Below are 57671 nucleotides of genomic sequence, written 5' to 3'. Positions count from 1 at the left end.
AGGTCCAGTATCTTCCGTTCTCTTTCCGGCAACTGCACATCCGATTCAAAATCGGGATTGTACTCCACCATTGTCTCACTCTCTAATTTCAGACCGGATGGAAGAGCCGCTTTATAGACATCACCCTGAGTACAGAGATAATAATCCGACAGCCATTCCCAAAACCTGAATTGTTCGGACAACAGGATAGGATGTGCATCCAGCAGGGCACTCACTTCCTTTACCTCATATTCGGTCGGTGCGGAATAATGTATGTTCCGCACAATGGCCGTATAGTACTTCTTTCGTCCGAAAGGCACTACTACCCGGCAGCCAATCTGTACTTCCCCTGCCATATCTTTCGGTAGTAAATACGTAAAACTGCCATGCAGAGGAAGGGGCAATATGACATCTACAAACTTTTCCATTGCAGCGACAAAGATAATGTAAAAAAACGGCGTTGCCAATCAAAATCGACAACGCCATCCAAAGATAGTCTCGTTATATCCTTAGAACAGGTAAGCGGCGGAAATCTGCCAAGTCTTATTCTTTGCACCGATAGCCTCACCTGCACTCTTCCAAGTGAATGAGTCTCCGCAAGGAATCATATAATTGAAACCAATCTGTAAATGCTGAATCAGCTTCACACCTGCACCTACATTGATGCCCACTTGAGCCTTTTTACTCTCTATCTTATCTCCCCCCTCAAAGTTCTTATCACCCTTAAAGTTGAAAAAGAAGTCCGGACCGGCAGCAACATAAATGCCCAGCATACTGCCCAAGCCGATAGAATATTTCAGATTGACAGGTATGTCCAAGCCGGCTTGCTTCATATCAATACCTTCCATTTTATCACCTCTTTGAGAATACAGCAAAGCACCGTCCACACCTAAACCAACAATGGGAATCGTTACTTCCGCCATAGGACCGAAAAAGAATCCGGTAGAATTATCTTTCATCCCTTCAAGTTTAAGTTTCGACAAGTTCACACCACCTTTGACACCAAACTTAAGCAATTGAGCCTGAGCCGGTATAGCCACTGCCAAACAGCATATAGCTATCATAAAAACACTAAAGATTTTTTTCATAATTCAATATGTTTAAATAATCGGGACAAATATATGTAAATTATCCCTAAAAAGAACAATTAGCATTCCAAGATTGTTCATGCAGAGATGACAATCACAGTATCGGCAAATTATTTAGCAGTACTCATGCAAACGCCTACCGGCAAAGGGAGAGAGCGGCATTAGTGCTGTGTACCCGCAAAAAATATAAAATTAATAATTATCTTTGCATTCGGAGAATATCTTCTTATTCGGATTCGGCTAACACATTATGATAAAGATTAGAAAAACAGACATCACAGAGCTCAATACCCTCATGGACATCTTCGAGCAGGGAAAACGCATCATGCGCAAAGACGGGAACATGAAACAGTGGACCGGCGGCTACCCCACCGAAGAAATTATCAAGAAAGATATCGAGAACGGAAACAGCTATGTATGCCTCGATGAAGAACAGAATATCGTAGGAACTTTCGCCTTTATACAAGGAAACGACCCTACCTATGTGCAAATCCACGACGGTGAATGGATAGACGATATCCGCCCGTATGGCGTTATCCACCGTCTGGCAAGTACGGAAAACAGTAAAGGCATAGCATCCGCCTGCCTGCAATGGTGTTACCGCCAAATACCCAACTTGCGTGCCGATACCCATCGCGATAATCATATCCTGCAATATATCCTCAAGAAACACGGCTTCCAATATTGCGGCATCATCTACTTGCTGAACGGAGACGAACGGCTGGCTTTCCAGAAACTGTAAAGGCAGGATAAGTAAATTCAAATAATCATAATCTCTCAAACATTCCATACAGGACATTTGTAATAATGCCGAACAATTTCCGTCAAGGAAGATAAAACAAAATTCTGTATGAAGAAAGATTATGAAACAATGACAGTCGGCGAGATTGTTGCCGACAATTTCGGTAATGCCGAAGTATTCGATAAGTATGGCATCGACTTTTGCTGCCACGGTTCTATTCTTTTGCCCAAAGCCAGCCAAAAAGCGGGAGCGGATATGGATGAGGTTATCAAAGACATTGAGAACCTTGCTCCGATAGCTACCGAAAACATCGACTTCAAGAACTGGCCGCTGGACTTACTCGCAGATTACATTTTGAAGATACATCACCGCAACATCCGCAAGAACGGACCGAAGATACAGGAACTGCTCGACAAAGTATGTAAGGTACATGGCGAAAATCATCCTGCACTATACAATGTGCAAGTGTTGCTCCGGCAATCGCTTTCCGATCTCAACCAACACCTCGACAAGGAAGAGCTGGTATTGTTTCCATACATCTACGAAATGGTGAAAGCCAAACTTGACGGCGCCACACTCCCCAAATTTCACTGCGGCAGCATCCAGGATCCCATATCCGTAATGATGTCCGAGCATGATACCGAAGGTGAACGTTTCCGCCACATCGAGAAACTAACAAACGGATATTCTGCTCCGGAAGATGCCTGCAACAGCTACCAATTGGTATTACAACAACTCAAAGCGTTTGAAGCCGCCCTGCATCAGCACATCCATTTGGAAAACAACATCGTTTTCCCGCGTGCCATACAACTGGAAGCGGAATTACAAGAGCATCCATGACGCAAATCAGAATCAAACGAGTATATGAAGCCCCCGATGCGGCAGACGGTTATCGTGTATTGGTAGACCGCCTGTGGCCTCGCGGTATAAAAAAAGAGCATCTGAAAAGTGATGTATGGGAAAAGGACATCACTCCTTCCGCCAAACTGCGTAAATGGTTTCACGAAAATACGACGGAACATTGGGAAGACTTTGCGAATATATATCGAACGGAATTGGAAGGCTCGGATGCCGTACGGCAATTTATGGAAAGAATAAAAACGTATGACACCGTAACCTTATTGTATGCATCAAAAGATCCCATACGCAATCACGCGCGCATCCTTCAGCAGTTTCTTTCGGCTCACATGGCCTAACGAACGATATACTTCTTTTTCAGTTCTTCCACACCGGTTCCGGTAAAATACTCTTCCACGAAGTCCCAACGCTGTTCGTCCGTCAGAGCATCGGTACCGAAGAAAGAGGAAAATAAATCTATCTGCTCCTCAAAAATACGCTCGTTGGCATCCAAAATGAGATTGTGATATTCATTGGAATCCGCCAATTGTTGCAGAAGCTCCGGATTGTCGAACCGGACGTGTACGCAGGGGGTACCACCACCCTCTACACTGAACGAAAGGCAGTCGAGCATGGAAAGAAGATTGAGCAGCATATTCAAATCGGAGAACGGAGTGCAGTAGAACTGTAAACGCGCGCCCTTATTGCCTGTGATACGTTGGGTAAACAGCTTTTGATAACGGGACAAAAGCAGGTCGAAGCCTTTGATTACAGTAAATGAAAGCTCATTCGAGTCTTTCTTCTTGATACTGCTGATATAGCTTACGCTACGTCCCTCTTCGGTGCGGCTTTCCAATAGCGAACCGATGAAACGCTTGGCAGACGGCACATCCATGCCGTGCTCGGCAAATACCGCACGCAGTTCTTCTTCATCGAAACGTCCTTTCGATTTCAGCAAAGCCGTCTTCAGCATCGTCACCAAATTCTTGAACAAAGCGTCCATACGCTGTCGGATAATCGTTGCATCTTCTTTCAGCAGAACTTCGTGCTTACCCACGGAGACGGCACGGGAACCTTCCCACAAGGTACCACTATTCAGTTTCTGTTTGAACTCTCTATATCCCAACTCGGGAAAACACTCTTCCCAAAGAGTATCCAGACGGGCTCGATAGACGTCTTCTTCACCTTCCACTCTTGTAAGATAGCTCTGAAACTCGCGTGCAAAGGTATCACCGGTCTTATCCTGAACGTAACCCTCTGCCAGCAGATTTTGCGGACTGACTTCCAACAAATGCGTTCCGTACCGCTGCGACAAATCATCTTCCAACCACAGTAAAGCGGTCTTAATAAGTTGTCCCAGTTCGGCCTCATACTCCAGTTTGTTCTTGGTACGCGGCAACTTCACCACAAACTCAAAGTCGGACAGGGAAACAAGAATTTCCTTTTTCTCTCCTTTCATCCGATATACTTCCATGAGCTTTTTCAGAATCAGCTCCAACTGTTCCTGTGCAATATTACCCGTTTGATGCAGACGTTTCATATAATAAAAGTCACGCTCGTGATAGTCAGTGGCGGCAATGCCTTGAACATCCGCATCACGGGCTGCACGGCCTATTTCCTGAATGTAATCGACAAACGTACCCGAAGGCGCTACGTGGTAGACACGATCAATATCGCTGATGTCCACACCCATGCCGAAAGCTTTTGTGGCGACAATCATCCGCTTCATGCCCTCTTTAAAATCCTGCACAATGGCGGCTTTCTGCTCTTTTTCTTTCTTACCGTAATAGGAAGCTACCCAATGCCAGTCGGCAGAGCGTACCCAAGTCTTTATACGCATATCTATACTACCGGCAAAGGGATAGTAAAGCAGGGTTTTATGCCCGTTGAGGAAGTCTTCCACACGTCCGGATATGACGCGCTGCTTACCTTTATCGTAGGTTTCCCCCTCTTCCAATGTGAGCTGTCGGATATCGAAACCGATATTCTTACGCTTTACCGTACCGACATAAAGCACGCAAGGCTCCATCTGTAGGGAGCGGATCGTCTCGAATACCATATCATTGCCCCCTTTGGGATTCCACACGGCAGTGGCGGTCAAGGCAAACAACGGGAATGTATAACCTAGGTTCTGCTTCAAAGCACTTAAATAGCGCCCCAGAAACCAATAGTCCACACGGAACTCTTTACCCCAGGTGGTTACCGTATGCGCCTCATCGATAACTACCATGCCAATACGGCGATTGCCGACAAAATGTTTGATGTCGTAGGAGAGCAACAACTCTGGCGAAAGATAAAACAGGTCAATTTCTCCCTCACGTACCGCCCGATAAACCTCCATCTTCTGCTCCGGTGAAAGGTCAGAAGATGCATACGCCACACGTTCATAACCCAAGTCTTGCAAACCTTCTACCTGGTCTACTATCAGTGCCTTCAAAGGAGAAACAACAATGGTTAGCAGATTATATTCTTTTCCCAGATAGATAGCCGGGAGTTGGAACAACAGAGATTTACCCGAACCCGTCGGGGCGGTCAGCAGAATATTATCCGGTTGCACTTCTTCTTTCCGCGCCTTTTCCGCCTCACGGATTACATTTTCAATCAGTTGCCCTTGAGAGATGCAGAGTGTTTCCCTGCTTTTAAACAAATCATCGTAAATTTCAAGATTACGAAAGCGGTCGTAACCATAGGTTTCTTTCAAAAGTTCCGTTATACTCTGCCGACAGTCTTCGGGCAAATGGCGTTCTTTTAATTCGGGCAAACGGCATGCCTCTCCTGTTTGTGTCATCATCAATACAATGGGGATTAAAAAGAAAAAAGATAGTATCCCAGCCATAGCAAAGGCCTTCGTACTACCTCTTTCTATAATTTGTCTTATCCGTAAACCGATGGATAAGATTCAATCAAAGCGTATTAATACTCCTCTTCGTTGAAGAAGAAATCTTCTTTGCTGGGATAATCAGGCCAAATATCTTCAATACTTTCATAAATCTCGCCTTCATCTTCCATTTCTTGCAGATTCTCAATAACCTCAAGCGGAGCGCCCGAACGCATGGCATAATCTATCAGTTCGTCCTTAGTTGCCGGCCAAGGGGCATCTTCCAATTTAGATGCTAATTCCAATGTCCAATACATAGTTTCTAAGTATTAAAATTGTGAATATTAATTCCTATCTTTATTTTTCGGCAAAAGTATAACAAAATATTTCACTTGCAACTATTATTCCAAAATATTTCTTCTTTTTCCGCGTCTTGATTCATTTTTCGTGAAAGAACAAACAAATAGTCAGACAAACGGTTGACATAGGCTAATAATTCTGAAGAAATGTCTACCTGCTCCGCCAAAGCAAGAATGCGGCGTTCAGCACGACGGCAAACGGTGCGACAGATATGACAAACGGCAGCCCCACGACAGCCGCCCGGAAGGATAAAAGAGGTCAGCGGAGGAAGCGTATCATCCAAACGGTCTATCTCATATTCCACCGCTTCCACTTGTTCCGGGGTGGTAATACTCACTTCATGGAGTTTGGTCTTTTCACGATCTGTCGCAAGGTAAGAACCTATTGCGAACAATTTATCCTGTACTTGTCGTAAGAACTGTTTGTCACGCTCATCGGAAAGATAGGTAATGAGAAAACCCAAGTTAGAGTTCAGCTCATCTACCGTGCCGTAGGTTTCAAGGCGGATATGAGTTTTGGAAACACGGGTACCACCCACAAGGGAGGTTGTTCCCTTATCTCCGGTTTTCGTATATACAAGGCTCTTTTTCATAATAGTCATTTTTCCTTTGAAACGCCTAAAGGTAATCAAAAGTTGACAATGTAGTCCTGTTTTATCTTGGTTTTATCAAAGAATATAATGCCGAGGTCATAAAGGTCGAAAGTAATACCAGCCTTTTCGTGTTGACTGATACATTTCCAAACAGCACGCATCCGAGATGTATAACGGATACCTTCGATTACAAAAACGGATGTTTTAGTAGTACGGGAAATACAGATACGGAATACTTCTTCTACAAATTCCGGGCGACGGTAATCGTGCAAGTATAGAAAATCGACAGGAGCGCCACTCTCCAGAAAAAGTTCGGACAACTCGGAAGCGGCTGTATAATCCGCCCCCTCTTTAGCGGCTTTCAGATAAAGAGAAGAGGCTGACTGTCTGCCGGCATCCACAACTGTAGTCGGTTGTGCGTAATTCACTAAACGGAATAGAAGCCGCTTTACTTTTAAGGATTCGTAACTCCACGTACGGTCTTTCTGCGGCGCAAGCTTCTTTTGTGCGGTTACCAGCTCCTCATACTTATAATAAGGAGTGGATTCATAGATAACGTGTGTTATCAAATTGAAAGCGAAAGGTGAATGTACCCCGTAACCGCAACGGTGGCGGAAGCGATACAGCCAAATGAAAGGATGTTTCAGTGCAAGTAATATACGGTTCATCATAAATTGATTCTTTATTACGTTGCAAAAATACAGAAAAACCGGAAATGGAAGCTAATCACACACCTTTCCTTTAATAACCATACCCGTACCGGATGAATAATTTTCCTGAACCGTCAGAGCAACATTCTTTCTGTCAAAATGAAAGACGAGGTCAAGAGCTGATACCCAATTGACATAATGCACTTTCAGTTCAAGCGTTTTTGATGCCGGCCAAGCATAACTTCCTGCCACCCGAAAAGGGCCTTCGATACCGCAGAAACGTCCTTTTGGGATAATAGAATAAGGAGGATAAGCCTTTATTACTGCCATTTGCCATTGTTTATAACCGAACAGCAGGTCGTAAGTATTATCATTCATTTCCGTTACTGTCATTACAACTTCTCTTGGTTTGAAATTCAGTGTAAGGGATTGCCAACCGAATTTATTCTGTTCGAGAGTGATACGTTTGCCGTTATATATCTGTGCTTCGGGGGATATTGTCTTACCTTGCACAAAAGGGAGCCGGCAGGATTGTTGTTTCTTTTGCAGCTGTCCATAAGCCTTACCGACTTTTAAGGGGGTGTCAGTCACTTCAGGCAGCAAACGGTTCCACACCAACCTACGTTGTGCACGACCGTTGGTCCGTGTACATTCCGTTATAACCACTACCATATCCTTATCCGGGATAATCAGGATATATTGCCCGAGTGCTCCATCGGCACGTACAGCTCCGGGATATTCGCAAAGCCACATCTGATAACCGTAATCATCTCCTAAAGTAGACATCTGCTTGGTCATCATCTGCTCTACCCATGATGCAGGGAGTAGCTGCCTGCCTTTCCACATTCCACGGTTTAACAAGAGTTGACCGAACTTGGCCAACGATTCACTTTGGATATAAAGTCCCCAACCACCTGTATTGTAACCTTCGGGACTGATTTCCCACGCCACTTCCATGATATTCATCGGATTGAAAAGTTTCAGTTTCAGATAATCCAGCAGGGTCATCCCCGTTACTTTTTGTACAATGGCAGAAAGCAGGTAAGTGGCTATCGAGTCATACTCAAACTGTTTGCCGGGTTCTCTGACTGGTTTTGCAAGAAACGTACGTATCCAGTCCGTACAAATATTACGCATATTCCAGTCCGCAGCAATACCGGAAGTCATGGTCAGCAAGTCTCGCACGGTCATAGCTGCCAAATTGGTCGAAATTGTATCAGGCAATGATTCCGGGAAAAAGGTAGCAACACGGTCTGTCAAGCGCAGACGATTGTCCGCAACAGCCAGTCCTACCGCAGCGCTGACAAAAGTTTTGGAACAGGAATACATCGTATGGCTATACTCAGGCGCAAAGGGAGCCGGATAAATCTCCGCAACCACCTTGCCATAACGCAGTACCATGACACTATGAATTTCGGTTTTTGGAAGTAACATCAAAGAGTCAAATAAGGCAGTAACGGCTTGTGAAGGAATACCCTCCGCCTCAGGCGTGGAGCGTGGCAGTTCATTAACTTGTGCAGAAAGCGTAAAAGAATACAGTAAGCAGAAAAGCGACAAAAAAGAGACGATTTTATTCCTCATGACAATAATCGGTAATTCGTTGAACAAATAACGCAAATGTACAGTATCTACATACGAAAGACAAGTTATCTATGGGATTTAACTTCAATACCACAACGTCCGCATATTTTTCTTTTTAAGACAGAGAACCATTCTAACTGCAAAATGTTCTCTATGGGAATAACCTAAAACTCAACAGATAATGAAAAAATTAATAATGTTTATAGGTATTGCCGTTCTCATAGCAGGCTGTTCGGATGATGACAAGGATAACACTACGGACAATTCGCACCTCATCAGTCCGCGCATGGCAATGAGTATCGACAATATCAACGGACAACAAAGTTCATTTACCGGTATTCTGACAGTTATACCATGTGATGCAAACAGTTCCATCTACTATGGAAACTATGTAAGAGGAAAGCTGTCTCCTTTCTACGGTTACTACCAAGTAAAGGACGGTACTTTCTATGACGGATCCATTAATCGAGAAATCTCATTACCGATAGGTACTTACAACATGATTTATTGGGGAACGCCCAAATATCAGGATCCTGTTTACGCCCATCCCGCCATAAAAGAAGCGGCTCACAGTATAGGACTGGATATGTCAAAACAATCTCTTGGCTTATTTAAAATATCGGCCGACACCATTTACTATCCTGTATTCGACCTGGTATATGCAGCACAAACGATAAAGATTGGAAGTGAAAGCCTCAAAGCCTCTTTAAAGCGAGTGGTAGCCGGACTGAAAGTTGTTTTGAAAGATAAAGACGATACAGTACTGAGTTCCAGTATAGATAGTGTAGCCGTGCGAATTACCAATATTTATAGCGAGCTCAATTATTATACTGGAGAGCCACAAGGGATACCACGTACAATCGCTTTCCCATTGGCTCGCTCAATAGACGGTACTCAAATGAGCAATAGTACGGTTATGTTATTCCCGTCCGCCGGCAAATCTGAATTCCAGTTAACAATCACACTCAAAAACGGTAATGTAAAAAGCTTTAAGCAAACGTTGAGTTCTCCACTCAACGCCAATACCAAGCTGACTCTGACTTTAAGTTTGGGCAATATCTTTTCTGAAGAATCTTCCGGTGACTTTACTGTCGATAACTGGAATGAAAAAAACGAAAATATTGATGTACCGATAATTGAGTGAGAGAGTTTCAGTTATGTTTCAGTAGAAAAACGATAAAGCCTTGTAAACGTTCAATTTACAAGGCTTTATCGTTTTTCTTTGTACCCAGACCCGGGGTCGAACCGGGATGGAAGTGAATCCACTGGTGTTTGAGACCAGCGCGTCTACCGATTCCGCCATCTGGGCATGCTTGATTTCTCAAATGCGGTGCAAAGATACGGCTTTTTTTGAAACCTGCAATACTTTCTGCAAAAAAAAGCGAAAAAAGTAAGAAAATATCCTGCAAACATTCCTTGTTTGTAAAATATGCAGTACTTTAGCAGAAACTTTTAAAACATTTCATATGATAACCAATAAGGATAATTTCTGTGTAATCATGGGTGGTGGAATCGGTAGCCGTTTCTGGCCTTTCAGCCGTAAAACTCTTCCGAAACAATTTCTAGACTTTTTTGGCACAGGGCGTTCATTATTGCAACAGACATTTGATCGATTCAGCAAAGTAATTCCTACAGAGAACATACTGGTTGTAACCAATGACTTATATGCAGACTTAGTAAAAGAACAGCTTCCCGAGTTAAAACCTGAACAGATTTTATTAGAGCCTACTCGTAGAAACACAGCTCCATGCATTGCATGGGCCGCCTATCATATCCGCGCATTGAATCCGAATGCCAATATAGTAGTCGCTCCTTCAGACCATCTCATCCTAAAAGAAAGCGAATTCCTTTCAGCCATAGAAAAAGGTTTGGCATTTGTTGCAAAATCGGACAAACTTCTAACTCTTGGTATCAAGCCCAATCGTCCGGAAACAGGATATGGCTATATACAGATAGCCGAACACATAGACAGCAACTTCTATAAAGTGAAAACCTTTACAGAAAAGCCCGAACTGGAATTAGCCAAGGTTTTCGTAGAAAGCGGAGAGTTTTATTGGAATGCCGGTCTCTTTATGTGGAATGTCAATAGTATCATCAAAGCCGGTGAATCACTTCTGCCCGAATTGGCGACCAAACTGGCAGCCGGAAAGGATGTATACGGAACACCGGAAGAAAAGAAATTCATAGACGAGAACTTCCCTGCATGTCCTAATGTATCCATCGACTTCGGCATTATGGAGAAAGCAGATAATGTATATGTATCATTGGGCGATTTCGGCTGGTCTGATTTAGGAACATGGGGCTCCTTATACGACCTTTCTCAAAAAGATGAATCGGAGAATGTTACTCTGAAATGCCAGTCTCTATTATACAATAGCAAAAATAATATTGTCGTTCTTCCGCAAAACAAACTTGCCGTCATCGACGGATTGGAAGGCTACCTCATCGCTGAATCGGATAATGTACTGCTGATTTGCAAAAAGGATGAAGAACATTCCATACGTAAGTATGTAAACGATGCTCAAATCAAACTGGGAGATGATTATATTTAAACGATTCTCCGATAACAGGAAAGTATAATAAAAAGCGGTAGTTGAATATAACAACTGCCGCTTTCATTTTTATATAGGGGAGGAAATAAAATCTATCAGAGTGCCATGCGAATGGCTTCGGCTACCGCCTTAAATTCTTCATCTGTCAATTTCAGCTTCGGATTGGAGAAAATCATATCCTTTTCGTCTTGCATAGGAATCAGATGGATATGTGCATGAGGGACTTCCAAACCTAAAACAGCTTCACCTACTTTCTTGCAAGGAAAAGCCTTACCGATAGCCAATGCCACTTTCTTTACAAAGATATGCATTACAGCCAAATCCTCGTCGCTTAAATCAAAGATATAGTCCACTTCCTGCTTGGGAATGACCAACGTATGACCTTTCACCAACGGATTAATATCAAGAAATGCAAAGAATTTATCATTCTCCGCTACCTTATAGCAAGGTATCTCACCTGCGATAATTCTGCTGAATATTGTTGCCATAACTTTATATATGTATAAAATAAGGCAAGCCCGCATACGGACCTGCCTTTCCTTTAAAACGATATGTTTACTACTTCCAGATTAATCATACCCTGCGGAACTTTAATTTCAGCAACATCACCCACTTTCTTACCAAGCAAACCTTGTGCAATCGGAGTGTTTACAGAAATCTTGCCCTCTTTCAGGTTGGCTTCGCTTTCAGACACAATAGTATAAGTCATCTTCATACCATTTTTCACATTCTTCAGTTCCACCTTATTCAATATCTGTACACTGTCGGTCTTCAACTTGGACTCATCAATAATCTTGGCATCGGCAATCACCTGCTTCAGTTTATTGATTTTCATTTCAAGAAGACCCTGAGCTTCTTTTGCTGCATCATATTCCGCATTTTCCGACAAGTCACCCTTGTCACGCGCTTCAGCGATAGCTGCCACAATTTTCGGGCGTTCTACCGTTTCCAGCTGTTTTAAATCGGCTAACAACTTATTGTAGCCTTCTTCTGACATATAAGCCATACTTTTTCCTCCTTATTATTTATATTGTTTTTTTAATGGTATTATAAACAAAAAAGAATTCCAACATGGTCAGCATGCTGGAACCCTCTTTCCTATTTTCCTTTGCAAAGATAGCCTTTTAAATAATGCGTGTCAAGCAAAAAGTAGTGCTTTGTAACATATTTAAATGAAATCTTCTAATTTATAACACGTTACAACAGAGCCTTCACTGCTGCATCCAAATCTTTAATTGACTCACCACGAGCACTTAATTCACTCTTTTTATTGATAAGGAAGACAGCCGGAAGCGACTGCACATTATAAGCGGCAGCTATGCTGGAATACACCCCATTGGCATCACGCACGCATACCCAAGGCAAGTTATCAGCGGTTGTTTTCCAATAGTGCTCATCCGCATCCAAAGAAACCTGATAAATCTCCAAACCTTGTCCGGCATACTTGTCATACAAATCACGCAGCATATAATTATGTGTAGGGGAAACCGCACTCTGATAGATTGTAAAATCCAAAATGACAGCTTTGCCCTTCAAATCACTCAACTTATGCATATTACCTTTCATATCGCGCAAGTTAATGTCGATGATGCCCGTTTCCGAAACAGCTTCTGTAGGAAGCTCCACTACCTTTTGCTGCGGAGTTCGGGTATTCTTCATTCCCTTTATCACGATATTATAAAGATTCTTTGAACGGTCGGCATGCGGATAGTAGTTATTCAAGCTGGTTGCCACAGCGGCAAAACATTTCACATCATCTTTATTGTTCAACGGGTCGAATATCAGATAATTATTCAGCTTCTGGAACAAAGCAAAATAAGCGGCAGCCGTATTGGGAGCAGCAAAAATATAATTTATCTTCACTTCATCCTTATAGTTCTTCATCAATGTAGCAAGGCTGTCTTCAAACACATCCGCACCCATCTTATGCGCCTGCATGCTCTGAATCAACGCATTCACATTGGTTTGCAACTGCATTTGTTTCATGGTAAGTTCTTTTATCTTCGCACTGTTGGCCGATCCCTCTACGGTATAAGCCGTAGAAAAATCCGTATACGGTGCATTCAATCGAACTGTTTCCGTAGAATCTATGGAAAAGTTGATCACCTTGTCATCCACCCGCAAACGATAAAATTCCGGAGATACCGGGCGCGTCTGCTTGAAAGCAAACGTACCGTTACCTTTCAACTTGACAGAATCCAAAGGAACAATACCTTCCAAAGCCGAAGCTTCCAGATAAAGCGTCTTGCCGTCAGCACCGGATATTTCGCCTTCCACTTTAAATTTCGGTTCGGAATCACATGCGCTCAGGCCCAGAGCAGCCAACGCTACAAAAAGAATCTTTTTCATATTTCGTGTATTTTTCTAAAAAGAACGTGCAAATATACTCCTTTTCACGGTTAGTCAAAGCATTTTCCCGCTTCTTACACTTATAAAAGTGCAAAAAACAGCTAAATACAAACTTTTTATCTCATTCCCACCGCATTACACGAATAAAATATGTATCTTTGCGGGAATTTTGAAAGAAAATAGATATAAAACATTTTTTATGATTAACCCAATTGTTAAGACGATCGAGCTTCCTGATGGCAGAACCATCACGCTCGAAACGGGAAAGCTGGCAAAACAGGCAGACGGTTCTGTAATGCTTCGTATGGGCAACACCATGCTTCTAGCTACTGTTTGTGCCGCCAAGGACGCAGTTCCCGGAACAGATTTCATGCCGTTACAGGTAGAGTACAAAGAAAAATTCTCCGCATTCGGACGTTTCCCCGGAGGTTTTACAAAACGCGAAGGTCGCGCTTCCGATTATGAAATCCTTACTTGCCGCCTCGTAGACCGTGCTCTCCGCCCTTTATTCCCCGACAATTTTCATGCAGAGGTATATGTAAACATCATCCTCTTCTCAGCAGACGGCGTTGACATGCCGGACGCATTGGCAGGACTTGCAGCTTCTGCCGCCCTCGCAGTTTCAGATATTCCTTTCAACGGACCGATTTCCGAAGTACGTGTAGCGCGTATCAACGGTGAATTCGTTATCAACCCTACTTTCGAGCAACTGGAGAAAGCCGATATGGACCTTATGGTAGGCGCCACTTATGAGAACATCATGATGGTAGAGGGTGAAATGGACGAAGTGTCCGAAAAAGATTTGCTGGAAGCCATGAAAGCCGCTCACGAAGCGATCAAGATACAATGTAAAGCCCAGATGGAGTTGGCAGAAGAGGTCGGTTCTACCGTAAAACGCGAATACTGCCACGAAGTAAACGACGAAGAGCTCCGCAAGGCTGTTCACGACGCTTGCTATGACAAGGCTTATGCAATCGCCGCTTCCGGCAATAAGAACAAGCACGAACGCATGGATGCTTTCGATGCCATCCGCGAAGAATTCAAAGCGCAGTTCAGCGAAGAAGAGCTGGAAGAAAAAGCTCCGCTTATCGACCGTTACTATCACGATGTTGAGAAAGAGGCCATGCGCCGTTCTATTCTGGACGAAGGCAAACGTCTCGACGGACGTAAGACTACCGAAATCCGTCCTATCTGGTGTGAAATCGGTTATCTGCCCGGCCCTCACGGCTCCGCCATCTTCACGCGTGGTGAAACCCAGTCTTTGTCTACCGTTACTTTAGGAACAAAACTGGACGAAAAGATCATCGACGACGTTTTGGAACACGGAAAAGAACGTTTCTTGTTGCACTACAACTTCCCGCCGTTCTCTACGGGTGAAGCTAAAGCACAGCGTGGCGTAGGCCGTCGCGAAATCGGTCACGGTCACCTTGCATGGCGTGCATTGAAAGGACAAATTCCTGCCGACTATCCGTACGTAGTACGTGTTGTATCCGATATTCTCGAATCAAACGGTTCTTCTTCCATGGCTACCGTATGTGCCGGAACATTGGCTCTGATGGATGCCGGTGTAAAAATCAAGAAACCCGTATCCGGTATCGCGATGGGATTGATTAAGAACGCAGGCGAAGAAAAATATGCCGTACTGTCCGACATCCTCGGTGATGAAGACCACCTTGGCGATATGGACTTCAAGGTAACCGGTACAAAAGATGGTATCACTGCTACCCAGATGGATATCAAGGTAGACGGTCTGTCTTATGAAATCCTTGAAAAGGCATTGCTGCAGGCTAAAGAAGGACGCGAATACATTCTGAGCAAAATCACCGAATGTATCGCGGAACCGCATGACGACCTGAAACCGCATGCTCCCCGCATCGAAACCATGACTATTCCTAAAGAATTCATCGGCGCTGTAATCGGCCCGGGCGGAAAGATTATCCAAGGAATGCAGGAAGAGACCGGCGCAACGATCACCATTGAAGAAATAGACAACATCGGTAGAATTGAAATTGCCGGAACCAACAAGAAATCCATTGACGACGCAATGCGTATCATCAAGGGTATCGTAGCCGTACCGGAAGTAGGCGAAGTCTACAAAGGTAAAGTACGTTCCATCATGCCTTACGGTGCATTCGTTGAGTTCTTGCCGGGTAAAGACGGTTTACTCCACATTTCCGAAATTGACTGGAAACGTTTGGAAACGGTAGAAGAAGCCGGAATCAAGGAAGGTGACGAAATCGACGTGAAGTTACTCGACATCGATCCGAAAACCGGTAAATTCAAACTGTCCCGCAAAGTATTGCTTCCAAGACCGGAAAGACAAGAAAGACCGGAAAAGAAAGAAAAATAATCCTTATATAATAAGGATATATAAGCCCGACAGCCTGCTGTCGGGCTTTCTTTTTATCCCCTCACACAACGGAAGTCAAAAAAACAACAAACATTGTTTGCATATTACGAAAAGATTGCGTTGTTTTGTCATACGAAACCTTAAATCGTACGAAAAAACCCCAAACCGAATGTCCGATCTTACCAGATTACATGCAATGGACCTTTTCTCGCGTTTTTTCCAAGAGAACCAAGAAAAGTTCCTGACTTTTGCTTACTCCTATCTCAGAGATAAAGCGGAAGCCGAAGATGTGTTAATGGAATCCATGATTGCTTTATGGGAGAACCGCGACCGCTGGGAAGAAGGCAGTAACCTACACGCCTTGTTACTGACCATTATCAAGAATAAATCCCTCAATCTTTTAGAACACAAACAGATACGGCTGCGGGCGGAAGAAGACATCGACAGCCACAGCCGGCGGGAGTTGGATTTACGTATATCGACCCTGAAAGCCTGCGAACCCGAACAGATATTCAACACCGAAATACAGCACATCGTCCATAAGGCATTAGAGCAGATGCCTCAGCAAAGCCGTACCATTTTCATGCTAAGCCGTTACCAGAATCTCCCCAACAAGCAAATCGCAGAGCAGTTGAACATCTCGCTGAAAACCGTAGAGGCGCATATCACCAAAGCCCTACGCATACTGCGATTAGAGCTGAAAGATTACCTGGCTTCCATACTCCTCTAAACATTAAAATCACTTTTATTCAAAAAAGTCCCATATTTCGATAGGGTTGTCCACATCTCATCGGTTATATATACAGAAGGGCCCTGAAAGCTCTCCTTTTAACCAAGCGACTTTTTATGATGAATCAGGAATTACTATATAAATATTTTAAAGGAACAGCCTCCATTGAAGAGGAAAAGCAGATTCTGGATTGGGTTGAAGCCTCCGAAGAAAACCGGGAGGCCTACCTGAAAGAACGTATGCTGTTCGACGTATCCCTATTCTCCACAAAGCAAGACAGCAAGAAAAAACCGATGCGCCTCATGCCGATGCTCCGCTGGACGGCACGTATCGCGGCAGCTATCGTCATTGCCGTATCCGGTTACTATATGACCACAGATTATATATATAATAAGAATGCACAACCTCAAACCATTACCGTTCCTGCCGGACAACGCGCCCAAATCACGCTTGCCGACGGCACACGCGTATGGTTGAACGCCCAATCAACACTTACCTACGCCTCCAACTTCGGCCGCAAAGAACGCAACGTAGAACTGGACGGCGAAGCCTATTTCGAGGTTACCAAAAACAAGAAATTACCATTCTACGTACATACGGAGATGAATAAGGTAAGAGTAGTCGGCACCTGCTTCAACGTCTGCGCATACAAAGGCAGCAAAGAGTTCGAGACAACACTGGTAGAGGGTATCGTAGATATTTATCCAAGCTGCAATGACCAGGTAATCACCCGCCTGCACAAAGACGAGTTCTTCGCCAACTATGACGGACGCTGCAAGAAAACGATTCTCCCCTCATACGAGTATCTCCGCTGGAAAGAAGGATTGTATTGTTTCGACGACGTCCCGTTCAGCGGCATTTTAGATAAACTCGAGAAATACTACAATGTAAAGATAAGCGTTACCAGCCCCAGACTACTGACCCACGAAGGGCTGACCGGCAAATTCAGGGAGCAGGACGGCATCGAACACATCTTGCGAACCATCTCCAAAGAACATCCGTTCAAGTTCAGCATCAATGAAGCGAAAGACTCGATAATCATATATGAATAAATAAGAACCTTTAAATTTAGTACTAACCCCTTAAAACCAAATAGTATGAAACCATAGCAGAAACAGTCTGAAAATTCACTTCCCCCTTTTTTGATAAAAAAAGATCGGAAAGTACCCCCATACTTTCCGATCCGAAACAGTCAAAAATCGACCTTAATCAATTTATTAACTTAACACAGTGACAAAGATATGAGAAAAATTTCTTTGAATGGGCTTTTTTGTCCAAAAAGTTTCGAAATTAAGCAATTATTGCGTACTATGAAGATCACACTATTCCTTCTCCTGTTTGTAACATTCCAAGCATACTGCGGGAATAGTTACTCTCAGAATGCCAAAGTCAGTATCCCCAATTCCCAACTGAGAGTGGGTCAGGTGCTTTCCAAAATCGAATCTCAAACAGAGTATTTGTTTGTGTATAACAAGAAAAGCGTAGATGTACGCCGCACTGTTAACGTGGAAGCTGAAAACAAATCGGTAGCCGAACTGTTGGACGAAGTTTTTGCCGGAACCAACATCAGATATGTAATGGAAGGCAAGAACATCGTTCTGACCAAGAAAGGCGAAAATATTGAAAGCGTTGCCGGTGTACAACAAGAAAGAGTCACCGTAAAAGGTGTTGTCACCGACTCCAAAGGCGAACCTATTATCGGTGCCAACGTATTGGAGAAGGGAACGACCAACGGCATCATTACCAATCTGGACGGTGAATTCACCCTCAACGCACCTGCCAATGCCACTTTGGTCATTTCCTATATCGGCTATGAGCCTATAAACGTTGCGCTTAACGGCCGTACATCGCTGAAAATCCAAATGAAAGAAGAAGCTCTGGCTCTGGAAACCGTTGTCGTAACAGCCATGGGCATCAAGAAAAAAGAAGCCTCTCTTACCTACTCCACCCAACAGGTAGGCGGCGACGAACTGACGCGCGCCAAAGACCCCAATATGATTAACGCCCTTGCCGGCAAAACAGCAGGCGTATCCATCACCCGCAACTCCTCCGGTTTGGGCGGTTCCGCCAAAGTTTCCATCCGCGGTATCCGTTCCGCCAATGCCGACGGCAACAACCAACCGCTATACGTCATCGACGGCGTACCTATGCTGAACAACGTGGCCGAACAGGCATTCTCCGCCATGGGCGGCAACAACGATGCCGGTAACCGCGACTCCGGCGACGGCATCTCCAACTTGAATCCGGACGACATTGAAAGCATGAGTATTCTGAAAGGCGCTTCCGCAGCAGCTCTCTACGGCTCTCAGGCCGCCAACGGCGTAATCCTGATTACCACCAAGAAAGGGAAAGCCGGTATGCAACGCATCGTATTCAACTCCAACCTGACCGTAGACCATGCCATTTGCCTACCCGAATTCCAAGACAGATACGGCGCAAGCGGCGCCACAAGCTGGGGCACGGTTCCGGAAAATGCAAACTCAAAACCCATAAAGGCTTACGACAACGTTGGCGACTATTTCAGTAACGGAGTTACCGCCACCAACTCGCTGTCTGTCATGACAGGTAAGGAAAAAATGCAGACCTACTTCTCTTACGCCAATACCACCGCAAAAGGTATCGTCGACGTAAACAAACTGCAAAAACATAATATCACGTTCCGGGAAACAGCCTCCTTATTCAACGACCGCCTGACATTGGATGCCAACGTCAACCTGATGACCCAGAAAATCAAGAACCGCCCCACTTCCGGCGGATATTACATGAACCCGTTGGTAGGTCTGTACACTTTCCCGCGCGGCGAAGACCTCGGAGTTTATCGCAACGACAACGGTTTTGAAAAGTACGATGAAAACCGGGCCATGCCTTTGCAAAACTGGTACACAGACATCAGCGGCTTCACCCAGAACCCCTACTGGCTGACAAACAGAGTAACCAGCACCGACAAGCGTTTCCGTACATTGGCTTCTTTAAGCGCCAACCTGAAAATAACCGACTGGTTCAGCGTCCAGGCACGCGGTAACGTAGACTATATCAACGACAATTACGACCAGAAGATGTATGCCGGTACGGCAGCCGACGTAGCGCACCAAAACGGCCGTTACATCAAAATGAACCGTCAGGACTTCATGATTTACGGCGACTTCATGGCTATGTTCAACAAAACATGGAACGATTGGGCATTGAACGCGGCCGTAGGCAGCAGCATCAACACTACCAAGGTCAACTCCTTGAGCCTCGACTCCGGTAAATCGGGATTGTACAAAGCCAATGTCTTTACGGTTCCCAACATGAACCTCAGCGGTGCGGGCACTTCATTCATTGACGAGACCGCCGACCAAAGACGTACCATCCAATCCATATTCGCCACCGCGCAAATCGGCTGGAAAGAAAGCGTTTATCTGGATGTTACCGCACGTAACGACTGGTCTTCCACACTTGCCAACACCAAGAGCGAAAACTCCGGTTTCTTCTATCCCTCGGTAGGTCTTTCATGGATTCTCAACAAGACGCTCGACCTGCCGGAATGGATCAGCTTCGGCAAGGTACGCGCTTCATGGGCGCAGGTAGGTAACGACCTTCCCATCGGCATCACCAGCCCCGCACAGACTATCACGGCAGGTGGCGTAGTGAAACCCATCGACTATTACTTTGCAGAAGACCTGAAACCGGAAATCAGCAATTCCATCGAAGTAGGTACCGAATGGAAGTTCTTCAACAGCCGTCTGGATTTCGACTTCACGTTCTACCGTACCGACACCAAGAACCAGTTGATTCGCGTAAACACTACCGCCGAAAAGCGCCCTTACCGTTGGATTAACGCAGGTAAGATACGTAATACGGGCGTTGAAATCACGTTGGGAGCCACTCCGTTGATGAACGATAATTTCCGTTGGAAAACCCAGTTCAACTTCGCTACCAACAAGAACGAGATTGTTTCCTTGGGCGGCACTCCCAACTTCCAATACGCTTCGGGCAATGTAAGCATGCCTTATAAGATGATGGTTGTAGAAGGCGGTTCGCTGGGCGACATCTACGGCAACGTATTCGTACGCGACGCAAACGGCAAAATCCTGCTGGAACCTGCAACGGACAAAGACGGCAACCCCAACGCAAAAGCCGGCTTGCCCCAGGTAACTACCGACAAAGCCGCCAAAATCGGTAACTTCAATCCCGACTGGACACTGGGCTGGAGCAACACCGTAACCTACAAAGGCTTCTCCCTCTACTTCCTGATTGACGCACGCGTAGGCGGTGACGTTATCTCGCTGACACAAGCCGGACTGGACTATGCAGGTGTAAGCAAAGCTACCGGCGATGCCCGCAACGCAGGTTACTATATGCTCGAAGGACAAAAGATTGACAACGTGCAGAAATTCTATCAAATGGTAGGCGACCGCGGTAACGGTACCACGGAATTCTACCGCTACGACGGAACGAACATTCGTTTGCGCGAAATCTCATTAGGCTATTCCTTCCCGCAACAGATACTCGAAAGGACAGGCTTCATCAAGGGTGTAGACCTCTCACTGGTAGCCCGCAACCTGTTCTTCATCTACAAAGACGCCCCGTTCGATCCGGATGCGACAATGTCGGTAGGCAATGATAACCAAGGCTTGGACACCTTCGGCATGCCTTCAACGAGAAACATTGGATTCAACATTAAATTTACCTTCTAAATACCCGAACAATATGAATAAGATAAAATATACAACCGCACTACTCCTCGGCGGACTCCTGAGTTTTTCATCTTGTACCGATAACTTTGCCGATTTCAACAGCACCGAAGGAGCCTATACAGACGAATTGCAGAAATACGATAACCAGACCAACCTCGTACCTTTCTCCACCATTCAGAAAGGCATCATCTATCAAACGGGTGTGGACGGCACCGACTGGCAATACCAAATCGTACAGAACCTGGTGGCCGATATGTTCTGCGGATATTTCCACGACATGACGGGCTCGTTCAACGCCAACAACTCCACCTACAATCTGAACAACGGCTGGACCAGCGCCATGTGGGTGTATACTTACGGATATGTCATGCCTTCCATCGCCGACGCGGAAGCATTGAATACAGAAAAGGAATGGCCTCTTTACCATGCCATTACCAAGATTCTGAAAGTAGCCACCCTTCATCGCGTAAGCGACTATTATGGCCCCATCCTTTACGACGGGTTCGGAACAGCCGACCAGAAGCCGCAGTCGCAGGAAGAAGTCTACAAACGTTTCTTTGAGGATTTGGGCACAGCCGTGAATATACTGAAAGATTACAAAGGCGGCATATCCTTTGAAAGCGCCGACTTCATGATGCCGGAAGGCAAACGCACTCCCGCGCAATGGCTGAAATTCGCCAACTCCCTCCGCTTACGTCTGGCCATGCGCGTGTCTAACGCAGCTCCCGAACTGGCCGAGGAACAAGCCAAGGCAGCTTTGGATGCAGCCAACGGCGGCGTACTGGAAACCGCCAACGAAACGGTAGGCGAATACGGCATCCGTAACCCGCTGGGTGGTGTTGCCGGCTGGAGCGAGGTATACATGAACGCAAACCTGGAGTCTTTCTTAAAAGGTTATAACGACCCTCGTCTCAAATCATACTTCAATCCCGCGCAAGACGGCAGAGACAAAGACGGCAACATTATCAAGGAAGTGGCCGGCGTGAAACAGCTCGGCAGCATCGAAGGCGACTATAAAGGTGTCCGCCAGGGAACAGGCGTAGCCGACAACCGCTACTCCACACACTCTCAAACCACCATTACCACCGGCAGTAAAATCATTGTCATGAGTGCGGCCGAAGTATGGTTCCTGCGTGCAGAAGCAGCTTTAAGAGGCTACACTTCCGAGGACGTGGAGAACTGCTACAAGCAGGGTATCACCGTATCCTTCTCGCAATGGGATGCCAACGGCGTAAGCGACTATCTGGAAAGCGAAGAAACTCCGGCGGCTTATGTAGACGCATTCGATAAGAAATTCGATGCGGACGCACCGACAAGCATTACTCCGAAATGGGATGAAAGCGCCACACCGGAACAAAAACTGGAGAGAATCATCACCCAAAAGTGGCTGGCTCTCTATCCGGAAGGTTGCGAAGCATGGGCGGAACAACGCCGTACCGGCTATCCCCAGCTCATCAAGGTCGCAGTGAACAACAGCGGCAACACCATCAGCACCGACGATATGATTCGCCGCGTATTCTTCAACCAAGACTACAAAACGGACAACAAAGCGTTGTATGACGCTTTAGTAGGCAAGCTGGGCGGTGCAGACAATGGCGGCACACGTCTTTGGTGGGATACCGGACGGAATAACTTTTAAATGATACAAAGATATATTTTTTAATCAGTGGTGTTTTCCGTATTAGTTATTACGGGAAAAAGGTTGTAAGGAGCAGAGTCGGGGGGCTTTGCTCCTTCTTTTTATAGGGTAGGCAGAAAGCGGCGGGCAGAAAGCAGGAAGCTTCTTTGCCCAAGTACGGGGGATGACGCGGATAAGCCCGCGGGTTTCGGGATGTACCCACGGTTGGTATCTCTCATACCAACCAATGGTACGACGTGTACCTAAGGTTGGTACGGCAAGTACCACGGCTTGGTACAAGACGTACCAAGAGATGGTACAAACCTGGTACACGTATCTTATTGATTGTAAGCGCTATGAGAGATTACTTATATTCCTGTACCGGAAGCTCTCCCCTCAATGCTCCAAGCGCGTTCAGCGCCAATGCTTCCATTTCATCCTCACCCGGATAGACGTGCACCGGAGCAAGGAACGAGATGCGCTCTTTCAGACGGGAAATGATATAATCGGAATGTGCCATGCCGCCTGTCAGCAGAATGGCATCTATCCGGCCGTACAGCACAACGGAAGCCGCACCGATGCTTTTGGCTATCTGGTAAATCATGGCATCCAGCACCGATTCGGCATGTTTGTCCCCTTCCTCTATCCGGCGGACAATGGCGGGAACATCGGTCGTGCCCAGATGGGCTGTCAGTCCGGCACGGCCGGAGATGCGCTTTTTGAGTTCGTCTTTTGTGTAGCGGCCGGAACAGCAGAGGTCTATCAACTGCCCGGCAGGGAGCGTACCGGCACGTTCCGGCGAGAACGGGCCTTCACCGTCGAGCGCGTTGTTTACGTCGACAGCCTTGCCATGATGATGAACGCCAACGGATATGCCGCCGCCCAAATGGCAGACAATCAGGTCGAGTTCTTCGTAGCGCGTATCATGCTCGGCGGCATAGCGGCGGGCAATGGCACGCTGGTTCAGCGCATGCCAGATGGTGATGCGGGGCATAAGGGGAGAACCTGTGATGCGGGCTATCTCGTCCAGCTCGTCCACAACGCCGGGGTCGGCAATGAAGGCACGGCAGCCGGGGAGTAGCGCGGCAAGCTCGGAAGCTATGAGGCATCCCAAGTTGCAGGCGTGGGTGCGCATGGCATGAAGAATATCGTCCAGCATGGCATCATTCACCTCGTATACGCCGCCCGGTATGGGTTTCAGCAGTCCGCCGCGCCCCACTATGGCGTCAAACTCAAAAGGGATATTATTGGCTTCCAACTCTTTCAGTACCAAATTCTTGCGGAATTCAAACTGGTCGATGATATGGGAGAACGAGGACAATTCGTCTACCGTATGACGGATGTTACGCACCAGGCGGGGCACGTCGTTCTCGTATACGGCAATCTTTGTCGAAGTGGAGCCGGGGTTGATGACGAGTAGATTCATCGATGCGGGTATTATTTACGATTTACTATTTGACAGTCGCGAGGTATCATTTGCCGTTTCCGAGCCGCAACTGGTCAGGCATGCCATGGCGATACTGTAATATTTGGACAAGCCGGAGTCGCTGCGCGAAGGTAACACAACGGGGCAGACGGGGCCTTGAAGCAATCCCGCCATATCGGCATGGGAGAAGAGGGAGACGGCTTTATAAAAGGCATTGCCCGATTCGATGTTCGGGAAAATCAAGACATCGGCCTCACCGTTGATGGGGGATACGATACCTTTGATGTCGCCGCTCGTCTTTTCGCAGGAAGTCTTTACATCCAGCGGGCCGTCGATAATGACATTTCCGAACTCGCCCGCCTCGGCAAGTTCTACGATATTAACGTAATCCAACGAATGGGGAAACTTGGCGCTCACCTTTTCCGTGCAATGGATAAGCGCGATGCGCGGCTGCCCGATACCGAAATGGCGGCAGGTATGGATGGCATACCAAATCATCTCTATGCGCTGTTGCAGGGTAGGCCGGGGGATGACAGCGGCATCCGAGAAGAACAGCAGTTTATCATAGGTGGGAATCTGCATGACGGCCAGATGCGTCAGTATCCTGCCTTTGGGCAGCAGCCCTTTCTCCTTGTCGAGAATGGCACGGAGCAGATTATCCGTATTGATGATACCTTTCATCAGAATATCCGCACCGCCCTCGCGCACGATGCGGACAGCCTCGCGCGCCGCCTCGTCTTTATCTTCGATATGCAGTGTCTGCACGTATTCGGGATATTTCTTCAAAGTAGGGTATTTCTCCAAGATGGCCGAATCGCCAATCATCAGAAACTCCGCAATGCCTTCATCCAAAGCGCGGGCGATAGCATATTCAGTATTGGGGTCATTGGCACAAACTACGGCAATGCGCTTCCTTTTATTTAGGGTTTTCAGATGAGAAGTCAACTGATCAAAGTTCCGAATCGGTTCCATAACGTTAGTTTTTTAGCAAATATCTAAAAAAATGCCGAGAAAATAAACGTTACACCTTATTTTATTTTCTATGTTTTATATCATTTTGACAGATTCACCACAGAGGGCAGCCTGAAAAAGCATGCCATGTTACAAGCCGAAACAGGCCGTGATTTACCGCAACACCCCTAAAGAAATAAAAAAACTCCGTGAAACGCTGTGCCCTCTGTGGTGAATTATGTACTTTTGTCACAAATACAGAGAGATATACAATATGAACAGCCTTATTTTTCCGCCATACGTGCACGAGGGCGACCGGGTGATTATTCTCTCCCCTTCCAGCAAGATTGACAAGTCCTTCCTGAAAGGAGCCAAAAAGCGGCTGAAGTCGTGGGGACTGGACGTGGTCGTCGCCAAACATGCAGGCAGCGCGCACGGCACTTACGCAGGAAGCATACAGCAACGCTTGAAAGACCTGCAAGAAGCCATGGACGACGAGAAAGCCAAAGTTATCCTTTGCAGTCGCGGCGGATACGGCGCTGTGCATCTGGTGGGACAGCTTGACTTTACCAAGTTCCGCCAACATCCCAAATGGCTTATCGGTTTCAGTGATATCACCGCCCTGCACAATGTGCTCCAGCAAAACGGCTTCGCTTCGCTGCACGCTCCCATGGCGCGGCATCTCACCGTGGAGCCGGAAGACGACTTTTGTACCCAGGCCTTGAAAGACATCCTGTTCGGCAATAAACTGCAAGAAGAAACCTCGTTCGGCTATACCTGCCCGGCACATAAGCTCAATCACAAAGGCGAGGGTACGGGCATCCTCCGGGGCGGCAACATATCCGTGTTCTACGGACTGCGCGGCACGCCCTACGATATTCCGGCAGAAGGTACGGTGCTCTTCATTGAGGACATAGGCGAGCGTCCCCATGCGGTGGAACGCATGATGTACAATCTGAAACTGGGCGGCGTACTCGAAAAGCTGTCCGGGCTCGTCATCGGGCAATTCACCGAATACGAGGAGAACATGTCTTTAGGCAAAGACCTGTACGGCGCGTTGGCCGATTTGGTCAAAGAATACGATTACCCCATATGTTTCGGCTTTCCGGTGGGGCACGTCACGATGAACGTACCGATGATTAACGGTGCGCGGGTCACGCTGGAAGTCGGAAAGAAAGAAGTGAAACTAAGTTTTAATACCCACAAAGAATGAAACGGAATTATACAATCATCCCCCTATCCCTACTGCTGCTCATAGCAATGGTAGCGTGCAGCAATAAAAGCAAAGGTACTACGGACAGTGAGGAAAAACAACCCGGGAGTACGGTCAGCGTGCCCCAATTCGATGCGGACAGCGCTTACCGGTATGTCAAGGCGCAAGTGGACTTCGGGCCTCGCGTACCCAATACCGCGGCGCATAAAGCCTGCGGGGAGTATCTCGCAAAGAAGCTGGAACAATTCGGCGCCACGGTATACAACCAGCAAGCGGATTTAATCGCCTACGACGGCACTCTGCTGAAAGCACGCAATATCATCGGCAGCTACAAGCCCGAAACAAAGAAACGCATCGTGCTTCTCTCTCATTGGGACAGCCGTCCCTGGGCGGATGCCGACCCTGATGAAACGAAACGGCATACACCCATTCTCGGTGCCAACGATGGGGCAAGCGGTGTAGGCGTACTGCTCGAAATTGCCCGCCAACTCCATAAGCAACTGCCGGAACTGGGTATCGACATCGTATTGGTGGACGCCGAAGACTACGGGCCTCACCAATCCTATACGGGTAATCATAAAGAGGAATACTGGGGGCTCGGCTCGCAATACTGGGCGCAGAACCCTCATGTGCAGGGATACAACGCACGTTTCGGCATTCTTCTGGACATGGTGGGCGCCAAAGACGCCACTTTCTTCTACGAAAGATATTCCGAGGAATTTGCCAAAGACATCAACCGAAAAGTATGGAACGCCGCCAACAACTTAGGCTACGGCCGTTATTTCGTAAAAGAAAAAGGGAGTACCGTAACGGACGACCACCTTTTTGTATACCGGAATGCACGGATTCCTACCATCGACATCATTCAATACAGCGAGGAAACCGGATTCTACGAGAACTGGCATACCCTGAAGGATGATATGGATGGCATCGACCGCAACACCCTGAAGGCAGTAGGCCAAACGGTGATGGAAGTTATCTACAAAGAGAAATAAATACTAAAGATAAATTATTATGAGTATCAACGAAGTACAAGATGAAGTAATCGCCGAATTCAACGATTTCGACGATTGGATGGATCGCTACCAACTCCTCATCGACTTAGGAAACGAACAGGAACCGCTGGACGACAAATATAAGACGGAACAAAATCTGATTGAAGGTTGCCAAAGCCGTGTGTGGCTGCAAGCGGACGAGGAAAACGGTAAAATCGTTTTCCAGGCGGAAAGCGACGCTTTAATCGTGAAAGGGATTATTTCACTGCTCATCAAAGTGCTCTCCGGACATACACCGGACGAGATTCTGAATGCCGACCTTTACTTTATAGATAAGATAGGATTGAAGGAGCACCTTTCTCCTACACGCAGCAACGGATTGCTCTCCATGGTGAAGCAGATGCGGATGTATGCGTTGGCATTCAAGGCAAAAGGAACGAATGCCTAAGTAGCGTGTAGTTCCGGACGGAAAAACAAAAGAACGTTTACTGTTTGTTTTTCAGGGAAGGATTACACGGATTTCACGGACTTACTTTATCCTTTTTCCGTGAAATCCGTGTAATCCTTCCCTGAAAGAAATCATCAAGTGCATTTTGACACAACTTCTATATAAATACCGCTTTACTTTTCTTCTCCCTCCACATATTCCAGTATATCTCCCGGCTGGCAATCCAGTACCTTACAGATAGCCTCTAACGTAGAAAAGCGAATAGCCTTCGCCTTACCGGTTTTCAGAATAGAAAGATTTGCCGGCGTAATGTCAATCTTCTCCGCCAACTCCCCCAAAGATATTTTCCTTCGGGCCATCATTATGTCAAGGTTTACTATAATCATTATCTTTTTCTCAATATTCCGTTAAATCGTCAAGTCCTGTTCCTCTTTCATCTTCAACCCGATAGCGAATACCTCGGCCACAATCAGAGTGGAGATTCCCAATACCAGGGTAGTGGTATTCACCATATCCGAAAGGTCCAGTTCATAACCGCGAACGGAGAATACCTTTTCTACGCTTCTGAAAGTAAGATACGCCGGAAGAAGCGCCGTACAAAAACTGATAATCAGTGTCGTCCCCAACAGACGCAGACGGCGGACGTTCTTCCAGTTGAAGATATCGGACTTATTGATGGAAATCACCAAACGGACAAAAAGGACGATGGCCCATATACATATAGCCATGTGAAGCAAATTCAGTAAAGAAAAGGCCGCCTGCTCCATAGTCGCGGACTTCGTATCGACGCTGACCATCATCGAATTGAAAGACACCGGCACATACTCGCCGCTCTTCTCATTATAAACGGAATCCTGGAAAAGGCCGTTATTACCTACTTTGGAAAGGTGCTCCGGCAGCAGACTGATATACTTCATATTTATCAGTTCTTTCCTGTTTTCTGCAGAAACAGCGTTTTCGGTGCCGGCTTCTACCCCGGCTTTTACTCCCACAATGAAATAGTAACCGGTTTCAAGAACCGAATAACCCAGTACGAGCACTACGATTATACAAAGAATGTTCAGTCTTCTTTTCATACTTTAAGCGTATTAGAATCCGGAGAACGATAAGCATTCATCACTTTATAAGAAACGGCAAGTAACGCCACCGCTACCGCCAGACATATCCAATACGTCGGTTCTCCCAACAAATCGGACGTATACTCCACATCCGGATAATGCAAACTGAGGAATACCGACAGGCTGTTGTTCAGGATATGTATCAGAATTCCGGGAACGAGGCTGCCCGTTTTATAATAAAGCCAGGCAAACAAGACACCCGACAATACAGCGCCCACCACCTGTGCCGGATTAATATGGAAAATTCCGAAAATAAGGGCGGAAAGGATAATAGCCTTCACCGGACTGTACTTTTGCAACAACACTTTGGTAATCGCCCCGCGAAACAGCATCTCCTCTAAAACAGGCCCTAACACCGAGATACAGATAATACCCAGCCAGCCCGATTGCAGCACATCGAATGTAGCTCCCATCCAATCAGGCAGGAAAGACAGTTTGGACATCACAAAGTCTATCAGGAAAATAGTGGCAAGACCTATAACGGCGCTCCATCCCAGATAAGCGACCGACACCGGAGACCATATCCTTTTATCTCCCTTCAGATACCCCTTTCTCCACAGATAAGCTCCCATACCTACAAATCCCAGCAACATGCTTGGAGCCAAAGCCGCGGTACTCGTATCATCTATCGTACCGTTGACCGCGTAAGAATAAAGCATTGTGAAAGGCATCACCAACAATGCGGCCAGAATCTGCATCACAAAATAAATCAAAACCAGTTTTATCGCTGTTTTCATCGTTCTCTTCTTTTTTAAAAGCGTGTAAAGATACACATTTTCCCGTGAACTCGTCAAGCAGTGGTAACAACTCCCATTAATAACATCATCACCATAGACAGTGACAGTACCAGCAACGTAATACTCATAAAGGCTCTTTTCATAACCATGGACTTTTTATAATCAGTACTTATTCTTACCTCAAATTCTGTTTTTCAATAATAATTTATCGTTTTTCGATATGCAAATAAAGGAGCTTTTTCTGAAAAGACAAAAAGAAACAGTATCTTTTTATCGAAAAACGATAAAAAAGATATGTTTTTCAATAAATATGCAAGAAAATGCCCAATAACGGCAACGCAGAAAGCGGTGTTATGAAAGGATGGCGGTGATTTCCGCCTCGTCTTTATGGAGTTGCGCTATCAATTCGCCTATGGAATCGAACTTCAGCTCCGGGCGGGTACGGCGGACGAAAGACAGCCGCATAGGTTGATCGTAAATATCAGCGTCAAAATTGAAGATATGCACCTCGATGCTACGGTCTATGCCATTATTCAACGTCGGGCGGTAACCGATACTCAACATTCCCGTATGCTTCTTCTCACCGAGAAAGACATAAACGGCGTATACTCCGTCAGCCGGAACCAGTTTTTCAGAATCGTTGACACATAGATTGGCGGTCGGAAAGCCTATCTTGCGTCCGACGTGATAACCGTTCACAACCGTACCGTTCAAAAAGAAATGATACCCCAGGCAGTTTGCCGCTTCCGAAACGTTTCCTTCCAGCAAAAGACGGCGGACAGCCGAGGAACTGACCGTCATCGCGTCAGTTGAATAGGCCTGCGCCAATATCACTTCCATTCCCAGTTCCCGCCCGTAACGTACATAATCATCAAATCCCTCACTGCGATTATGCCCGAAACGGTGGTCATAACCGATTACCAAAGCCTGTACCTGATAGTCTTGCTTCAAGGCAGCCATAAATTGCTTGGCCGAAAGACGAGCCAAGTCAAGCGTAAAATCAAGCATGACGCAGTAATCCACGCCTGTACCGGCAAGCAGGGCAACTTTCTCATCGCAAGTAGTGAGCAGCTCGGGATGAAAACCGGGTTGCATGACCTTGCGGGGATGTACGGGAAAGGTAATGACCGACGAAGCGAGTCCACGTGCAGCCGCAGCCTTGCACACCTGTTCTATCAGAAACCGATGTCCCCGATGCACTCCGTCAAAAAAGCCGATGGTGGCTACACTGGGCAGGAGTTCTTTGCCGGATATTCTGGAACATAGCTGCATACTCACCTTATACGATTGGTTTATTTAAATAAATGCCCCCAGTCCTCACCGGCTTTCGGGGTGTAGGTGGAAATTCCCAATGACCGGGCAGTCAGACAATTGGCTTCCGAATCATCGATAAAGAAAGTTTCTTTCGGGTCTAAGCCCGCATCATCCAGCACTTTCCGGAAGATTTCCTCGTCGGGCTTTGCCATCTTCATCTCATAAGACAGGAAAATATGCTCGAAATAATCTTCTACGCGGAATGCCTTATAGGGAAAGGCGTGCTCACAAGACCACTCCCAATGGATTTCATTGGTATTGCTCAACAGGTATACCACATAATCCTTACGCAAGGCCAGTAACAAGTCCAGTTTATAGGTCGGTATGCTCACCAGAAAACTATTCCATGCGGCATCAATACGGGCATCGGCAACGTCTCTTCCTATCTTTTCCCGTATCACATTCCGAAAATCGGCACTGGAGATAAGGCCTTTCTCATATTGCTGGAAGAAATCCTGTTGATGATATATGTCGAGGGTATGCTCTACATCCTGCAATCCCAACTCTCTGAAGTTTTCCAAACAGCGTTGGCGGTCTAAATCAATCAGTACGCCGCCAAAGTCCACTATAAGGTTTTTAATTCCTTTTCTTTTCATCCTCTCATTTTTGCATTAGACGTCGGACAAGACGAATCCCTTCGCCCACCCATAATACCAAAGAAGTAGAAGCAATGATTATCACCCATGTCGTGAAATCAAGCGGCTCCGTACGGAATACCGCCCCGCCGAACTGTACGATGACAAACTGACCGCCCAAAATGGCAAGTACCACCAACTCCATACCGTAAGATTTGGACATTCCCTTAAAAGCGGAGTCCGATGTACCGAATACTCTCGCATTGAACAGGTTCCAGAATTGCAGCATGACGAAGAAAGTGAAAAAGACAGTCAAGCGCTGTACAGTCATACCTCCCTCTTCGTTATTAAACCAGAACAACATGCCCATAAGCAATACAAGGAAAGTAGTGCCCATACCGAGAATGTAATTTCTCATGGACCCGGTTATAATGAAATCGGTACTTTTGCGGGGTTTCTCTTTCATCACGCTTTCACTGGGCGGAATAGACGCCAAAGCCAAAGCGGCAAAGGTATCCATAATCAGGTTCACCCACAACATCTGCGTTACGGTCAACGGCAATTCGGTACCCACCAACGAGCCAAGCAATACGATGAACAATGCCACGAAGTTAATCGTCAGTTGGAATACGATGAAACGCTGTATATTCTTATATAATGAACGTCCCCACATTACGGCCGTACCGATACTGTTGAAAGAGTCGTCCAACAATGTGATATCGCTTGCCTCTTTGGCGACAGACGTTCCCGTTCCCATAGACAATCCCACCTGCGCATGGTTCAAGGCCGGAGCGTCATTGGTTCCGTCACCCGTCACGGCTACCACCGCACCTTTCTGTTGCAATAGCTGAACGAGACGTTGCTTATCGGTAGGACGGGCGCGCGACATAATCTTCAAATCCAACACCCGGTCGAGCGCTTCCTCGTCCGTCAGGTCTGCAAAGGCAGCACCCGTAATACGGTTACGCTCCGTATCTTCCGGTTGCCATAAACCGATTTGCCGTGCGATTTCGGTTGCCGTACCCGGCGTATCTCCCGTTACTATCTTGACGCCGATACCTGCCGACTGGCATTTTGCGACTGCCGCAGGCACATCCGGGCGTATAGGGTCGCTGATAGCTACAACTCCGAGGAAAGACAAATCATTCTCTGCGACCAATGCCACACAGTCGGCCGGTTCCGTATCGTCTACTATCTTATAGGCAAAACCGAGCGTACGCATCGCCATGTTCTGGTAGTTCAGCAACTGAGCCTCTACCGTAGAACGATATTCTACCGCATCCACCCGCTTACCGTCCAAAAGAACGTCCTTACATTTTCCCAATACGATTTCGGGAGCGCCCTTTACATAAAGTACTTTCTTCCCAATCAGAGGAGAGTGTACCAGTGTTGCCATAAACTTCCGTTCGGTAGAGAAAGTCAACTGGTCAAGTACCTTGACAGCCTCTCTCAACTCCAGATAATTACGTTTTTGGCTGTCGAGCCACAGAAGTAAAGCCACCTCGGTAGGATTCCCTACCCCCTTGGGCTTCTCTCCCGGAGCTATCTCTTCCAAAAAAGCAGTGGAATTGGCGCTGATACCCTCTATTACCAGTTTGCTTAAATCATCTTCTCCTATTTCCCGCCCGTTCTTCAATCCGTAGAAATTCGGTTCGTACACCTGCATCAGGTTTTGTGTCAGCGTCCCCGTCTTGTCCGTACAGATAACGGTTATCGCTCCCATCGTTTCACAAGCGTGCATCTTCCGCACCAGGTTATTGGTGGAAAGCATACGGCGCATATTCAGCGCCAGACTGAGCGTCACACTCATGGGCAGACCTTCGGGAACGGCAACAACAATCAACGTTACCGCCATCATAAAGTACTGCAAAGTAGCCTTCAGTGCGGGCAGCCATTGCTCAAAGGTATGGAATGAGGCAAAATCATACACCAGAACCACATCCTTTATAAAGAAGATGGCGAATGCAAGACCGGCTACCGAGAAACCGATTTTTCCTATGAGGTTGGCAAGTTTTGTAAGTTGGATATTCAACGGGGTAGGCTCGGTACTTTGTTCCGTACTCTGGCGAGCCACTTTTCCAATCTCCGTAGCATCGCCTACGGACTCCACGCGCATAACTCCATGCCCGTCGACTACCGTTGTACCGCGCAGCACACGATTGGAAGCATAAGTGGCTTCTTCATCGAAATCGGCTTCCACGGTAGTTTTGGTTATCACAGGCTCACCTGTAAGATTGGATTCGTTTACTTGCAGGGAAATGGCTTCCAGCAATTCACCGTCAGCAGGGATTTCCTCTCCGGTTTCCAGAATAATAACATCGCCGACCACCACATCCTTACGGGGAATTTCCTGTACGCGCCCGTTACGGATAACCTTTACCAGTGTTTCCTCGTTCACCGCATTCAGCAAATCGAACTTTTTATTGGCATCGTATTCAAAAAAGAAACCGATACCCGTAGCCAGCAAGATAGCAGCTATAATACCGATTGTTTCGGCATACTCGTTCTCTACTACGGAGATAATCAAAGAGAAGAAAGCGGCCACCAACAGTACTCTTACTACCGGGTCTTCAAACTTTTCCAGATAGAGTTTCCACAAAGACGGACGCTTCGGGGGTGTCAACAGGTTTACACCATGCTCGGTACGGCTCTTCCGTACTTCATCGTCGGTAAGTCCGACGTGATAAAAATCATCCTTTGTTGCAGTCATGCAAATCGTTAGGTTTAAATTGAATTGCAAAAATACAACAATAATTTGTATAGAGAATGTTATTAAATCTTTTTATAGGTTTTACAAATCCGGTGCTCCTTTTTTAATTATTCCGGCTTCCGCTCCCACCGGTCATCTCCATAAAGATGCGTTTTGGAGGTTGGGATAACAAATGCACTTTTTTTACCTGAACGGTAAACAAAAAGGAGACTTCAATTGTTATTAAAGAAGAATTTTAAATAAAAGAAAGTTATGGAAAAGTACATCTGCACTATTTGCGAATACGTTTATGACCCGGAACTGGGAGATCCTGAAAACGGAATAGAACCGGGAACATCCTTTGAAGACCTTCCCGATGATTGGGTTTGCCCCTTGTGTGGAGTAGGCAAAGATGAATTTGAGAAAGCGTCCTAAGACGCTTTCTTTTCTTTTATATCACTGCTGGCTTCCACCACGTTGACAACGTAATCGCCCAGCTTTTCACATTCCGCAATGATATCCATATAATAGACACCCATCTGATAATCATATTCCTTGTTGTTGACGTCAAGGATATTCTGATTCTTCAACTGGTTGCGGTAATTGTTGATTTCATTTTCAAGGTTAAACGACTTGTTCACATCGATACCTTGATGTTCCGTACGTTCTACCACCACAATCATTTGTCCGAGAGCATCATCGGTCAGCTTCATCATAAAATGGATATGCTCGTATTGCTTCTCCGTAAATTCCAGATTCGCCTGACGCTTGCGATTGATAGTACGCGCCAAGTTGTAACAACTGTCACCGATACTCTCTATCTCCGTCACCTCGCGCAGCATAGCCCGGATTTGCAACTTACTCTCAGAACTTAAACGGCCTTCCGACACCTGGTTCAGATAGTTGGCAATCTCCAGTTCCATACTGTCGCTGATATTCTCGTACTTCTCTATCCGGCTGAACAGTTTATTGAAATCATCATCTTTATCGGTATGCAGCAAGTCGCGTACCATGCCGAACATACGATGCGTACGTTCCGCAAACAGATGAATCTCCTTGCTCGCCTGCAAAATGGAAAGCTCGGCCGTAGAAAGCATACCACCCGTGATAAAGCGCAAGCGATATTCCTCGTCCTGCTCCTTCTGCGGGATAATGGCACAAACCGTACGCTCTATAAACTTCACGAACCATATCAATATCAACACATTGCAGATATTAAAACAAGTATGGAAAGCCGACAGCTTGAATGAAACGGCAACGGCGGGATCGTTAGTACCCATTACATTTTCCACAAACCAAGATACTCCTTGCGTAAAAGGCACAAACAAGCACAATACCCATATAACACCGAAGACATTGAACGCCAGATGCGCCAACGCAGCCCTCCTTGCCTGCGTATTGGCGGTAAGCGCCGCAAGATTGGCCGTTATGGTCGTACCGATATTCTCACCGAGCACAAGCGCCGCTCCCAATTCAAAACTAATCCAGCCATTGGCACACATAATAAGAGTTATCGCCATTGTCGCCGCGGAAGCCTGCACAATCATGGTCAATACCGTTCCTATCAAGACAAATAACAGAATGGACAGGTATCCCATGTCCGTATAGTCCTGCACAAAAGCCAGCATATCCGGGTTATGGCTCAAGTCGGGGGCATTGGATTGCAGCAAAGAAAGCCCCATGAAAAGGAAAGAGAAGCCAAAGATAAACTCACCTATGGACTTGCGGGCGCTTTTTTGAGAAAACATAAGAGGAATGCCAAAGGCTAAAAGAGGAAGGGCAAAAGCAGCGATGTCGACCTTAAATCCCAATGCGGAGATAATCCAAGCCGTAACGGTAGTACCGATATTGGCACCCATGATAACACCGATAGATTGTGACAAGGTCAGCAGCCCGGCATTGACAAAACTCACTACCATGACGGTAGTTGCCGAGGAAGACTGGATGAGCGCCGTGATAAGCACACCTGTCAGAACGCCGGTCACCCGGTTGGTCGTCATAGCGGTTAAAATCTTCCGCAAGCGGTCGCCGGCGAATTTTTGAAGTCCCTCACTCATAATTTTCATTCCGTAGAGGAACAATGCCAATGAGCCAAGCAGCTTTAAAAAATCATAAAAAGAATATTCCATCTTTAATTAGTTAAAGTGTTTCGTTGTGCCATTTGTTATTATGTCTTATATTTAACGTATTAATCACCCCAAAAAAAGACATCATGAAACACATGTTACAAATTTGTTGCAAAAATAATAATATTTCTAAAGAATTCCCTATAGGAAGCTCACTTTTGGATATTTATTACGGTTTTAATCTTAATTTTCCTTATCCGGTAGTCAGCGCCAAAGTAAATAACCGTTCCGAAGGACTGAATTTCCGGGTATATAATAATAAAGACGTGGAATTTCTGGATGTACGGGATTCTTCCGGCATGCGTACGTATGTCCGCTCACTCTGCTTTATCCTATATAAGGCTGTCAGTGAATTATTTCCGGAAGGAAAGCTGTTTGTGGAACATCCCGTATCCAAAGGCTATTTCTGCAATCTCCGCATCGGACGGCCTATCGAGCTGGAAGACGTGTCGGCCATAAAGAAACGGATGCAGGAAATCATAGCCGAAGACATCCCTTTCCGCCGTACCGAATGCCATACCACCGAAGCCGTGCGGGTATTCAGCGAACGGGGAATGAACGACAAAGTAAAGCTGCTGGAAACATCCGGTTCCCTATATACCTATTATTATACGCTGGGAGATACGGTGGATTACTATTACGGTAACCTGTTACCCGGCACAGGCTTTATCAAACTGTTCGACATCGTAAAATATTACGACGGCCTCCTGCTGCGCATCCCGAACAAGGAAAACCCGACCGTATTGGAAGAAGTGGTAAAACAGGAAAAGATGCTCGATGTATTCAAAGAACACCTGCGTTGGAACTATATCATGGGATTAAGCAACGTAGGCGACTTCAACCTTGCCTGCGAAGAAGGGCATGCCACCGATTTGATTAATGTGGCCGAAGCCCTGCAAGAAAAGAAGATAGCCCAGATTGCCGATGAAATCTACCACCGGGGAGAAAACGGCAACCGCGTAAAGCTCGTACTGATCTCCGGTCCTTCCTCGTCCGGGAAAACGACCTTTAGCAAACGGCTCTCGGTACAGTTGATGACCAACGGCCTGCGCCCCTATCCCATCTCATTGGATAATTACTTCGTAGACCGCGAAGACACCCCACGCGATGAAAACGGCGATTACGATTACGAATCCCTTTACGCCCTCGACCTCGAGCTGTTCAACAACCAGTTGCAAGCCTTACTGCGGGGAGAAGAGGTGGAGCTTCCCCGGTTCAACTTTACGCTGGGCAAAAAAGAATATAAAGGAGACAAACTGCGTATCGACGAGCACACCATTCTTATATTGGAAGGAATTCATGCCCTGAATCCGGAGCTTACCCCGCAAATTCCCGCTGAAAGTAAATACAAGATTTACGTATCCGCACTGACAACCATCTCGCTGGACGACCACAACTGGATTCCCACAACGGACAACCGCTTGTTGCGCCGCATCATCCGCGACTTCAACTATCGGGGATATTCGGCTCAGGAAACCATCTCACGCTGGCCCAGCGTGCGTGCAGGCGAAGACAAATGGATATTCCCTTATCAAGAGAATGCCGATGTCATGTTCAACTCCGCCTTGTTATTCGAGTTTGCCGTACTGCGTTGCCATGCAGAGCCCATACTTACCGGCGTGCCGCGCAATTGTCCCGAATACGCCGAAGCCTACCGGCTCATGAAGTTCATCAAGTACTTCACACCGGTACAGGACAAGGAAATTCCACCGACATCCCTGCTCAGGGAGTTCTTGGGCGGCAGCAGTTTCAAGTACTAAGCCGGCTGCGAAAACAACCTTTTTAAATTTCCGCATACAATATAGCAAAGAAAGTTCTAACTTTGTATGCAAATAAAACAAACTCACCTATAATGAAAAGAATCATTACAATACTTTTGGCGGCATTTTTCTGCCTGTGTACCCAAGCCTATGCGCAAAGCCGCGCCGATGAACTGATGAAACAAGCGCAAGAAAGCCTTGCCAAAAAAGAATATATCAAAGCCCGCTATCTCTTTCTTCAAGCCTACAATTCCTTTGCCTCGCAGGAAGAATATACGCAAGCGGTAGAATGCGGTGTCAATGCCAGCGCCCTCTATCATCGGGAAAACTATTATAAAGAAGCGTTCGAGCTTCTGCGCGGCGCCGAACAGCTGGTGGGAACCGGTGAACAAAAGCTTAAAAAGAAGCTCCCCGACCTGCGTTTCCGTATCAACAAAGAACGGTTACAGATGTACATCAACACTAAAAACCCCGCCCGCGCCAAAGAACAGTTGAACAAGCTGGAAGAGACCGCCAAAGCAGCCGGGAATGATTCTTTAAGCAATGATTTCCTGTACACCCAAGCCGATTATTACTATACTTTCGGCATGAACTCACAGGGAGATACGGCCTTCAAGAAGCTGATAGAGCAATACAAGCGGCAAAAGAATTACGCCAAAGTAGACGAATGTTACAAGACCCTCATAAGCATTGCCCGCAAAGCGAACAATGCGGGGCTGGTAGCGCGTACCTACGACAAATATATCATCTGGACAGATTCCGTTAAGGCGCTTACCGCACAAGACGAGCTGAATATAGTGAAAAAGAAATATGATGAAAGTCTGGCCACCATTCAGGAGAAAGACGATTCCCTTTCCGCCAAGCAATATATCATCATCGGCCTCTGCATCCTGGCAGCCGTTTTAGCTGCGGCATTAGCGATAGGAGCCGTCATATTATTACGCTTCATCATGCTGACACGCAAACAAAAGAAAGCTATCAGCATCGCCAACGAGCACAATGAGCTAAAGACCGAATTCATTCAGAATATCTCCTCCCAAATGGAGCCTACTTTGGATACCCTCGACCCGAAGCTGCCCGGTGTACAAGCGTTGCGTGCTTTCTCCGGTCACATTCAAGAGCTGTCCGAACTGGAGAACAGCCTGTCGGAGCCTTACGAAGTACAGGAGAAAAATATCTCGACTTTCTGCGAAAGCGTCATGGACAAAGTAAGGGGCAAGGTACAAGAAGACGTCACCCTCACCGTCAACGCTCCCAAACTGAATGTGAAGATTAACCCGGAACACTTGGAACGCATCTTGCTACATTTATTGGAGAACGCCGCCGAATATACTCCCGCAGGCGGAAAAATATGGTTGGATTTCAAGAAACGCGGCGCCCATACGCATCAGTTCATTATCAGCGATACGGGTTGCGGCATCCCCGAAGAGCAACGGGAAGACATATTCAAACCCTTTACCGAAGTAAAAGACCTGACAAAGGGCGATGGCTTGGGATTGCCCATCTGTTCATTGATTGCCGCCAAAATGAATGGCAGCCTGACACTGGACGGCAGCTACACAAAAGGGGCACGGTTTGTATTGGAACTACACGCTTAGGCAGTTGAAAGTTGGGAGTTGAAAGTTGGCTGCGCTATTATGCTGCATGGCAACTCTCAACTCCCAACTTTCAATTATCTCAACGCTTCCACCTCTTCCGGTGTCAACGGAATCTTTTTGCCTAAGCGACGTGCACCGGTTTCCGTTATCAGATAATCTTCTTCATTGCGGATGCCGCCGAAGTTGCGGTATTCTTCCACTTTATCATAGTTGATGAAGTCCTTAAACTTCTTCTCACCTTTCCACAGGTCTATCAGTTCGGGAATAAAGTAAATGCCCGGTTCAACGGTATGTACAAAGCCCGGTTCCAGAGGAATGGCAAGACGCTGGCTCTTACGGCCGAACTGCGTACTCTTGGGCTGACCGTTGTAACCCACCCAAATCTCTCCGAGGTTTTCCATATCATGCACATCCAGCCCCATCATATGTCCCAATCCATGAGGATAGAACAAGGCATGCGCGCCTTCGCGCACGGCATCTTCGGCATTACCTTTCATCAGGCCGAGGCTTTTCATGCCCTCTACCATAACACGGGCGGAAAGGTCATAAACATCCATATAAGGAATACCCGGACGAAGCGCCTTGACAGACTCCAGATGCATCGCATTCTGAATCTCGTAAACGGCTCGCTGGCGAGGGGTAAATGTTTTATCGGCAGGAATCGTGGAAGACATATCACCCGCATAGCCCGACTCAACTTCCGCACCGGCATCAATCAGGAATAAATCTCCCGGCTTCACTCTATTGCCATGATAATGATTGTGCAAAGTCTGTCCGTTGACCGTAGCAATCGTCGCAAAAGAAAGCTCGCAATTATTGGACTCGGCCACCCGGTTCATCTCCGCTACGACTTCGTATTCATACATGCCCGGACGGAGCACTTTCATTGCCGTAATATGCATATCGGCCGTCACATTACACGCCTTTTCTATTTCTTCTATTTCTTCGGTGGACTTATAGCTGCGCTGCGCCACAATCGCGCGGATAAAAGGGACAGAACCTTCCTGACGTGCAGGCGGAATGCCCAGCCAGTCCATCAGTTTCAACTTATGTTCCGCCCGGTAAGGGGGGAGATAATGCACGGTCTGTCCTTTGCGCACCGCTTTGTGAAGATAGTCCGCGATGTCGGAAGAAGGCATCACATCCGTAATGCCCACACGCTCACTTTTCTCTTTCAGGGTAGGCTGGGTGCCCATCCAGACGATATGGTCAATCGTGAGCTCATCTCCAAATATAATCTCCTTGTCCCCGTCAAGGTCGATAATCGCCGACAAACCGGCAAACGACAAGCCGAAATAATATAAAAATGTAGAATCCTGGCGATAACGGAAGGTATTATCTTCATAATGCAGTCCTTGCTCGTCATTACCTAAGAACAGCAACACTCCTGAGCCTATGTTTTTCTTCAGCAGGGCCCGACGCTGTATATACGTTTCTTTAGCAAACATGATATTCCGTAATTTTAATAGTTATACCACAAAGATAAGAAGAAAATTTGAAAGGATAAGATAAAACCCGAACATGTATGAAGAAGAACCATTCAGTAGCCGAACCCGTGTCCGATGCCCTACCCCTGTCTTCCCTATGGTAAGATACTATTAAAAGGCTTATAATATAGTATTGAAAGGCTTTTAATATCATATTATAAGCCTTTTAATACTATCTCACCCGTGAAGCGACCTCTACTCATACAGTGCAAAACACAACCAAGCTGCGTCTTTCTTGTTAAATATAATAAGAGAAGATTTCTCGTTCCCGAACTATTCACTATTTTTGCAAAAAGTGCGAAGATAAAACTTATCTTTGCAGCGAGTAAATAAAGTAAAGTATGGCACAAGGTTCCCGACAGATACAGACCCAAGCGCAACAGCAGATACAGACGCTATCACCACAACAGATTCTGGTGGTAAAGCTGTTGGAGCTTCCGGCAATAGAGCTGGAAGACCGTGTACGTGCCGAACTTCTGGAAAACCCTGCACTGGAAGAGGGGAAGGATGATGCCGCCAGTGATGAATATTCCGATACTTCCGACGCAGACTCCAACGCAGAAGACGGCGGAGACACCGATTATGATTCTTTAAGCGACTATCTCAACGAAGACGACATACCCGACTATAAATTACAGGAAAACAACCGAAGCAAAGGAGAGCAAGCCGAAGAGATTCCTTTCTCCGACGCTACTTCTTTCTATGAAACCCTGAAAGAGCAGCTGGGTGAACGCAACCTCACCGAGCACCAGCGTGAATTGGCCGAATATCTTATCGGCTCATTGGACGACGACGGCCTGTTGCGCAAGTCTTTGGAAAGTATCAGCGACGAGCTTGCCATTTATGCAGGCATCGAAGCTACCACCGAAGAACTGGAAGAAGTATTAAAAATCATTCAGGACTTCGACCCCGCCGGATTGGGAGCCCGCGATTTGCAGGAGTGTCTCCTCATCCAGATACGGCGCAAGATAGAGCAGCAACATTTCACACCCAATCCGCTGCTTTATATCGAAGAAGCCATTATCGCCGAATGTTACGAAGAGTTCACCCGCAAGCACTGGGACAAAATACAGCAGAAACTCGGATTGGAAGAAGAAGCCTTTCAGCAAGCCATCAAAGAAATCTGCAAACTGAACCCGCGTCCGGGCGCATCATTAGGTGAAGCCATCGGCAAAAACCTGCAACAAATCGTGCCGGACTTTATTGTAGATACCTATGACGACGGCACAATCAACCTGTCACTCAACAACCGGAATGTTCCTGAACTGCGTATGAGCCGCGATTTCACCGAAATGGTAGAGGAACATACCAAAAACAAGGCGAATCAGTCTAAAGAATCCAAAGAGGCCATGATGTTTCTGAAACAGAAAATGGATGCGGCACAGGGGTTTATCGATGCCGTCAAACAACGTCAGAACACCTTGATGACTACCATGCAGGCCATCATCGACCTGCAACGTCCTTTCTTTCTGGACGGTGACGAGTCACTGCTTCGCCCCATGATACTGAAAGATGTGGCCGAACGTACGGGACTCGATATTTCAACAATCTCCCGCGTCAGCAACAGTAAATATGTACAGACCAACTACGGCATCTATCCGCTGAAGTTCTTCTTCAACGACGGATATGTTACGGAAGACGGTGAAGAGATGTCCGTACGGGAAATACGGAAAATCCTTAAGGAATGCATTGACAACGAGAATAAGAAGAAGCCTTATACCGATGACGAACTGACCGAAATCCTGAAAGAAAAAGGATACCCGATTGCCCGCCGTACCGTAGCCAAATACCGCCAGCAATTGAATATTCCGGTAGCAAGGCTGAGAAAGTAGAAACAAAAGATGATAAAGTGACGGAGTGATAATGCAAAAATAAAGAAATGGCCGTAGAACAACATATTATAACTGACAAGACCCTTATCAGGACAGCCAAGGTAATTTCGGTGATGTTCACACCGTTTTCCATACCTTTCATGGCGTTCCTGATTCTATTCGTATTCTCGTACCTGCGAATCATGCCCCTGCAATACAAACTGATTGTACTGGGAGTGGTGTATTGCTTTACAATCCTTATGCCTACTCTTACCATCTTCCTCTTTCGTAAAATCAACGGGTTCAGTCCCGAAGACCTGACGGAACGGAAACGAAGATACATACCTTTCATTCTGACCATTACCTCCTATGTATTCTGCCTGCTCATGATGCACCGGTTGAATATTCCCTGGTACATGACGGGAATTATTCTTGCCGCCCTCATCATGATGATTATCTGCGTGATTGTCAATTTGAAATGGAAACTCAGCGAACACATGGCCGGCGCCGGCGCCATAATAGGCGGCCTGGTTGCTTTCAGCGCCCTATTCGGGTATAATCCGATAAGCTGGCTATGCATATTCATTCTTATTGCAGGCGTATTGGGTACGGCACGAATTATCTTGCAGCACCATACGCTTGGCGAGGTAATGGGTGGGTTTGCCGTAGGATTGATTTGCTCCTTGTTGGTGCTGCATCCGCTCAGCAAACTAGTATTTCGCCTGTTCAGCATATTCTTATTTTAAATATTAACGCTTAAAACTAACGATTATGAATTTTCCTAATGATGTAAAGTACACGAAAGAACATGAATGGATTCGCCTGGAAGGCGATGTAGCTTATGTAGGAATTACCGATTACGCCCAAGAACAATTGGGAGACATCGTATTTGTCGATATTCAAACGCTAGGCGAAACATTGGCCGCCGACGAAGTATTCGGTACCATCGAAGTAGTGAAAACCATTTCCGACCTTTTCTTGCCTGTTGCAGGAGAAGTACTGGAACAAAATGAGACTTTGGAAGAGCAACCCGAACTGGTTAATAAAGACCCTTACGGCGAAGGCTGGCTCATTAAAATCAAACCTGCCGCCGATGCGGATTTCGACAGTCTGCTGGACGCAGAAGCATACAAAGCATTAATTAACGATTAGGAATTAGGGATTAGGGTTTAGTGATTAGTGATTAGGGGTTAGTGATTAGCGATTGATGAGGAAAGGCTTCAAAACAAATCATCAACGCCCATCATTCCCCCTAATCACCAAACGCTAACCCCTAATCACTAACCCCTAATCACTAATCACTTATAACTAAATAATATGTCTCCAATTGTAAGTATCATCATGGGCAGTACCTCCGACCTTCCTGTCATGGAAAAGGCCGCGCAACTGCTCAATGATTTACATGTACCGTTCGAAATGAACGCTCTCTCCGCTCACCGTACTCCGGAAGCCGTAGAAGAATTTGCCAAAGGCGCCCGTAAACGCGGTATCAAAGTAATCATCGCCGCAGCCGGTATGGCTGCCGCCCTGCCCGGTGTCATTGCAGCCAATACAACGCTGCCTGTAATCGGCGTACCCGTAAAGGGTTCCGTGCTTGATGGCGTAGATGCGCTTTATTCCATCATTCAGATGCCTCCGGGTATCCCCGTAGCCACCGTAGCCATCAATGGAGCAATGAATGCCGCCATTCTCGCCGTACAAATGCTCGCATTAAGCGATACCGGACTGGCAGAAGCCTTTACCGCTTACAAAGAAGGTCTGAAAAAGAAAATCGTGAAAGCGAACGAAGACCTGAAAGAAGTGAAATACGAGTATAAAGTAAACTAATCACTAAACACCAACAACGTGGATATATTCAATTATTCCCGACGAGAAACATCAGAAGTGAATATCGGAGCCACCCCTATGGGCGGCTCCAATCCTATCCGCATACAAAGCATGACCAACACGTCCACGCAGGATACCGATGCGTGTGTGGCGCAGGCCAAGCGTATTGTGGATGCCGGTGGAGAATACGTACGTCTCACCACCCAGGGCATCAAGGAAGCGGAAAACCTGATGAATATCAATGCCGCCCTGCGCCGGGACGGTTATATGGTGCCGCTCGTAGCCGATGTTCATTTCAATCCGAAAGTGGCAGACGTCGCAGCGCAATATGCGGAGAAAGTCCGTATCAATCCGGGTAACTATGTAGATGCCGCGCGTACCTTCAAACATCTGGAATATACCGATGAAGAATATGCGCAGGAAGTCCGAAAGATACGCGACCGTTTCGTTCCGTTTCTGAACATCTGCAAAGCCAATCATACCGCTATCCGTATCGGCGTAAACCACGGGTCGTTATCCGACCGCATCATGTCACGTTACGGCGACACCCCTGAAGGCATGGTAGAATCGTGCATGGAATTTCTGCGAATCTGTGTCGCGGAAGAATTCACGGATGTCGTTATCTCCATCAAAGCATCCAACACCGTAATCATGGTAAAAACCGTGCGTTTGCTTGCCGACATAATGGAAAAAGAAGGAATGCACTTTCCCTTGCATCTCGGTGTGACGGAAGCCGGAGACGGCGAGGACGGGCGCATCAAGTCCGCCTTAGGCATAGGCGCTTTATTGGCAGACGGATTGGGCGATACCATCCGCGTATCTTTAAGCGAAGCTCCCGAAGCGGAAATCCCTGTCGCCCGAAAACTAGCGGATTATATCGCACAACATCATGACCATCCGTATATACCGGGCGCGGCAGCTCCTGATTTCAATTATCTCTCTCCCGACCGAAGAGCCACGGCAGCCGTGCACAATATAGGCGGAGAGAACCTCCCCGTGGTTATTGCGGCACGCCTGGATGGAAATATGGATTTTAATCCGCAGTTCATGCCCGATTATGTATACGTCGGTCGTCAGCTACCCGAACATCCCGCTGAAGGCGTACAATACATCATCGATGCCGACCTTTGGGAAGGACAAACCAATGTATGGCCTGCCTTCAAAGGAGAACAGCTGCCGTTTATCAGCGGATGCAACGCATCGCTGAAATTTCTGTTTGTCACCTACATGGGACTGAATGACGAAGTGATTGCCGGCCTGAAATACCATCCGGAAGTAGTGTTGGTGGCACAAAGCAACCACCCCAACAGATTGGGTGAATATCGCGGTTTAGCGCACCAGCTGATGAATGAAGGATTAAAGAATCCTCTTGTATTCTTCCAACATTATGCTGAAACGGAAACGGAAGACCTGCAAATCAAATCGGCCGCAGATATGGGAGCGCTTATTATCGACGGATTATGCGACGGTATTTTCCTTTTCAACCAAAGCGGCGAAAAGGGTGATAAAGCGATAAGCGATAAAGTGACAGATGCCACAGCTTTCGGTATTCTGCAGGCAGGACGCATCCGTACCAGTAAAACCGAGTACATTTCCTGTCCGGGCTGCGGTCGTACGCTCTATGACCTTGAGAGTACCATCGCCCGTATCAAACAAGCGACATCGCATCTGAAGGGACTTAAAATCGGTATTATGGGTTGTATTGTCAATGGTCCCGGTGAAATGGCCGATGCCGACTACGGATACGTAGGCGCAGGACGAGGCAAAATCAGCTTATACAAAAAGAAAGAATGCATCGAGAAAAACATTCCCGAAGAGGAAGCGGTAGAAAAGCTAATCGAGCTAATCAAGAAAAACGGGGATTATATTGAAAAGTAATATTTCCTCTCAGACAGTAAAGGTGCGCCAGAAGTTATGATTCTGACGCACCTTTATTCTTAATATCTAAAGCTAAGGAATATACGGAAAGATTTTGATTTCATTTTCCACTTATCGCTTTGAATCACATCATCAAAAGCAGGATCTTCATAATCTATGCCTTCATCATCAAAGGAAAGTCCGTTATAAGTAGCTTTCTTTGCCCAACGATGCTCTATACCGAATGAGATAGCCTTATACGCAACAGACGCTCCAAACGCGAAATTGGAAACATATCCGTGTCCGAAACTATCGTCAATCACCAACATGGAATAGGTAGGTACATAATGGAAATATGCGGCAACCTTTAAGTCACCTATCGGATTGACTGTGATAGAAGGACCTACATGCATAGACGCGTCTATCTGATGAATACCCAGGTCAATATCTTCTTCATCGTCATAGTCATAACCTCCATAATCGCCATAAGCGCGTGTGTAGGCTCCATCATTTGCATACGCATCCGGTTCGGAATACTTGGCATAAGAAATATCAAACCAAGTTGCATCGATACCGAACTTTATCATATTCAGCAGCGGCTTCTTATGCAGGTAATACGTTTTTCCAAAAGCCAGAGAAACGCCGAAATCGCTTTTCCATTCCGCTTCGGCATCTACTTTATCTGTCAAAGTCTGGTTTGTGATATAACCGATATTAAAATACTTGGCTCTTTTTTTCCATATTCTCTCATTACGTGCCGCATCTTCGGTTTTCTTCACTCTGCCGGAGAGTTCGTTTACCACTTGCAGTAAAGAATCCTCTCTTTGAGAAGATTGGGTTTCGGAATTAGTTTCTTGAGCAAAAACGCTTTGTCCTGTCAAAATCACGGTTGACAGCACCAACCAAAATAGTTTTTTCATCATAACTTGTCTGTGTTTTGCTTATGGTTCCTTCGTTCAGCATACCAGTAATCTTAGGAAAGCGCAGGAACACTAAAGGAAACTCCCTTTAACGCTTATTCGTTTTATTTTTACAAAAATAAAGGATTGCACACATACGCACAACGGGACAAAAACGAGATAGAAACTAAAAAACCGAAATAGCGAACTATTTCGGTTAAAATAAGGATTATGATGATGTTTTTTATTTTCCCTTTTTGCTCTCATCCGGCTTAACCGGCGGGACACTGAGCATTTCTTTATATTCTTCCGGAGCGGTCAATATTCCGACGGCCTCCTTCAAGTCTTTATCATCTTTCAACTGTTGGATGATACTTCCCCGCTGATAGTAATAACGTTTGATAATTTCCACCGCAATCATCTCCTTTATATCCTTTGAGAAATGATCAAGATCACGGTCCAAGTTATGAGACAGTTTCTTCTCCAAAGCCTTGAATTCATCCGACGCATCCGTCAGGTATCCCTCAAACTCCGCCATTTCTTTCAAGTTCTTCAAAATCTTCTCGGTCTGCTGGTCGTACTTGAAGTCAGCTTTCTGTACCATCGCCTTGAAGTCGGCATAGTCGGCATCCGTTATCTTAAAATCTTTAGGAGCCGGAATTGTCGGATGCTTCAAACAGTATTCCGTAGCATAATTAAATATCAAGTTGTCATTCACCAAATAAAACAAGATATTAGGCAATTTATCCTGCTTGACGGTAATATCGGGAGTAACCCCGCCACCGTCACGCACCTCACGTCCGGCAGCAGTGTGGAATACGGTAGTCAGGCTATCCGGAATACGCCCCACACTGCCGTCCTCATTACGGTGTTTATAGTCGATAGCCTGCACACAACGCCCGCTCGGAATATAGTATTTGGAAGTCGTCAGCTTCATTGTACCTCCATAAGGCAGCGGACGAGTGGTCTGCACAAGCCCTTTTCCGAACGTACGGTTACCCACCACCACTGCACGGTCGTAATCCTGCAATGCGCCTGCCAAGATTTCCGACGCGGACGCCGTAGCGCTATTCACCAGCACAGCCAGCGGGATTTCCAAATCCAGCGGCTCGCGCAACGTCTTGTACGTATTGCTTGCCTGCTTGGTCTTTCCTTTCGTCGTCACCAGCGTTTTGCCGCGCGGCAGAAAGAAGTTGGCTATTTCCACAGCTTCGTCCAACAAGCCGCCGCCGTTATTACGCAGGTCGATAACCAAAGAAGTTATTCCCTGTTTTTTCAAATCGAGAAATGCCTGTTTGAACTCTTTGGAAGGATTACCGGAGAAAGTGCTCAAATTGATATAACCGATATTGTTATCCAGCATTGCATAATACGGAATAAAAGGCAACTGAATAGAACGGCGAACAATATCGAATTCCAACGGCTGCTCCGTTCCGGGGCGTTGTACCTTCAATTTGAAACTTGTACCTACCTGCCCGCGAAGCATTTCGCTTACTTCCTGATTATTCTTTCCCGCAAGGTCTTTACCGTCTATTTCCAGAAGAATATCACCGGCTTTCAAACCCACGGTAGCCGCCGGCATATTTTCATAAGGCTCGGCTATCATGGAACGTTTCAGCTTGGTATTCCAAGTTATGATAGAGCCGATACCGCCATACGTATTCTTCAACATTTGTTCCAGTTCGCTCTGGTCGTCTTCCGGAAAATATTGCGTATAAGGGTCGAGTGAATACAACATGGACTCGATACCGGTACGAATAGTCTTGTTCGGGTCTATCGTATCCACATAGAACATATCCAACTCTTTCACAATAGAATTGAATATATCCAGATTCTTTGCCACCTGGAAACTACGGCTGTCTCCACTCTTAAATCCGAAAAAGAAGCTTGTACCTACTACCGACAATAGGACGGCTATCCAACGTATCTTTAAATATTTCATAATATCCTAATTTATCATTATTATATCTTCCTTTATCTTCTCCCACTTTGAATCCGGCAGTTCCGTTCCAATCACCTGTATTACCTCACCCGACAGAATAGACCCTATCTTTCCGCACTTCTCCAAAGAATATCCGCAGGTCAGTCCGTAAAGAAAACCAGCTGCAAAAAAATCTCCGGCACCGGTAGTGTCAACCACCTTTGCCACCGGTACAGCCTCAACACGTACTTCCTCCGTTCCTTTACGAATCAGCGAGCCGCGTGCTCCCACCTTTACAATGGCAATACTACACATTTTAGCGATAACATCCAACGCCTCCTCGGGTTCTTTACCGGTAAACGCTTTCGCCTCTTCTTCATTGGCAAAGACAATATCCACATATTTATTTACCAACAGAGAGAAAAATTCATGATCACCCGCCACAATATTATAGCTTGCCATATCCAGGCAAACCTGCAGACCGGCCTCTTTGGCCAGTTCGATGGCACGAAGAATCATATCGTGTTCCTGTACCAAATAGCCTTCTATAAACAGGTAAGTATATCCTTTGAACATCTCCAGCGACAAATCTTCCGCTTTCAATGTAGACGCCGCCCCCAGATATGTACCGAAAGTACGCTCCCCGTCGGGAGATATAAAAGTAGAAGCTACCCCCGAAGGCAGGGTATCGGAAAGTAACAAATTAGCTTCCGTTCCGCGTTTTAACAAACTTTCCCGATAAAAGTTACCATAAGAATCATTATTTACCTTTCCGATAAATCCGGTACCCGCTCCAAGCTGCGCCATACCTCGAATGGCATTCCCCGCAGAGCCACCGGTCGCCAAATGAGTCTTCACCCGGCTAAAGTATTTATTGATTTTCAGCAATTTATCTTCATCAATCAGAGTCATACTACCCTTAGGCAACTCCATTTCCGCTAAGATTTCATCACTGTCAAGGGTTGCTAACACATCGACCAATGCGTTTCCCAATCCAATTATTTTGTCCATTCCTGATATTTTTTTTGCAAAGATATTGCATATTTCAAAATATCCTATTACTTTTGCAGCGCATTTGAGAAAAAACAACATTCTTCCTTAGCTCAGTCGGTTAGAGCATCTGACTGTTAATCAGAGGGTCCTTGGTTCAAGTCCAAGAGGAAGAGCGAAAGAAAAAACTTGAATGCAACATTCTTCCTTAGCTCAGTCGGTTAGAGCATCTGACTGTTAATCAGAGGGTCCTTGGTTCAAGTCCAAGAGGAAGAGCGAAAAGGTTCGTCATTGCGGCGAATCTTTTTTTATTTCCAATAATCGGTATTTATCAAAAATTCGCTACGGCAAGTGTCAGCACACTGATACGCACGCCCTCTACGTCCCTAAATACATCGGCGCACGCAGTGGTGGTAGCTCCGGTAGTAAGTACATCATCTACCAACAGGATATGTTTTCCGACGAAACGTTCGGGATGGCGGAGATGAAAGATGCCGTCCACATTCTCCCACCGCTCATAGGCAGACTTGCTTGTCTGCGTCTCCGTATGCTTCCTGCGCATCACGGAAGCAGCATCCAAAGAAATACCCGTAACCGCAGCCACACCTTTGGCGATACATTCACTCTGATTGTATCCCCGCATCCGTTGCTTACGGGGATGTAAAGGGATGGGCACAATGACGTCCACACTATGAAAGAACCCCGAAACAGTCAGTTCCGCCGCCATAAAACGCCCCATTGTCTCTCCCAAGTCCTTACGGCCGCCATATTTCAATTGATGCAGTATCCGGCGGAAATCACTGCCCTTATGGTAAAAGAAATAGGAGGTAGCACGTTCCAAAGGAAGTTTTCCCCAGAACATACGTTCCACCGGATTGTCCGTACGAAGATGATAATCCGTACGGGGCAGATTCATATTACATTTCAGACAAATAGCCTCCTCTCCTTCCTGCAAGGGTGTGCCACACACAGCACACTGACGGGAAAAGAACAAATGAAGAAAAGATAAAAACCAGGTTTTAAGCGTGTTTTCCATAATACTGCCAATTCAAAAAATCAGCGTAACGTCCATAACCGCATGCCGGAGCGCTACATGCCCGAAGGCATGGCTTCCTCTACCAGCTGCAACAGGAACGGATGCAACCGTCCGTTGGTAGCAACCACATGATGCCCGTCGATAAAACAGGCGTTACCATAAAAATCAGTCACCTGTCCGCCGGCTTCCTGTACAATCAAGGCTGCCGCCGAAAAATCCCATTTTCCAAGAAAAGCCTCCAGCCAGGCATCGAAACGTCCGGCAGCCACATAACAGATGGCCATTGCAGCGGAACCATTCATACGAATACCTGCCACCTTGCCATACAGTTCATGTATCAGATACTCTCCCGTACGGGCATACTGCTCCGAATTATAAGGAAGCTCCGCTACTACAAAAGCGTCCTCCAACCTGCCGACGGAAGACACCTGTATGGGCTGTTCGTTAAGATACGCGCCACCGCCTTTCCAAGCATAGAAGCACTCGTCCAGACAAGGGTCATAAACCACTCCCAGCAGCAACTCGCTCTTATTGCGCAAAGCGATGCTGACACAGTAAGGCGCATTGTCATGAATATAGTTGGTAGTGCCGTCCAGCGGATCCGCCACCCAGCAATAAGGTTCATCCCGGTAGACTGCCGAACCTTCCTCCACAATGAAACCGGCTTCGGGCAAAAGAGCTTTCAATGCGGCGACAACACGCTTTTCAGACTCTTTATCCACATAGGAAACATAGTCATGGGCATGCTTTTCCTCTACCGCTTCCCTGCGGAAACTTTTCCGTTCTTCCTTTAGGAAATGTCCTGCCGCACGGGCTATGTCACAGACCTTACCGGTCAGAGTTTTCAAATCATCCATCATTCAAGAAATTATTTGTCCGCCACCTGTTTATAAATGAGCTTTCCACGTTGGCCTACGGTCCACTTGCCATTCTCCAAGCGCACGTTCTTCGTATCGTCATCTTCCATATTCCAGGCATATCCCCCGGCAGGCAAGCTACGACGGTCAAGAATTTCGTTCGGAGCGTCCGCTTCCGAGAAAAACAGTTCTACTTGAGTGGAGTCGGGACTGAACACAATAAACAGTGTATTCTCCGCATCGTCAACAGAAGCCAGGCGAACTCCTTTCTCCCACAGACGGATACAATCTTTCTGCACCTCGCTCCATGTATACCCTGCCGAAGCGATACATCCATGTTCATCCTTATCGTCCCCTACTATTTCCGTTTTCTCCGTTTCAGCGGCAGCGGCAGCATTTTTTTCACGACTGTTTCCACAGCCCGCCAGAAACGCTCCGGCGCATGCCAGGCAAACAGACATCATTTTTACATTCATAGTTATCGGCTTTTAAAATTTTATACGCATGCCAAAGGTAGAAACAAATCGCTAATAAAAAAAGTTTCTCTCCCGATATCACGGTTTCAAATAGACCACCGTCTTACCGCTGCCATACTTACGTATCACGCCCTCCTCAAGATACCGGTTCAAATCGGTCATTGCCCGATGCTTCACCAATCCCGTTGCCGATTCATAATCCGTACGCGTGATACATCCATATTTATCCAGATGCCGCAACAGCTTTTCTTTCCGTTCCTCCTCACTCATCGAGGAGCGGGACACATACGGAGAAGCCTTACGCTCCAACTCCATCGTATCGAAACGGCTGCGGAACTTACTGCCCAGCCGCAGATTCACGTTCTGAAAGTGTACGGACGGGGAACGGATTTCTTTTTTGTCGGTAACCGGACGGTCACATTTCAACGAAACGGAAAAATAGCCCAACTCTCCCACTTCCACAGTCCAACCCTCGGACAACCAACTGTGCAGCTCGTCCGTAACAGCCTGCAAAGTTCCGTCAAGTATGGCGGGACTGAAGCCGGTAGCCTTAGCCACCAGCTCACGGAATTTGTCGGCGGAGATAGTTCCCCTCGGCAGGATACGGGCGTGCAGGCGGACATCATCACGGTTCTCACTCGAAGGATTGGGGGTTTGATACAAATCATAATAAGCGCTCATATATAATAAGGTGTTAGATTGGCATTATCAGCCAATACGTTTATAAACAGCAAGAAGCCGCATCGCCAACCATAATTCGTCAGACAGATGTCATCCTTGCGTTAAACAGCCGTTGCCCGTTCGTTAGACAGTTGTCTAACGAACGGGCAACGGCTGTTTAACGAATTAGCATTCGGTGTCAAAGATACTAATAAATCCGATAGGAATGCATAAATCCCGTGAATCCGAGATTTAATTTATTCAACATGATGTCCAAACCGGAAAGCACGTGATATCAATAATGTTCCATCCTATATCACTTATGTCTAAAAATGAAAGACCAAAGGCGTTTTGTTCATTCAAAGGCTATATAAATAATTATTTTTGCTTTACATTTACAGAGGATTAAGTGCAGTCCGCCCCACTGAAACGGATAGACAAACAACTACTTATTAATATACCAAACGAAAAAACATGAAAAAAAGTATTCTATTTATCACGAGTCTTTTCCTCTGCATTTTCTGTCTGAAAAGCAATGCCCAACAAAGCCGGACAGAAGTCACCTGGGAGAAGATGGAAGATGTCACAGTGCCCGTTCCACCGCAAGTACATCCCCGGCTTTATGTACGTTCCGCCGATTTGCCGGATTTAAAGAAACGGATGAACCATCCGCACGTAAAGGAAGTTCTGGCTACCCTGACAAAATTAGGCAAAGACCGTACGCCCGAAGAAGAAGCGAAAGTTAAGGACAGAGGTTTCCGTTACTATTTCGAAATGCGTGGCGTAACCAGCCGCGTACAGGTGCAAGCGCTCGACTACCTGGTATACGGTGATAAGAAACAAGCCAGAAGCGCCATTACCGCCATGCTGGACACACTTCAGAACGTCAATTATGGGACAAAGGGAGACCTGTCACGCGCCAGCGGTGTGATGCTGACCTGCGGCGCAATGGTATACGACTGGTGCTACGACCAAATGAAAGAGTCTGAGAAAAAAGCTTATATCGAATCATTCATCCGCATAGCCAAAACAATGGAATGCGGTTATCCGCCCCGCAACAACGAACCGATTGCCGGACATTCCAGCGAATGGATGATACTGCGGGATATGCTTTCTGCCGGCATAGCCATCTACGACGAATATCCGGATATGTACAACTACGTAATAAAGATGATGTTCAAGGATTATCTGCCGGTAAGAAACTACATCTACTCCGGACACAACTATCATCAGGGAACAAGCTACGTAAACGTACGTTTCAGCAATGACCTCTTCTCTCTCTGGATTCTGCAGCGTATGGGTGCAGGGGCCATATACAGCCCGGCACAGCAGTTCGTTCTGTATGACTTCCTCTATCGCCGCCGTCCCGACGGACAAGTAATGCCGGCCGGCGACACCAATCCCATCAGGAAAAACACACCGTCCTATTCGCTGCCCGCCATGCTGGCGTCCAGTTTCTACAAAGACAGCTATCTGGCATACGAATACGAACGCAAGCCCAACATCGAACGCCACTGTCTCATCTTCGACATCCTGTGGAGAGACTTCGATTTGAAAGCCAAAGCACCCGATGACTTACCGCTGACACGTTACTCCGGAAGTCCGTTCGGCTGGATGATAGCCCGTACGGCATGGGACAAGAACAGTGTGATTGCCGAAATGAAAATAAACGAACAGTTCGTCGGTAACCACCAGCATATGGACGGCGGTTCTTTCCAATTGTATTACAGAGGCCCTCTGGCTATCGATGCGGGAGCCTATCAGGGAAGCTCCGGCGGATATAACAGCCCGCACAACAAGAATTTCTTCAAACGTACCATCGCGCATAATTCTCTGCTGGTATATAATCCCGACGAGAAATTCGCCTGCTGGAACTATGGCGGAGGCGGCAAGACCGAATTTGCAGCCAATGACGGCGGACAACGTATGCCCGGCGACCGTTGGGAAACCTGCCGCTCATTCAAGCAACTGTTAAGCAAGGAATATACTACCGGTAAAGTCCTGGGACACGGATTCGGACCCGACGCCTATAAGCCCGACTATTCCTATCTGAAAGGCGACATCACTCAAGCCTATACAGAGAAAGTAAAAGAGGCCAAACGCTCTTTCGTTTTCCTGAATCTGCACGCTGCCGAGGTTCCCGGCGCGCTGATCGTATTTGACAAGGTAGTATCTTCCGACCCGCAATTCAAGAAGTTCTGGCTATTGCACAGTATTGAAGAACCCGTAATAGAAGGAAACCGCTTCACTGTTCGGCGCACGAAGAACGGCGATACGGGAATGTTGCAAAACCACGTATTGTTGCCCGAAACGGGAAATGCCCAAATAGAAAAAGTCGGCGGCAAAGGAAAAGAGTTCTGGGTATTCGGGACTAACTATCCGAATGACGCACTGCCCAACCGCCCCGATGACGCCAACGAACGAGGAGCATGGCGTGTGGAAGTATCTCCGGCCGCTCCCGCCACCGAAAACTACTTCTTGAACGTAATGCAGGTTGCGGACAACACTTGCAAACAGATGAATAACGTGAAACGCATTGACGCGGAGAAAGTGGTAGGCGTACAGATAGCCGACCGGGTCGTTACCTTCAGCAAAGACAGCCGGCCTTTGTCCGGCAAAGTCGATATGACAGTGGACGGAAACGCTACCATGAAATTCGTCATCACCGACCTCATTCCGGGAACATGGCAAATAAAGAAAGACGGGAAAGTGTATATCCCCGCCATGGAGGTTCGTTCGGACGACGGTATTCTTTCTTTTGAAGGTACTGCCGGTCATTACGAGTTTCTGCGCTAAACAGATATTTTAAATAACCTGCCTGGCTATCCAGGCACAGGCTTCCGCATCGGCCAGCGCATGGTGGTGTTGCTCTAACCGGTAACCACACCATGCCGCTACCGTATGCAGTTGATAATCGGGAAGTCCTTTAATGGCACGGCGTGACGCCTGTAAAGTGCAACGGAAATCATAGTCGGGATAATCCATGCCATAAGTACGAAATACCGCTTTCAGGCAACTTTCATCGAATGCTTTGTTATGTGCCACTAATGTCAGTCCCTCGATACGAGGCGCGATTTCCTGCCATACTGTCGGAAAAACAGGTGCACAGGCCGTATCTGCCAGGGTCAGACCATGTACACGCGTATTCCAATAAGTATAATATTCCGGTTCGGGACGAATCAGACTGTAATAGTTATCTACAATTTCTCCATCCCGCACAATGACGACACCGACACTGCATACACTGGTACGTTGCTCATTGGCCGTTTCAAAATCTATAGCGGCAAAATTCTCCATGAAGCGATTTATTTATGCTATCTCCGAATTTATTTTCAGAAAGTTATAATCAGTTGGTAATTAAAGTGCTATACATACCTTTATAAGACTTTATGGGTACAAATGCGACTATCTAAGTACATTTAAAGCACCCGTCCGTTTTGGCATGTTGTAACTTCGCACTGTGATCACAAAGATATAGGATTTCGAAGTAACAACCATTAAAAACAAAAAAGATTATGGCATTCCGTTATGTAATTAAAAAAAGAGTTTTCGGTTTTGATGAAACCAAGTCTGAAAAGTATGTAGCCGCTTCGTTCTCTGTGGGAGAAATCAGCTACGATAAATTATGCGACCAAGTTACGAAAGAAGGTATGGCTCCGCGCGGCGTAGTAAAAATGGTTATGGACGGACTGATTGATGCGCTCAGCACTTACGTCAGTCTTGGAGCAACCGTAAAATTAGGAGATTTCGGCACTATCCGTCCGGGACTGAACTGTAAAAGCCAGACTGAAGCCAAAAACGTAACCGCCGACAGCATTTACCGACAGAAACTTATTCTCACTCCGGGGAAAAGACTGAAAGATATGATAAAGGGCTCCGGCGTAACACGTATCTCAACTAACGGCGAGGACATTACGGCGGGCAACGGCAACAATGGCGGCGGTGGCAATAGCGGAGAAGAAGAAAATCCGTTGG

The 57671-nt window shown here is 46.5% G+C and carries 52 protein-coding genes and 3 tRNA genes (2 of these 55 running past the window's edge); 25 read left to right on the top strand and 30 right to left on the bottom strand.

Annotated elements, in window-relative coordinates:
- Positions 1–407, bottom strand: partial view of a replication restart helicase PriA gene (gene priA, locus BUB52_RS11125; RefSeq protein ID WP_009122231.1) — the start only. It extends 2056 nt beyond the left edge of the window; the window shows 407 of its 2463 coding nt (coding positions 1–407); it begins with the start codon at positions 405–407; its stop codon lies beyond the left edge, outside the window.
- An 81-nt stretch (positions 408–488) separates the two neighbouring features.
- Positions 489–1067 (bottom strand): porin family protein, encoded by a 579-nt coding sequence (locus BUB52_RS11120; RefSeq protein ID WP_009122230.1) that lies wholly within the window; start codon positions 1065–1067, stop codon positions 489–491.
- A 250-nt stretch (positions 1068–1317) separates the two neighbouring features.
- On the opposite strand from BUB52_RS11120, the gene BUB52_RS11115 reads away from it, so the two are divergent.
- The 3 genes from BUB52_RS11115 (at position 1318) to BUB52_RS11105 (ending at position 3005) form a co-directional block, all read left to right on the top strand.
- Entirely contained in the window at positions 1318–1809 is a 492-nt protein-coding gene (locus BUB52_RS11115) for an N-acetyltransferase (protein WP_039950804.1), read from the top strand.
- 108 nt (positions 1810–1917) lie between these two features.
- Complete coding sequence (ric, locus tag BUB52_RS11110) at positions 1918–2649, top strand: iron-sulfur cluster repair di-iron protein (protein WP_009122228.1); 732 nt, start codon at positions 1918–1920, stop codon at positions 2647–2649.
- Complete coding sequence (locus BUB52_RS11105; RefSeq protein WP_009122227.1) at positions 2646–3005, top strand: DUF488 domain-containing protein; 360 nt, start codon at positions 2646–2648, stop codon at positions 3003–3005. Before ric ends, BUB52_RS11105 begins: the two co-directional genes overlap by 4 nt.
- Here the strand turns inward: BUB52_RS11105 and BUB52_RS11100 are convergent.
- The 5 genes from BUB52_RS11100 to bas-suc form a co-directional block, all read right to left on the bottom strand.
- The gene (locus tag BUB52_RS11100) at positions 3002–5437 is read right to left on the bottom strand and encodes a DEAD/DEAH box helicase (protein ID WP_039950802.1); all 2436 of its coding nucleotides are present in this window, start codon (positions 5435–5437) and stop codon (positions 3002–3004) included. The genes BUB52_RS11105 and BUB52_RS11100 overlap by 4 nt on opposite strands.
- 122 nt (positions 5438–5559) lie before the next feature.
- Complete coding sequence (locus tag BUB52_RS11095) at positions 5560–5781, bottom strand: DUF2795 domain-containing protein (RefSeq protein ID WP_002558131.1); 222 nt, start codon at positions 5779–5781, stop codon at positions 5560–5562.
- 71 nt (positions 5782–5852) lie between these two features.
- Entirely contained in the window at positions 5853–6416 is a 564-nt protein-coding gene (locus tag BUB52_RS11090) for a cob(I)yrinic acid a,c-diamide adenosyltransferase (RefSeq protein WP_022217657.1), read from the bottom strand.
- Between the two features lie 35 nt (positions 6417–6451).
- On the bottom strand, positions 6452–7084 hold the full coding sequence (locus BUB52_RS11085) for a hypothetical protein (RefSeq protein ID WP_039950867.1): 633 nt from the start codon (positions 7082–7084) through the stop codon (positions 6452–6454).
- Positions 7085–7138: 54 nt separating this feature from the next.
- Entirely contained in the window at positions 7139–8647 is a 1509-nt protein-coding gene (gene bas-suc / locus BUB52_RS11080) for a 3-succinylated cholic acid synthase (protein ID WP_009122223.1), read from the bottom strand.
- Between the two features lie 181 nt (positions 8648–8828).
- Between bas-suc and BUB52_RS11075 the strand changes: the two genes are divergently transcribed.
- Complete coding sequence (locus BUB52_RS11075) at positions 8829–9791, top strand: FimB/Mfa2 family fimbrial subunit (RefSeq protein ID WP_009122221.1); 963 nt, start codon at positions 8829–8831, stop codon at positions 9789–9791.
- Positions 9792–9872: 81 nt separating this feature from the next.
- Here the strand turns inward: BUB52_RS11075 and BUB52_RS11070 are convergent.
- Positions 9873–9956, bottom strand: a tRNA-Leu gene (locus tag BUB52_RS11070).
- Between the two features lie 157 nt (positions 9957–10113).
- Here BUB52_RS11070 and BUB52_RS11065 point away from each other — a divergent pair.
- Positions 10114–11199 (top strand): mannose-1-phosphate guanylyltransferase, encoded by a 1086-nt coding sequence (locus tag BUB52_RS11065; protein WP_009122220.1) that lies wholly within the window; start codon positions 10114–10116, stop codon positions 11197–11199.
- A 95-nt stretch (positions 11200–11294) separates the two neighbouring features.
- Here the strand turns inward: BUB52_RS11065 and BUB52_RS11060 are convergent, their stop codons facing one another.
- The 3 genes from BUB52_RS11060 to BUB52_RS11050 all read right to left on the bottom strand — a co-directional run bounded on the left by BUB52_RS11060 (position 11295) and on the right by BUB52_RS11050 (position 13548).
- Positions 11295–11687 carry an HIT family protein gene (locus BUB52_RS11060; protein WP_039950798.1) on the bottom strand — a complete coding sequence of 131 codons (393 nt, stop codon included), beginning with the start codon at positions 11685–11687 and terminating at the stop codon, positions 11295–11297.
- Between the two features lie 53 nt (positions 11688–11740).
- Positions 11741–12205, bottom strand: a complete 465-nt coding sequence (greA, locus tag BUB52_RS11055; protein ID WP_009122218.1) for a transcription elongation factor GreA — start codon at positions 12203–12205, stop codon at positions 11741–11743.
- 191 nt (positions 12206–12396) lie between these two features.
- Positions 12397–13548, bottom strand: coding sequence for a TlpA disulfide reductase family protein (locus BUB52_RS11050; protein WP_009122217.1), 1152 nt, complete (start codon positions 13546–13548; stop codon positions 12397–12399).
- A 199-nt stretch (positions 13549–13747) separates the two neighbouring features.
- Here BUB52_RS11050 and pnp point away from each other — a divergent pair, with 199 nt between their 5' ends.
- The 5 genes from pnp to BUB52_RS11025 all read left to right on the top strand — a co-directional run bounded on the left by pnp (position 13748) and on the right by BUB52_RS11025 (position 22946).
- Positions 13748–15898 carry a polyribonucleotide nucleotidyltransferase gene (pnp, locus tag BUB52_RS11045; RefSeq protein WP_039950797.1) on the top strand — a complete coding sequence of 717 codons (2151 nt, stop codon included), beginning with the start codon at positions 13748–13750 and terminating at the stop codon, positions 15896–15898.
- Between the two features lie 169 nt (positions 15899–16067).
- Positions 16068–16628 (top strand): RNA polymerase sigma-70 factor, encoded by a 561-nt coding sequence (locus tag BUB52_RS11040; protein ID WP_009122215.1) that lies wholly within the window; start codon positions 16068–16070, stop codon positions 16626–16628.
- A 119-nt stretch (positions 16629–16747) separates the two neighbouring features.
- On the top strand, positions 16748–17680 hold the full coding sequence (locus BUB52_RS11035) for a FecR family protein (protein ID WP_039950795.1): 933 nt from the start codon (positions 16748–16750) through the stop codon (positions 17678–17680).
- A gap of 189 nt (positions 17681–17869) precedes the next feature.
- Entirely contained in the window at positions 17870–21307 is a 3438-nt protein-coding gene (locus BUB52_RS11030; protein WP_009122213.1) for a TonB-dependent receptor, read from the top strand.
- A gap of 13 nt (positions 21308–21320) precedes the next feature.
- Complete coding sequence (locus tag BUB52_RS11025; RefSeq protein ID WP_009122212.1) at positions 21321–22946, top strand: SusD/RagB family nutrient-binding outer membrane lipoprotein; 1626 nt, start codon at positions 21321–21323, stop codon at positions 22944–22946.
- A 42-nt stretch (positions 22947–22988) separates the two neighbouring features.
- Here the strand turns inward: BUB52_RS11025 and BUB52_RS15615 are convergent, their stop codons facing one another.
- Genes BUB52_RS15615 through BUB52_RS11015 form a run of 3 tightly spaced genes read right to left on the bottom strand, consistent with a single transcriptional unit; the run spans position 22989 to position 25323 of the window.
- Entirely contained in the window at positions 22989–23258 is a 270-nt protein-coding gene (locus tag BUB52_RS15615) for a hypothetical protein (RefSeq protein WP_139259709.1), read from the bottom strand.
- 31 nt (positions 23259–23289) lie between these two features.
- Positions 23290–24351 (bottom strand): butyrate kinase, encoded by a 1062-nt coding sequence (gene buk / locus BUB52_RS11020; protein WP_009122210.1) that lies wholly within the window; start codon positions 24349–24351, stop codon positions 23290–23292.
- 15 nt (positions 24352–24366) lie between these two features.
- Positions 24367–25323, bottom strand: coding sequence for a phosphate acyltransferase (locus BUB52_RS11015; protein ID WP_009122209.1), 957 nt, complete (start codon positions 25321–25323; stop codon positions 24367–24369).
- A 253-nt stretch (positions 25324–25576) separates the two neighbouring features.
- Here BUB52_RS11015 and BUB52_RS11010 point away from each other — a divergent pair, with 253 nt between their 5' ends.
- From BUB52_RS11010 to BUB52_RS11000, 3 genes are read left to right on the top strand one after another with little or no spacing between them, the layout of a single operon-like run.
- Positions 25577–26515, top strand: a complete 939-nt coding sequence (locus BUB52_RS11010; protein ID WP_009122207.1) for a S66 peptidase family protein — start codon at positions 25577–25579, stop codon at positions 26513–26515.
- Positions 26512–27510, top strand: a complete 999-nt coding sequence (locus BUB52_RS11005; protein ID WP_009122206.1) for a M20 family metallopeptidase — start codon at positions 26512–26514, stop codon at positions 27508–27510. Before BUB52_RS11010 ends, BUB52_RS11005 begins: the two co-directional genes overlap by 4 nt.
- A 19-nt stretch (positions 27511–27529) precedes the next feature.
- Positions 27530–27958 (top strand): SufE family protein, encoded by a 429-nt coding sequence (locus tag BUB52_RS11000; RefSeq protein WP_009122205.1) that lies wholly within the window; start codon positions 27530–27532, stop codon positions 27956–27958.
- A gap of 173 nt (positions 27959–28131) precedes the next feature.
- On the opposite strand, the gene BUB52_RS10995 is transcribed toward BUB52_RS11000, so the two are convergent.
- From BUB52_RS10995 to BUB52_RS10970, 6 genes are all read right to left on the bottom strand, one after another.
- On the bottom strand, positions 28132–28344 hold the full coding sequence (locus tag BUB52_RS10995) for a helix-turn-helix domain-containing protein (RefSeq protein WP_009122204.1): 213 nt from the start codon (positions 28342–28344) through the stop codon (positions 28132–28134).
- Positions 28345–28365: 21 nt separating this feature from the next.
- Positions 28366–29034 carry a DUF2975 domain-containing protein gene (locus BUB52_RS10990; protein ID WP_009122203.1) on the bottom strand — a complete coding sequence of 223 codons (669 nt, stop codon included), beginning with the start codon at positions 29032–29034 and terminating at the stop codon, positions 28366–28368.
- A complete protein-coding gene (locus BUB52_RS10985) occupies positions 29031–29813 on the bottom strand; it encodes a CPBP family intramembrane glutamic endopeptidase (protein ID WP_009122202.1) in 783 nt (260 codons plus the stop codon). The genes BUB52_RS10990 and BUB52_RS10985 overlap by 4 nt, the downstream gene beginning before the upstream one ends.
- Before the next feature lie 351 nt (positions 29814–30164).
- Positions 30165–31085 carry a bifunctional riboflavin kinase/FAD synthetase gene (locus tag BUB52_RS10980; protein ID WP_009122201.1) on the bottom strand — a complete coding sequence of 307 codons (921 nt, stop codon included), beginning with the start codon at positions 31083–31085 and terminating at the stop codon, positions 30165–30167.
- Positions 31086–31105: 20 nt separating this feature from the next.
- Positions 31106–31723: an HAD family hydrolase gene (locus tag BUB52_RS10975; protein WP_009122200.1), complete on the bottom strand. Its 618-nt coding sequence runs from the start codon at positions 31721–31723 to the stop codon at positions 31106–31108.
- A gap of 4 nt (positions 31724–31727) precedes the next feature.
- The gene (locus BUB52_RS10970; protein WP_009122199.1) at positions 31728–34412 is read right to left on the bottom strand and encodes a calcium-translocating P-type ATPase, PMCA-type; all 2685 of its coding nucleotides are present in this window, start codon (positions 34410–34412) and stop codon (positions 31728–31730) included.
- Between the two features lie 252 nt (positions 34413–34664).
- Here BUB52_RS10970 and rd point away from each other — a divergent pair, with 252 nt between their 5' ends.
- Entirely contained in the window at positions 34665–34826 is a 162-nt protein-coding gene (rd, locus tag BUB52_RS10965) for a rubredoxin (protein WP_009122198.1), read from the top strand.
- On the opposite strand, the gene BUB52_RS10960 is transcribed toward rd, so the two are convergent.
- A complete protein-coding gene (locus BUB52_RS10960; RefSeq protein WP_009122197.1) occupies positions 34823–36520 on the bottom strand; it encodes a Na/Pi cotransporter family protein in 1698 nt (565 codons plus the stop codon). The two genes, rd and BUB52_RS10960, sit on opposite strands and share 4 nt — an antisense overlap.
- 83 nt (positions 36521–36603) lie before the next feature.
- Between BUB52_RS10960 and BUB52_RS10955 the strand changes: the two genes are divergently transcribed.
- The gene (locus BUB52_RS10955; RefSeq protein WP_009122196.1) at positions 36604–38277 is read left to right on the top strand and encodes a nucleoside kinase; all 1674 of its coding nucleotides are present in this window, start codon (positions 36604–36606) and stop codon (positions 38275–38277) included.
- Between the two features lie 92 nt (positions 38278–38369).
- Positions 38370–39875 carry a sensor histidine kinase gene (locus BUB52_RS10950; RefSeq protein ID WP_009122195.1) on the top strand — a complete coding sequence of 502 codons (1506 nt, stop codon included), beginning with the start codon at positions 38370–38372 and terminating at the stop codon, positions 39873–39875.
- A gap of 74 nt (positions 39876–39949) precedes the next feature.
- On the opposite strand, the gene BUB52_RS10945 is transcribed toward BUB52_RS10950, so the two are convergent.
- Positions 39950–41323 (bottom strand): aminopeptidase P family protein, encoded by a 1374-nt coding sequence (locus BUB52_RS10945; protein WP_009122194.1) that lies wholly within the window; start codon positions 41321–41323, stop codon positions 39950–39952.
- A 380-nt stretch (positions 41324–41703) separates the two neighbouring features.
- Between BUB52_RS10945 and rpoN the strand changes: the two genes are divergently transcribed.
- The 5 genes from rpoN to BUB52_RS10920 all read left to right on the top strand — a co-directional run bounded on the left by rpoN (position 41704) and on the right by BUB52_RS10920 (position 46878).
- Positions 41704–43194, top strand: coding sequence for an RNA polymerase factor sigma-54 (gene rpoN, locus BUB52_RS10940; RefSeq protein WP_009122193.1), 1491 nt, complete (start codon positions 41704–41706; stop codon positions 43192–43194).
- A 47-nt stretch (positions 43195–43241) separates the two neighbouring features.
- Positions 43242–43919 carry a membrane protein gene (locus BUB52_RS10935; RefSeq protein WP_009122192.1) on the top strand — a complete coding sequence of 226 codons (678 nt, stop codon included), beginning with the start codon at positions 43242–43244 and terminating at the stop codon, positions 43917–43919.
- Positions 43920–43944: 25 nt separating this feature from the next.
- Positions 43945–44325 (top strand): glycine cleavage system protein GcvH, encoded by a 381-nt coding sequence (gcvH, locus tag BUB52_RS10930; protein ID WP_009122191.1) that lies wholly within the window; start codon positions 43945–43947, stop codon positions 44323–44325.
- Between the two features lie 165 nt (positions 44326–44490).
- Positions 44491–45000 (top strand): 5-(carboxyamino)imidazole ribonucleotide mutase, encoded by a 510-nt coding sequence (gene purE / locus BUB52_RS10925; protein WP_009122190.1) that lies wholly within the window; start codon positions 44491–44493, stop codon positions 44998–45000.
- A gap of 18 nt (positions 45001–45018) precedes the next feature.
- Complete coding sequence (locus tag BUB52_RS10920) at positions 45019–46878, top strand: 4-hydroxy-3-methylbut-2-en-1-yl diphosphate synthase (RefSeq protein ID WP_073212653.1); 1860 nt, start codon at positions 45019–45021, stop codon at positions 46876–46878.
- Positions 46879–46937: 59 nt separating this feature from the next.
- On the opposite strand, the gene BUB52_RS10915 is transcribed toward BUB52_RS10920, so the two are convergent.
- The 3 genes from BUB52_RS10915 to BUB52_RS10905 all read right to left on the bottom strand — a co-directional run bounded on the left by BUB52_RS10915 (position 46938) and on the right by BUB52_RS10905 (position 50688).
- The gene (locus BUB52_RS10915) at positions 46938–47780 is read right to left on the bottom strand and encodes a hypothetical protein (RefSeq protein ID WP_009122188.1); all 843 of its coding nucleotides are present in this window, start codon (positions 47778–47780) and stop codon (positions 46938–46940) included.
- A 220-nt stretch (positions 47781–48000) separates the two neighbouring features.
- Entirely contained in the window at positions 48001–49698 is a 1698-nt protein-coding gene (locus tag BUB52_RS10910) for a S41 family peptidase (protein WP_009122187.1), read from the bottom strand.
- Positions 49699–49704: 6 nt separating this feature from the next.
- Positions 49705–50688: an adenosine kinase gene (locus BUB52_RS10905; protein WP_039950790.1), complete on the bottom strand. Its 984-nt coding sequence runs from the start codon at positions 50686–50688 to the stop codon at positions 49705–49707.
- A gap of 81 nt (positions 50689–50769) precedes the next feature.
- On the opposite strand from BUB52_RS10905, the gene BUB52_RS10900 reads away from it, so the two are divergent.
- Positions 50770–50843 (top strand) — tRNA-Asn (locus BUB52_RS10900).
- Positions 50844–50869: 26 nt separating this feature from the next.
- Positions 50870–50943 (top strand) — tRNA-Asn (locus tag BUB52_RS10895).
- A gap of 55 nt (positions 50944–50998) precedes the next feature.
- Here BUB52_RS10895 and BUB52_RS10890 read toward each other — a convergent pair.
- The 4 genes from BUB52_RS10890 to BUB52_RS10875 form a co-directional block, all read right to left on the bottom strand.
- Positions 50999–51703, bottom strand: coding sequence for a ComF family protein (locus BUB52_RS10890; RefSeq protein WP_009122185.1), 705 nt, complete (start codon positions 51701–51703; stop codon positions 50999–51001).
- A 53-nt stretch (positions 51704–51756) separates the two neighbouring features.
- Positions 51757–52560, bottom strand: coding sequence for an inositol monophosphatase family protein (locus BUB52_RS10885; RefSeq protein WP_039950863.1), 804 nt, complete (start codon positions 52558–52560; stop codon positions 51757–51759).
- Between the two features lie 11 nt (positions 52561–52571).
- Complete coding sequence (locus tag BUB52_RS10880) at positions 52572–53036, bottom strand: hypothetical protein (RefSeq protein WP_009122183.1); 465 nt, start codon at positions 53034–53036, stop codon at positions 52572–52574.
- Between the two features lie 78 nt (positions 53037–53114).
- On the bottom strand, positions 53115–53717 hold the full coding sequence (locus BUB52_RS10875; RefSeq protein ID WP_009122182.1) for an HU family DNA-binding protein: 603 nt from the start codon (positions 53715–53717) through the stop codon (positions 53115–53117).
- A 453-nt stretch (positions 53718–54170) separates the two neighbouring features.
- Here BUB52_RS10875 and hepB point away from each other — a divergent pair, with 453 nt between their 5' ends.
- Entirely contained in the window at positions 54171–56492 is a 2322-nt protein-coding gene (hepB, locus tag BUB52_RS10870; RefSeq protein ID WP_009122180.1) for a heparin/heparin-sulfate lyase HepB, read from the top strand.
- Between the two features lie 9 nt (positions 56493–56501).
- Here the strand turns inward: hepB and BUB52_RS10865 are convergent, their stop codons facing one another.
- A complete protein-coding gene (locus BUB52_RS10865; protein ID WP_009122179.1) occupies positions 56502–56993 on the bottom strand; it encodes a 3'-5' exonuclease in 492 nt (163 codons plus the stop codon).
- 218 nt (positions 56994–57211) lie between these two features.
- Here BUB52_RS10865 and BUB52_RS10860 point away from each other — a divergent pair, with 218 nt between their 5' ends.
- Positions 57212–57671: the 5' portion of an HU family DNA-binding protein gene (locus BUB52_RS10860; protein ID WP_009122178.1), read on the top strand. Its footprint extends 5 nt past the window's final position; the window shows 460 of its 465 coding nt (coding positions 1–460); it begins with the start codon at positions 57212–57214; the stop codon falls past the right edge of the window.

It is taken from the genome of Bacteroides clarus YIT 12056, assembly GCF_900129655.1.
Classification (GTDB): Bacteria; Bacteroidota; Bacteroidia; order Bacteroidales; family Bacteroidaceae; genus Bacteroides; species Bacteroides clarus.
Note: the sequence above shows the minus strand (reverse complement) of the source record. Positions and strands in the feature narration are given on the sequence as shown.

What these genes read in the sequence shown, in the direction of transcription:
- BUB52_RS10980 (WP_009122201.1), bottom strand. Translation starts at nt 31,085, where the DNA reads ATGCAGCTATGTTCCAGAATATCCGGCAAAGAACTCCTGCCCAGTGTA.
- BUB52_RS11050 (WP_009122217.1), bottom strand. Translation starts at nt 13,548, where the DNA reads ATGAAAAAGATTCTTTTTGTAGCGTTGGCTGCTCTGGGCCTGAGCGCA.
- BUB52_RS10975 (WP_009122200.1), bottom strand. Translation starts at nt 31,723, where the DNA reads ATGAAAAGAAAAGGAATTAAAAACCTTATAGTGGACTTTGGCGGCGTA.
- BUB52_RS11115 (WP_039950804.1), top strand. Translation starts at nt 1,318, where the DNA reads ATGATAAAGATTAGAAAAACAGACATCACAGAGCTCAATACCCTCATG.
- BUB52_RS10885 (WP_039950863.1), bottom strand. Translation starts at nt 52,560, where the DNA reads ATGGATGATTTGAAAACTCTGACCGGTAAGGTCTGTGACATAGCCCGT.
- BUB52_RS11040 (WP_009122215.1), top strand. Translation starts at nt 16,068, where the DNA reads ATGTCCGATCTTACCAGATTACATGCAATGGACCTTTTCTCGCGTTTT.
- BUB52_RS10990 (WP_009122203.1), bottom strand. Translation starts at nt 29,034, where the DNA reads ATGAAAAGAAGACTGAACATTCTTTGTATAATCGTAGTGCTCGTACTG.
- BUB52_RS11105 (WP_009122227.1), top strand. Translation starts at nt 2,646, where the DNA reads ATGACGCAAATCAGAATCAAACGAGTATATGAAGCCCCCGATGCGGCA.
- BUB52_RS10950 (WP_009122195.1), top strand. Translation starts at nt 38,370, where the DNA reads ATGAAAAGAATCATTACAATACTTTTGGCGGCATTTTTCTGCCTGTGT.
- BUB52_RS10955 (WP_009122196.1), top strand. Translation starts at nt 36,604, where the DNA reads ATGAAACACATGTTACAAATTTGTTGCAAAAATAATAATATTTCTAAA.
- BUB52_RS10875 (WP_009122182.1), bottom strand. Translation starts at nt 53,717, where the DNA reads ATGAGCGCTTATTATGATTTGTATCAAACCCCCAATCCTTCGAGTGAG.
- BUB52_RS11000 (WP_009122205.1), top strand. Translation starts at nt 27,530, where the DNA reads ATGAGTATCAACGAAGTACAAGATGAAGTAATCGCCGAATTCAACGAT.
- BUB52_RS11025 (WP_009122212.1), top strand. Translation starts at nt 21,321, where the DNA reads ATGAATAAGATAAAATATACAACCGCACTACTCCTCGGCGGACTCCTG.
- BUB52_RS11060 (WP_039950798.1), bottom strand. Translation starts at nt 11,687, where the DNA reads ATGGCAACAATATTCAGCAGAATTATCGCAGGTGAGATACCTTGCTAT.
- ric (WP_009122228.1), top strand. Translation starts at nt 1,918, where the DNA reads ATGAAGAAAGATTATGAAACAATGACAGTCGGCGAGATTGTTGCCGAC.
- BUB52_RS11030 (WP_009122213.1), top strand. Translation starts at nt 17,870, where the DNA reads ATGAGAAAAATTTCTTTGAATGGGCTTTTTTGTCCAAAAAGTTTCGAA.
- BUB52_RS10970 (WP_009122199.1), bottom strand. Translation starts at nt 34,412, where the DNA reads ATGACTGCAACAAAGGATGATTTTTATCACGTCGGACTTACCGACGAT.
- BUB52_RS11090 (WP_022217657.1), bottom strand. Translation starts at nt 6,416, where the DNA reads ATGAAAAAGAGCCTTGTATATACGAAAACCGGAGATAAGGGAACAACC.
- greA (WP_009122218.1), bottom strand. Translation starts at nt 12,205, where the DNA reads ATGGCTTATATGTCAGAAGAAGGCTACAATAAGTTGTTAGCCGATTTA.
- BUB52_RS11035 (WP_039950795.1), top strand. Translation starts at nt 16,748, where the DNA reads ATGAATCAGGAATTACTATATAAATATTTTAAAGGAACAGCCTCCATT.
- BUB52_RS11015 (WP_009122209.1), bottom strand. Translation starts at nt 25,323, where the DNA reads ATGGAACCGATTCGGAACTTTGATCAGTTGACTTCTCATCTGAAAACC.
- BUB52_RS11085 (WP_039950867.1), bottom strand. Translation starts at nt 7,084, where the DNA reads ATGAACCGTATATTACTTGCACTGAAACATCCTTTCATTTGGCTGTAT.
- BUB52_RS10915 (WP_009122188.1), bottom strand. Translation starts at nt 47,780, where the DNA reads ATGATGAAAAAACTATTTTGGTTGGTGCTGTCAACCGTGATTTTGACA.
- hepB (WP_009122180.1), top strand. Translation starts at nt 54,171, where the DNA reads ATGAAAAAAAGTATTCTATTTATCACGAGTCTTTTCCTCTGCATTTTC.
- purE (WP_009122190.1), top strand. Translation starts at nt 44,491, where the DNA reads ATGTCTCCAATTGTAAGTATCATCATGGGCAGTACCTCCGACCTTCCT.
- BUB52_RS10935 (WP_009122192.1), top strand. Translation starts at nt 43,242, where the DNA reads ATGGCCGTAGAACAACATATTATAACTGACAAGACCCTTATCAGGACA.
- bas-suc (WP_009122223.1), bottom strand. Translation starts at nt 8,647, where the DNA reads ATGAGGAATAAAATCGTCTCTTTTTTGTCGCTTTTCTGCTTACTGTAT.
- BUB52_RS10905 (WP_039950790.1), bottom strand. Translation starts at nt 50,688, where the DNA reads ATGGACAAAATAATTGGATTGGGAAACGCATTGGTCGATGTGTTAGCA.
- BUB52_RS11010 (WP_009122207.1), top strand. Translation starts at nt 25,577, where the DNA reads ATGAACAGCCTTATTTTTCCGCCATACGTGCACGAGGGCGACCGGGTG.
- BUB52_RS11005 (WP_009122206.1), top strand. Translation starts at nt 26,512, where the DNA reads ATGAAACGGAATTATACAATCATCCCCCTATCCCTACTGCTGCTCATA.
- BUB52_RS10880 (WP_009122183.1), bottom strand. Translation starts at nt 53,036, where the DNA reads ATGAATGTAAAAATGATGTCTGTTTGCCTGGCATGCGCCGGAGCGTTT.
- rd (WP_009122198.1), top strand. Translation starts at nt 34,665, where the DNA reads ATGGAAAAGTACATCTGCACTATTTGCGAATACGTTTATGACCCGGAA.
- BUB52_RS11120 (WP_009122230.1), bottom strand. Translation starts at nt 1,067, where the DNA reads ATGAAAAAAATCTTTAGTGTTTTTATGATAGCTATATGCTGTTTGGCA.
- buk (WP_009122210.1), bottom strand. Translation starts at nt 24,351, where the DNA reads ATGAATCTACTCGTCATCAACCCCGGCTCCACTTCGACAAAGATTGCC.
- BUB52_RS11095 (WP_002558131.1), bottom strand. Translation starts at nt 5,781, where the DNA reads ATGTATTGGACATTGGAATTAGCATCTAAATTGGAAGATGCCCCTTGG.
- BUB52_RS10945 (WP_009122194.1), bottom strand. Translation starts at nt 41,323, where the DNA reads ATGTTTGCTAAAGAAACGTATATACAGCGTCGGGCCCTGCTGAAGAAA.
- BUB52_RS10960 (WP_009122197.1), bottom strand. Translation starts at nt 36,520, where the DNA reads ATGGAATATTCTTTTTATGATTTTTTAAAGCTGCTTGGCTCATTGGCA.
- BUB52_RS10890 (WP_009122185.1), bottom strand. Translation starts at nt 51,703, where the DNA reads ATGGAAAACACGCTTAAAACCTGGTTTTTATCTTTTCTTCATTTGTTC.
- pnp (WP_039950797.1), top strand. Translation starts at nt 13,748, where the DNA reads ATGATTAACCCAATTGTTAAGACGATCGAGCTTCCTGATGGCAGAACC.
- gcvH (WP_009122191.1), top strand. Translation starts at nt 43,945, where the DNA reads ATGAATTTTCCTAATGATGTAAAGTACACGAAAGAACATGAATGGATT.
- BUB52_RS10865 (WP_009122179.1), bottom strand. Translation starts at nt 56,993, where the DNA reads ATGGAGAATTTTGCCGCTATAGATTTTGAAACGGCCAATGAGCAACGT.
- BUB52_RS10985 (WP_009122202.1), bottom strand. Translation starts at nt 29,813, where the DNA reads ATGAAAACAGCGATAAAACTGGTTTTGATTTATTTTGTGATGCAGATT.
- BUB52_RS10910 (WP_009122187.1), bottom strand. Translation starts at nt 49,698, where the DNA reads ATGAAATATTTAAAGATACGTTGGATAGCCGTCCTATTGTCGGTAGTA.
- BUB52_RS10995 (WP_009122204.1), bottom strand. Translation starts at nt 28,344, where the DNA reads ATGATTATAGTAAACCTTGACATAATGATGGCCCGAAGGAAAATATCT.
- BUB52_RS11075 (WP_009122221.1), top strand. Translation starts at nt 8,829, where the DNA reads ATGAAAAAATTAATAATGTTTATAGGTATTGCCGTTCTCATAGCAGGC.
- BUB52_RS11100 (WP_039950802.1), bottom strand. Translation starts at nt 5,437, where the DNA reads ATGATGACACAAACAGGAGAGGCATGCCGTTTGCCCGAATTAAAAGAA.
- BUB52_RS11065 (WP_009122220.1), top strand. Translation starts at nt 10,114, where the DNA reads ATGATAACCAATAAGGATAATTTCTGTGTAATCATGGGTGGTGGAATC.
- rpoN (WP_009122193.1), top strand. Translation starts at nt 41,704, where the DNA reads ATGGCACAAGGTTCCCGACAGATACAGACCCAAGCGCAACAGCAGATA.